The 55,871-nt window shown below is 60.7% G+C and carries 60 protein-coding genes, 4 tRNA genes, 1 rRNA gene and 1 pseudogene (1 of these 66 running past the window's edge); 61 read left to right on the top strand and 5 right to left on the bottom strand.

Features of this window, described 5'->3' with window-relative positions; genetic code table 11:
• From rrf to J7302_RS27035, 51 genes and pseudogenes are all read left to right on the top strand, one after another.
• Positions 1–83, top strand: a 5S ribosomal RNA gene (rrf, locus tag J7302_RS27150); the annotation flags it as partial.
• 200 nt (positions 84–283) lie between these two features.
• Entirely contained in the window at positions 284–1,240 is a 957-nt protein-coding gene (gene birA / locus J7302_RS17435; protein ID WP_215377548.1) for a bifunctional biotin--[acetyl-CoA-carboxylase] ligase/biotin operon repressor BirA, read from the top strand.
• Positions 1,230–1,979 (top strand): pantothenate kinase, encoded by a 750-nt coding sequence (locus tag J7302_RS17440; protein WP_215377550.1) that lies wholly within the window; start codon positions 1,230–1,232, stop codon positions 1,977–1,979. Before birA ends, J7302_RS17440 begins: the two co-directional genes overlap by 11 nt.
• 8 nt (positions 1,980–1,987) lie before the next feature.
• Positions 1,988–2,662: an SPOR domain-containing protein gene (locus J7302_RS17445; RefSeq protein ID WP_215377552.1), complete on the top strand. Its 675-nt coding sequence runs from the start codon at positions 1,988–1,990 to the stop codon at positions 2,660–2,662.
• A 142-nt stretch (positions 2,663–2,804) separates the two neighbouring features.
• A tRNA-Tyr gene (locus J7302_RS17450) sits at positions 2,805–2,889 on the top strand.
• 24 nt (positions 2,890–2,913) lie between these two features.
• Positions 2,914–2,987, top strand: a tRNA-Gly gene (locus J7302_RS17455).
• A gap of 26 nt (positions 2,988–3,013) precedes the next feature.
• Positions 3,014–3,089: transfer RNA gene (locus tag J7302_RS17460), tRNA-Thr, on the top strand.
• 85 nt (positions 3,090–3,174) lie between these two features.
• Positions 3,175–4,368: an elongation factor Tu gene (gene tuf / locus J7302_RS17465; protein WP_215377555.1), complete on the top strand. Its 1,194-nt coding sequence runs from the start codon at positions 3,175–3,177 to the stop codon at positions 4,366–4,368.
• A gap of 52 nt (positions 4,369–4,420) precedes the next feature.
• A tRNA-Trp gene (locus J7302_RS17470) sits at positions 4,421–4,496 on the top strand.
• 46 nt (positions 4,497–4,542) lie between these two features.
• The gene (gene secE / locus J7302_RS17475; RefSeq protein ID WP_215377557.1) at positions 4,543–4,911 is read left to right on the top strand and encodes a preprotein translocase subunit SecE; all 369 of its coding nucleotides are present in this window, start codon (positions 4,543–4,545) and stop codon (positions 4,909–4,911) included.
• 10 nt (positions 4,912–4,921) lie between these two features.
• Entirely contained in the window at positions 4,922–5,455 is a 534-nt protein-coding gene (nusG, locus tag J7302_RS17480) for a transcription termination/antitermination protein NusG (protein ID WP_215377560.1), read from the top strand.
• A 115-nt stretch (positions 5,456–5,570) separates the two neighbouring features.
• Complete coding sequence (rplK, locus tag J7302_RS17485) at positions 5,571–6,002, top strand: 50S ribosomal protein L11 (RefSeq protein ID WP_028630536.1); 432 nt, start codon at positions 5,571–5,573, stop codon at positions 6,000–6,002.
• The gene (rplA, locus tag J7302_RS17490) at positions 6,002–6,697 is read left to right on the top strand and encodes a 50S ribosomal protein L1 (RefSeq protein ID WP_215377562.1); all 696 of its coding nucleotides are present in this window, start codon (positions 6,002–6,004) and stop codon (positions 6,695–6,697) included. The genes rplK and rplA overlap by 1 nt, the downstream gene beginning before the upstream one ends.
• Positions 6,698–6,909: 212 nt before the next feature.
• A complete protein-coding gene (rplJ, locus tag J7302_RS17495; protein WP_215377565.1) occupies positions 6,910–7,410 on the top strand; it encodes a 50S ribosomal protein L10 in 501 nt (166 codons plus the stop codon).
• Positions 7,411–7,492: 82 nt separating this feature from the next.
• Complete coding sequence (gene rplL / locus J7302_RS17500; RefSeq protein WP_028630534.1) at positions 7,493–7,861, top strand: 50S ribosomal protein L7/L12; 369 nt, start codon at positions 7,493–7,495, stop codon at positions 7,859–7,861.
• A 221-nt stretch (positions 7,862–8,082) separates the two neighbouring features.
• Positions 8,083–12,156: a DNA-directed RNA polymerase subunit beta gene (rpoB, locus tag J7302_RS17505; RefSeq protein WP_215377567.1), complete on the top strand. Its 4,074-nt coding sequence runs from the start codon at positions 8,083–8,085 to the stop codon at positions 12,154–12,156.
• A gap of 67 nt (positions 12,157–12,223) precedes the next feature.
• Complete coding sequence (rpoC, locus tag J7302_RS17510) at positions 12,224–16,429, top strand: DNA-directed RNA polymerase subunit beta' (RefSeq protein WP_215377569.1); 4,206 nt, start codon at positions 12,224–12,226, stop codon at positions 16,427–16,429.
• A gap of 162 nt (positions 16,430–16,591) precedes the next feature.
• Entirely contained in the window at positions 16,592–16,963 is a 372-nt protein-coding gene (gene rpsL / locus J7302_RS17515) for a 30S ribosomal protein S12 (RefSeq protein WP_215377572.1), read from the top strand.
• 107 nt (positions 16,964–17,070) lie between these two features.
• On the top strand, positions 17,071–17,541 hold the full coding sequence (gene rpsG, locus J7302_RS17520) for a 30S ribosomal protein S7 (protein WP_016490528.1): 471 nt from the start codon (positions 17,071–17,073) through the stop codon (positions 17,539–17,541).
• Between the two features lie 18 nt (positions 17,542–17,559).
• The gene (gene fusA, locus J7302_RS17525; protein WP_215377574.1) at positions 17,560–19,680 is read left to right on the top strand and encodes an elongation factor G; all 2,121 of its coding nucleotides are present in this window, start codon (positions 17,560–17,562) and stop codon (positions 19,678–19,680) included.
• Between the two features lie 30 nt (positions 19,681–19,710).
• Positions 19,711–20,904, top strand: a complete 1,194-nt coding sequence (gene tuf / locus J7302_RS17530) for an elongation factor Tu (RefSeq protein ID WP_215377555.1) — start codon at positions 19,711–19,713, stop codon at positions 20,902–20,904.
• A 150-nt stretch (positions 20,905–21,054) separates the two neighbouring features.
• Complete coding sequence (gene rpsJ / locus J7302_RS17535) at positions 21,055–21,366, top strand: 30S ribosomal protein S10 (protein ID WP_003463313.1); 312 nt, start codon at positions 21,055–21,057, stop codon at positions 21,364–21,366.
• 84 nt (positions 21,367–21,450) lie between these two features.
• On the top strand, positions 21,451–22,086 hold the full coding sequence (rplC, locus tag J7302_RS17540; protein ID WP_215377576.1) for a 50S ribosomal protein L3: 636 nt from the start codon (positions 21,451–21,453) through the stop codon (positions 22,084–22,086).
• A 14-nt stretch (positions 22,087–22,100) separates the two neighbouring features.
• On the top strand, positions 22,101–22,703 hold the full coding sequence (rplD, locus tag J7302_RS17545) for a 50S ribosomal protein L4 (protein ID WP_215377578.1): 603 nt from the start codon (positions 22,101–22,103) through the stop codon (positions 22,701–22,703).
• Positions 22,700–22,999 (top strand): 50S ribosomal protein L23, encoded by a 300-nt coding sequence (gene rplW, locus J7302_RS17550; RefSeq protein WP_215377580.1) that lies wholly within the window; start codon positions 22,700–22,702, stop codon positions 22,997–22,999. The genes rplD and rplW overlap by 4 nt, the downstream gene beginning before the upstream one ends.
• Positions 23,000–23,010: 11 nt before the next feature.
• On the top strand, positions 23,011–23,832 hold the full coding sequence (rplB, locus tag J7302_RS17555) for a 50S ribosomal protein L2 (protein WP_215377582.1): 822 nt from the start codon (positions 23,011–23,013) through the stop codon (positions 23,830–23,832).
• Positions 23,833–23,846: 14 nt separating this feature from the next.
• Positions 23,847–24,122 (top strand): 30S ribosomal protein S19, encoded by a 276-nt coding sequence (rpsS, locus tag J7302_RS17560; protein WP_016490535.1) that lies wholly within the window; start codon positions 23,847–23,849, stop codon positions 24,120–24,122.
• 13 nt (positions 24,123–24,135) lie between these two features.
• Positions 24,136–24,468 (top strand): 50S ribosomal protein L22, encoded by a 333-nt coding sequence (gene rplV / locus J7302_RS17565; RefSeq protein ID WP_007161246.1) that lies wholly within the window; start codon positions 24,136–24,138, stop codon positions 24,466–24,468.
• Between the two features lie 13 nt (positions 24,469–24,481).
• The gene (rpsC, locus tag J7302_RS17570; RefSeq protein WP_016490536.1) at positions 24,482–25,168 is read left to right on the top strand and encodes a 30S ribosomal protein S3; all 687 of its coding nucleotides are present in this window, start codon (positions 24,482–24,484) and stop codon (positions 25,166–25,168) included.
• A 12-nt stretch (positions 25,169–25,180) separates the two neighbouring features.
• On the top strand, positions 25,181–25,594 hold the full coding sequence (rplP, locus tag J7302_RS17575) for a 50S ribosomal protein L16 (RefSeq protein WP_003448731.1): 414 nt from the start codon (positions 25,181–25,183) through the stop codon (positions 25,592–25,594).
• Complete coding sequence (rpmC, locus tag J7302_RS17580) at positions 25,594–25,785, top strand: 50S ribosomal protein L29 (RefSeq protein ID WP_215377584.1); 192 nt, start codon at positions 25,594–25,596, stop codon at positions 25,783–25,785. The genes rplP and rpmC overlap by 1 nt, the downstream gene beginning before the upstream one ends.
• A 2-nt stretch (positions 25,786–25,787) precedes the next feature.
• A complete protein-coding gene (gene rpsQ, locus J7302_RS17585; protein ID WP_215377586.1) occupies positions 25,788–26,054 on the top strand; it encodes a 30S ribosomal protein S17 in 267 nt (88 codons plus the stop codon).
• Between the two features lie 22 nt (positions 26,055–26,076).
• Positions 26,077–26,445: a 50S ribosomal protein L14 gene (gene rplN / locus J7302_RS17590; protein WP_003448734.1), complete on the top strand. Its 369-nt coding sequence runs from the start codon at positions 26,077–26,079 to the stop codon at positions 26,443–26,445.
• A gap of 12 nt (positions 26,446–26,457) precedes the next feature.
• Entirely contained in the window at positions 26,458–26,772 is a 315-nt protein-coding gene (rplX, locus tag J7302_RS17595; protein ID WP_215377588.1) for a 50S ribosomal protein L24, read from the top strand.
• Between the two features lie 20 nt (positions 26,773–26,792).
• On the top strand, positions 26,793–27,332 hold the full coding sequence (gene rplE, locus J7302_RS17600) for a 50S ribosomal protein L5 (RefSeq protein WP_215377590.1): 540 nt from the start codon (positions 26,793–26,795) through the stop codon (positions 27,330–27,332).
• Positions 27,333–27,345: 13 nt separating this feature from the next.
• Positions 27,346–27,651 carry a 30S ribosomal protein S14 gene (rpsN, locus tag J7302_RS17605; protein WP_215377593.1) on the top strand — a complete coding sequence of 102 codons (306 nt, stop codon included), beginning with the start codon at positions 27,346–27,348 and terminating at the stop codon, positions 27,649–27,651.
• A 190-nt stretch (positions 27,652–27,841) separates the two neighbouring features.
• Positions 27,842–28,234 carry a 30S ribosomal protein S8 gene (rpsH, locus tag J7302_RS17610; protein ID WP_036991152.1) on the top strand — a complete coding sequence of 131 codons (393 nt, stop codon included), beginning with the start codon at positions 27,842–27,844 and terminating at the stop codon, positions 28,232–28,234.
• Between the two features lie 12 nt (positions 28,235–28,246).
• Positions 28,247–28,780: a 50S ribosomal protein L6 gene (gene rplF, locus J7302_RS17615; protein ID WP_215377595.1), complete on the top strand. Its 534-nt coding sequence runs from the start codon at positions 28,247–28,249 to the stop codon at positions 28,778–28,780.
• Positions 28,781–28,790: 10 nt separating this feature from the next.
• Positions 28,791–29,141 (top strand): 50S ribosomal protein L18, encoded by a 351-nt coding sequence (gene rplR, locus J7302_RS17620; RefSeq protein WP_215377597.1) that lies wholly within the window; start codon positions 28,791–28,793, stop codon positions 29,139–29,141.
• A 3-nt stretch (positions 29,142–29,144) separates the two neighbouring features.
• A complete protein-coding gene (rpsE, locus tag J7302_RS17625; RefSeq protein ID WP_003448746.1) occupies positions 29,145–29,645 on the top strand; it encodes a 30S ribosomal protein S5 in 501 nt (166 codons plus the stop codon).
• 2 nt (positions 29,646–29,647) lie between these two features.
• Positions 29,648–29,824: a 50S ribosomal protein L30 gene (gene rpmD / locus J7302_RS17630; protein WP_036991154.1), complete on the top strand. Its 177-nt coding sequence runs from the start codon at positions 29,648–29,650 to the stop codon at positions 29,822–29,824.
• A gap of 3 nt (positions 29,825–29,827) precedes the next feature.
• Positions 29,828–30,262, top strand: coding sequence for a 50S ribosomal protein L15 (gene rplO, locus J7302_RS17635; RefSeq protein ID WP_215377599.1), 435 nt, complete (start codon positions 29,828–29,830; stop codon positions 30,260–30,262).
• Positions 30,263–31,591, top strand: a complete 1,329-nt coding sequence (gene secY / locus J7302_RS17640) for a preprotein translocase subunit SecY (protein ID WP_215377602.1) — start codon at positions 30,263–30,265, stop codon at positions 31,589–31,591.
• Positions 31,592–31,621: 30 nt separating this feature from the next.
• Positions 31,622–31,738, top strand: a complete 117-nt coding sequence (gene rpmJ / locus J7302_RS17645; RefSeq protein ID WP_003093693.1) for a 50S ribosomal protein L36 — start codon at positions 31,622–31,624, stop codon at positions 31,736–31,738.
• A gap of 132 nt (positions 31,739–31,870) precedes the next feature.
• Positions 31,871–32,227, top strand: a complete 357-nt coding sequence (rpsM, locus tag J7302_RS17650; RefSeq protein WP_215377604.1) for a 30S ribosomal protein S13 — start codon at positions 31,871–31,873, stop codon at positions 32,225–32,227.
• A gap of 30 nt (positions 32,228–32,257) precedes the next feature.
• On the top strand, positions 32,258–32,647 hold the full coding sequence (gene rpsK / locus J7302_RS17655; protein ID WP_003093689.1) for a 30S ribosomal protein S11: 390 nt from the start codon (positions 32,258–32,260) through the stop codon (positions 32,645–32,647).
• Positions 32,648–32,663: 16 nt separating this feature from the next.
• Positions 32,664–33,284 (top strand): 30S ribosomal protein S4, encoded by a 621-nt coding sequence (gene rpsD, locus J7302_RS17660; protein WP_215377607.1) that lies wholly within the window; start codon positions 32,664–32,666, stop codon positions 33,282–33,284.
• Positions 33,285–33,306: 22 nt separating this feature from the next.
• Positions 33,307–34,308, top strand: coding sequence for a DNA-directed RNA polymerase subunit alpha (locus J7302_RS17665; RefSeq protein WP_215377609.1), 1,002 nt, complete (start codon positions 33,307–33,309; stop codon positions 34,306–34,308).
• A gap of 42 nt (positions 34,309–34,350) precedes the next feature.
• On the top strand, positions 34,351–34,740 hold the full coding sequence (gene rplQ / locus J7302_RS17670; protein WP_215377611.1) for a 50S ribosomal protein L17: 390 nt from the start codon (positions 34,351–34,353) through the stop codon (positions 34,738–34,740).
• A gap of 185 nt (positions 34,741–34,925) precedes the next feature.
• A complete protein-coding gene (locus J7302_RS27030; protein ID WP_394359099.1) occupies positions 34,926–35,078 on the top strand; it encodes a catalase in 153 nt (50 codons plus the stop codon).
• A 92-nt stretch (positions 35,079–35,170) separates the two neighbouring features.
• Positions 35,171–35,874, top strand: a pseudogene (locus J7302_RS27035) (catalase).
• On the opposite strand, the gene uvrA reads toward J7302_RS27035, so the two are convergent.
• Entirely contained in the window at positions 35,780–38,614 is a 2,835-nt protein-coding gene (gene uvrA / locus J7302_RS17680; protein ID WP_215377613.1) for an excinuclease ABC subunit UvrA, read from the bottom strand. The pseudogene J7302_RS27035 and the gene uvrA sit on opposite strands and share 95 nt — an antisense overlap.
• Before the next feature lie 206 nt (positions 38,615–38,820).
• On the opposite strand from uvrA, the gene J7302_RS17685 reads away from it, so the two are divergent.
• From J7302_RS17685 to J7302_RS17730, 10 genes are all read left to right on the top strand, one after another.
• Positions 38,821–40,215: an MFS transporter gene (locus J7302_RS17685; protein WP_215377616.1), complete on the top strand. Its 1,395-nt coding sequence runs from the start codon at positions 38,821–38,823 to the stop codon at positions 40,213–40,215.
• Positions 40,216–40,224: 9 nt separating this feature from the next.
• Positions 40,225–40,710, top strand: a complete 486-nt coding sequence (locus J7302_RS17690; protein ID WP_215377618.1) for a single-stranded DNA-binding protein — start codon at positions 40,225–40,227, stop codon at positions 40,708–40,710.
• 148 nt (positions 40,711–40,858) lie between these two features.
• Complete coding sequence (locus tag J7302_RS17695; protein ID WP_215377620.1) at positions 40,859–41,602, top strand: FadR/GntR family transcriptional regulator; 744 nt, start codon at positions 40,859–40,861, stop codon at positions 41,600–41,602.
• A gap of 572 nt (positions 41,603–42,174) precedes the next feature.
• Positions 42,175–43,086 (top strand): 5-dehydro-4-deoxyglucarate dehydratase, encoded by a 912-nt coding sequence (gene kdgD / locus J7302_RS17700; protein WP_215377623.1) that lies wholly within the window; start codon positions 42,175–42,177, stop codon positions 43,084–43,086.
• A 21-nt stretch (positions 43,087–43,107) separates the two neighbouring features.
• Positions 43,108–44,550: an aldehyde dehydrogenase family protein gene (locus J7302_RS17705; RefSeq protein ID WP_215377625.1), complete on the top strand. Its 1,443-nt coding sequence runs from the start codon at positions 43,108–43,110 to the stop codon at positions 44,548–44,550.
• Between the two features lie 75 nt (positions 44,551–44,625).
• On the top strand, positions 44,626–45,897 hold the full coding sequence (locus J7302_RS17710) for a glucarate dehydratase family protein (RefSeq protein ID WP_215377627.1): 1,272 nt from the start codon (positions 44,626–44,628) through the stop codon (positions 45,895–45,897).
• A gap of 89 nt (positions 45,898–45,986) precedes the next feature.
• Positions 45,987–47,363 (top strand): MFS transporter, encoded by a 1,377-nt coding sequence (locus J7302_RS17715; protein ID WP_215377630.1) that lies wholly within the window; start codon positions 45,987–45,989, stop codon positions 47,361–47,363.
• Between the two features lie 18 nt (positions 47,364–47,381).
• Positions 47,382–48,728 carry a glucarate dehydratase gene (gudD, locus tag J7302_RS17720; RefSeq protein ID WP_215377632.1) on the top strand — a complete coding sequence of 449 codons (1,347 nt, stop codon included), beginning with the start codon at positions 47,382–47,384 and terminating at the stop codon, positions 48,726–48,728.
• An 83-nt stretch (positions 48,729–48,811) separates the two neighbouring features.
• Positions 48,812–50,368, top strand: a complete 1,557-nt coding sequence (gene garD, locus J7302_RS17725; protein ID WP_215377634.1) for a galactarate dehydratase — start codon at positions 48,812–48,814, stop codon at positions 50,366–50,368.
• Between the two features lie 28 nt (positions 50,369–50,396).
• Positions 50,397–51,335, top strand: coding sequence for a 2-hydroxyacid dehydrogenase (locus J7302_RS17730; RefSeq protein ID WP_215377636.1), 939 nt, complete (start codon positions 50,397–50,399; stop codon positions 51,333–51,335).
• A gap of 402 nt (positions 51,336–51,737) precedes the next feature.
• Here the strand turns inward: J7302_RS17730 and cobJ are convergent, their stop codons facing one another.
• The 4 genes in view from cobJ to cobG are tightly spaced (each overlapping or abutting the next) and all read right to left on the bottom strand, a layout consistent with a single transcriptional unit that may run on beyond the window.
• On the bottom strand, positions 51,738–53,393 hold the full coding sequence (gene cobJ, locus J7302_RS17735) for a precorrin-3B C(17)-methyltransferase (RefSeq protein WP_215377638.1): 1,656 nt from the start codon (positions 53,391–53,393) through the stop codon (positions 51,738–51,740).
• Positions 53,393–54,142, bottom strand: a complete 750-nt coding sequence (locus J7302_RS17740; RefSeq protein ID WP_215377640.1) for a precorrin-2 C(20)-methyltransferase — start codon at positions 54,140–54,142, stop codon at positions 53,393–53,395. The genes cobJ and J7302_RS17740 overlap by 1 nt, the downstream gene beginning before the upstream one ends.
• Positions 54,139–54,765, bottom strand: coding sequence for a precorrin-8X methylmutase (locus J7302_RS17745; protein ID WP_215377642.1), 627 nt, complete (start codon positions 54,763–54,765; stop codon positions 54,139–54,141). Before J7302_RS17745 ends, J7302_RS17740 begins: the two co-directional genes overlap by 4 nt.
• On the bottom strand, positions 54,758–55,871 hold the 3' portion of the coding sequence (gene cobG / locus J7302_RS17750; protein WP_215377644.1) for a precorrin-3B synthase. 236 nt of this gene lie beyond the right edge of the window; the window shows 1,114 of its 1,350 coding nt (coding positions 237–1,350); its start codon lies off the right edge, out of view; the stop codon is at positions 54,758–54,760. Before cobG ends, J7302_RS17745 begins: the two co-directional genes overlap by 8 nt.

Genomic DNA, 55,871 nt, shown 5'->3' on the forward strand with positions numbered 1-55,871 from the left:
CCCATCCCGAACTCAGTAGTGAAACGACGCATCGCCGATGGTAGTGTGGAGCTTCTCCATGTGAGAGTAGGTCATCGTCAAGCTCCTATCCCAAACCCCCGATACGCCCAGGCGTGTCGGGGGTTTGTCTTTGGGCGTTGAAAAGAATGGTGCTTCGTCGGTAGCGATCATTCAATCAAGATGTCCGGTTCCTGATTGCGCAGCGCAATTCAATGTCCACTTTCTATGCAATTGTGATGTGCATCGATATGATGCCTGCCTTATTCTGAGCTGGATCCCGCAAATGCTGACTCTTTTAAAGCTACTGCAGGATGGTCGCTTCCACTCCGGGCAGTCTCTAGGGGCTGCGCTGGGAGTCAGCAGAAGTGCTGTCTGGAAGCAGCTGCAGCAGCTTGAGGCAGAGTTAAATCTGCCAATCTACAAGGTTCGTGGCCGAGGCTATCGGCTGCAGCGCCCGCTGAGCTTGTTGGACCAGGAATCGCTTAACAGGAGTGACTGCCCTTGGCCTTCTGTGGTCCTTGATTCAATTGACTCCACCAATGCGGAGGTTATGCGGCGAATCAGTGCGGGGTATATACCTCCTTTTGCTGTCGCCGCTGAGCGTCAGACTGCCGGGCGGGGTCGTCGGGGCAGGCATTGGGTAAGCCCGTATGCTGAGAATCTGTATTACAGTCTCGCCTTGCGCATAGATGGGGGGGCTCGCCAGTTGGAGGGCTTGAGCCTCGTCATTGGCCTTGCGGTGTTAGCCACCTTGCGCTCTTTCGGCGTCACAGGGGTTGGACTGAAGTGGCCAAATGATCTGCTGGTAAACAATCGAAAGATCGCGGGCATACTGCTGGAGCTAGTTGGGGACCCGGCCGATATCTGCAATGTAATAGTTGGCATTGGCATCAACGCGAACATGCTGGTTGCTAACGAAGACATCGGCCAGCCCTGGACTTCCATGGCTGCGGAAGTGCCCGGTCTGGTAGATAGGACGGCTCTTGCTGTGCGCCTCGGCCAGTATCTGGGTGACTACTTGGTTCGTCATAGGGACGAAGGTTTCCCTGCGCTTCGTGCGGAGTGGGAGGCCGGCCACCTTTGGCAGGGGGCAAGGGTCAACCTGATCGCCGGTGCGCAAACAATAACGGGCATTGTGTTGGGCATCGATTCGACGGGTGCTTTACGACTCAGTGTCTGCGGCGAAGAGCGAGCCTATAGTGGCGGAGAGCTCTCCTTGAGGTTGAGTGATGATTCTTGAGCTTGACTGCGGAAACAGCTTTATCAAGTGGCGTGTCATTGATGGGGCTCAGGCTGTCACGGTCATTGGAGGGGTGGTCGGCTCTGATTCAGAGCTGGTTTCAGCACTTCTGGCGATGCCAGCGCCTTCGCTCACGCATTGCCGGCTGGTAAGCGTGCGTAGTGATGACGAGACCCTTGCTCTGACCAGGCGTCTGGATGAACTGTTTGGAATTGAATCCGTCTGTGCCAGACCTGCCCTGGAGATGGCTGGGGTTCGGAATGGTTATGTTGAGTATCAGCGGCTTGGCCTCGACCGTTGGCTGGCTGTTCTCGGTGCATTTCATTTAGCGAAAAAACCTTGCCTGGTCCTCGATCTTGGGACAGCGGTGACCTCGGATCTTGTTATGGCTGATGGCGAGCACTTGGGTGGATTCATCTGTCCGGGCATGCCGCTGATGCGCAATCAGTTGCGTACGCATACTCGTCGTATTCGTTATGACGACGAGGCTGCGAGTAGGGCGCTTGATGAAATGGCGCCCGGCCGCACCACTGTAGAGGCGGTGGAGCGAGGTTGCTTGTTGATGCTTCGGGGATTCGTGCTTGCGCAGATGGAGTTAGCCAAAGAGTATTTGGGTGATAATTTCGAGGTATTTCTCACGGGAGGGGATGCGCTCCTGGTCCGTGATGTGCTGCCAGGGGCCAGGGTATTGCCTGATCTGGTGTTCGTTGGGCTTGCAATAGCCTGTCCATTGGACTGAGGTCGGTTATGCGTTGGCTGTTCTTGTTGTTTCTTGTGCTCAATCTCTTCTATTACGTTTGGCACCAGCAGCAGGCGCCGCTGCGACCCAAGGAGGTTGAATCGCTGGCGATGTACAAGGGGGGGCAGCGGGATATTCGCTTGCTGAGCGAGTCAGATGCTGCTCAGCCAAGAAGAATTCGCCCTGTGGCAGAGGCGGAGATCCCTACTTGCCTATTCCTGGGTGGTTTTGAGCGCCAAGAGCAGGCGCGCGAGCTTGAGCAGCGAATGGTCAGTCTGGATGTCAGGGCGAGTGTGCAGCCTGTGGACGCTACTGCGGGGACGGATTACTGGGTGTATTTAACTCCGCTGGCTTCGCGTGAGGCATCCCTGCGTCAGCTGAAGGAGCTTCAGGCGCGGAAGATCGACAGTTACATCATCACCCAAGGAGATTTGGTCAACGGGATATCGCTAGGGATATTTCCACGAACCGATTCCGCGGAAAGTGTAATGCAGAGGCTGAGGGATGCTGGCTATGAGCCTTTTATGCGCGAGTTGTCTCGTGCGCACCGGGATTATTGGGTGCGAATAGCCCCTGAAAGCCGCCGTTTGGTCGATGACATGCTTCTTGAGCGGCTGGCAGCGGATTTTTCTGGTTTAAAACATCAACTTATGTCGTGCGAAGGTGTTGCATCTCCTCGTTAGCTTGAATAGAATGGCGCCCGCTTCACAAGGAGGTCTAAGTGACTGAGTTGCGAAGCTGCTGTTCAACGAAGCTAACCTCAAGATTTTAATGAGAAAAAGCTTGACAGCAGGGTGGCATGAGATGAGAATGCCGCCTCCCGTTGGAGGGGTTCCCGAGCGGCCAAAGGGATCAGACTGTAAATCTGACGTCATAGACTTCGAAGGTTCGAATCCTTCCCCCTCCACCAGATTTAGCGTGAGCTGCAGGCTCCGCGGGTATAGTTCAGTGGTAGAACCTCAGCCTTCCAAGCTGATGATGCGGGTTCGATTCCCGCTACCCGCTCCAAGTTTGTTGTTCGTGCGATGTGTTTTGCTCATGTAGCTCAGCTGGTAGAGCACACCCTTGGTAAGGGTGAGGTCAGCGGTTCAAATCCGCTCATGAGCTCCATCTAAACAAAGGCAGATATGAAAATATCTGCCTTTGTTTTAATGGCGGCGTGACTCGCTCAATTCTTTGATGGGAGACGTTCTCGATGGCTAAAGAAAAGTTCGAACGTAACAAACCGCACGTCAATGTCGGCACCATTGGTCACGTTGACCATGGCAAGACCACTCTGACTGCTGCTCTGACCAAGGTCTGCTCCGAAACTTGGGGTGGTTCCGCTCGTGCGTTCGACCAGATCGACAACGCGCCGGAAGAGAAGGCTCGCGGTATCACCATCAACACCTCCCACGTTGAGTACGATTCCGCTGTTCGCCACTACGCTCACGTTGACTGCCCTGGTCACGCTGACTATGTGAAGAACATGATCACTGGTGCTGCGCAGATGGACGGCGCGATCCTCGTTTGCTCCGCTGCTGACGGCCCCATGCCGCAGACTCGCGAGCACATCCTGCTGTCCCGTCAGGTAGGCGTTCCTTACATTGTCGTGTTCCTGAACAAGGCCGACATGGTTGATGATGCTGAGCTGCTGGAACTGGTCGAAATGGAAGTTCGCGATCTGCTGAACACCTACGACTTCCCGGGCGACGACACTCCGATCATCGTCGGTTCCGCGCTGATGGCGCTGGAAGGCAAGGATGACAACGAAATCGGCGTTAGTGCTGTTCGTAAGCTGGTCGAGACTCTGGATGCCTACATCCCTGAGCCGGTTCGTGCTATCGACCAGCCGTTCCTGATGCCGATCGAAGACGTGTTCTCCATCTCCGGTCGCGGTACCGTGGTGACCGGTCGTGTTGAGCGCGGCATCGTCAAGGTGGGTGAGGAAATCGAAATCGTCGGTATCCGTCCGACCACCAAGACCACCTGCACCGGCGTTGAAATGTTCCGTAAGCTGCTCGACGAAGGTCGTGCTGGCGAGAACATCGGCGCCCTGCTGCGCGGCACCAAGCGTGACGACGTAGAGCGTGGTCAGGTTCTGGCCAAGCCGGGCACCATCAAGCCGCACACCAAGTTCGAGTGCGAAGTGTACGTGCTGTCCAAAGAAGAAGGCGGTCGTCACACTCCGTTCTTCAAGGGCTACCGTCCGCAGTTCTACTTCCGTACCACTGACGTGACCGGTAACTGCGAACTGCCGGAAGGCGTAGAGATGGTAATGCCGGGCGACAACATCAAAATGGTTGTCACCCTGATCGCCCCGATCGCCATGGAAGATGGCCTGCGCTTCGCGATCCGCGAGGGCGGTCGTACCGTTGGTGCTGGTGTTGTTGCTAAGATCTTCGAATAATAGTTGATCTTAGTCTGTCAGGCCGGCATAATGGTCGGCCTGACTTTGTTGCAGGCCAGTAGCTCAATTGGCAGAGCGGCGGTCTCCAAAACCGCAGGTTGGGGGTTCGATTCCCTCCTGGCCTGCCAGATTCCAAGTCGAGAATCTGGCACTTCTCTCACAGGATCCTAGCTGATGAATGCCAAGGCTGAAGCCAAAGAAGCACGCTTCGACGTTCTGAAGTGGGTCGTTGTAGTGGCTCTTGTCGCTGTTGGTGTGGTTGGCAATCAGTATTTTGCTGCTGAGCCGATCCTGTACCGAGTTCTTGCTTTGCTTGCTCTTGCCGGTGCGGCTGCCTTTGTCGCGCTTCAGACCGTGAAGGGGCAGGCTTTCTTCGTTCTCGCGAAGGAAGCTCGTGCGGAGATTCGCAAGGTTGTATGGCCGACCCGTCAGGAAACCACTCAGACCACTCTTATCGTTGTGGCTGTGGTGCTGGTAATGGCGCTGCTGTTGTGGGGGCTTGATTCCCTGCTCGGCTGGCTTGTTTCGTTGATTGTTGGTTAATAGGTGCGCCGTGGCTAAGCGTTGGTATGTTGTGCATGCTTACTCGGGCTATGAGAAGCATGTCATGCGCTCACTGGTCGAGCGCGTCAAGCTGGCTGGCATGGAAGACGAGTTTGGCGAGATTCTGGTTCCCACCGAAGAAGTGGTGGAGATGCGGAACGGTCAGAAGCGCAAAAGTGAGCGCAAGTTCTTCCCTGGTTACGTGTTGGTTCAGATGGAGATGAACGAGGCGACTTGGCACTTGATCAAGGACACGCCCCGCGTCATGGGTTTCATCGGCGGTACTGCCGACAAGCCTGCGCCTATTACTGAGAAGGAGGCTGAGGCCATTCTTCGTCGTGTTGCGGACAGCGGTGATAAGCCGAAGCCCAAGACGCTGTTTGAGCCAGGTGAAACCGTTCGCGTCATTGATGGGCCGTTTGCTGATTTCAATGGCGTTGTTGAAGAAGTTAACTACGAAAAGAGTCGCATCCAAGTTGCTGTGCTCATTTTCGGTCGCTCCACTCCTGTGGAGTTGGAGTTCAGTCAGGTCGAGAAGGCTTAACTGAAAAGGCATCCCAACCCCGCAGCCATAGGTTGCGGGGTTTTGTCGTCACTGGGATAAACGCGAAAGCAATCGGGGAGCCTTCGGGCGCTAGAACCCGTAACTGGAGTAGCAAATGGCTAAGAAGATTCAAGCTTATATCAAGCTGCAAGTTAAGGCCGCTCAGGCCAACCCGTCGCCGCCGGTCGGTCCTGCACTGGGTCAGCATGGCGTAAACATCATGGAATTCTGCAAGGCGTTCAACGCCAGGACTCAAGGCCTTGAGCCGGGTCTGCCGACTCCTGTGATCATCACTGTTTACAGCGACCGCAGCTTCACTTTCGAGACGAAGAGCACCCCGGCTTCTGTGCTGCTGAAAAAAGCGGCCGGCATCGCCAGTGGCTCCCCGCGTCCGAACACCCAGAAAGTAGGCACTGTTACTCGTGCTCAGCTGGAAGAGATCGCCAAAGCCAAGAAGGCTGATCTGACTGCGGCTGACCTGGATGCGGCTGTGCGTAGCATCGCTGGCTCCGCTCGTAGCATGGGCCTGAACGTGGAGGGTGTGTAATGGCTAAGTTGACCAAGCGCCAAAAGGCAATCGCTGAGAAAGTCGAAGCTGGCAAGCAGTACGATTTCGAAGATGCCGCCAAACTGCTGGCTGAACTGGCTACCTCCAAGTTCAAAGAGTCCGTTGATGTATCCATCAACCTGGGCGTTGATCCGCGTAAGTCCGACCAGGTCGTGCGTGGCGCCACCGTTCTGCCGAACGGCACTGGCAAGAGCGTTCGTGTTGCCGTCTTTACCCAGGGTCCGGCTGCTGAAGCTGCACTGGCTGCGGGCGCTGAGAAGGTCGGCATGGACGAGCTGGCTGCTGAGATGAAGGCGGGCGACCTGAGCTATGACGTGGTTATCGCTTCTCCGGACGCAATGCGCGTAGTCGGTCAGCTGGGTCAGATTCTGGGTCCGCGTGGCCTGATGCCGAACCCGAAAGTCGGTACCGTGACTCCGGACGTCGCTACTGCCGTGAAGAATGCCAAGGCTGGTCAGGTGCGTTTCCGTACTGACAAGAATGGCATCATTCACGCCTCGGTCGGTAAGGTCGACTTCGAGCCTGTCAAGCTGAAGCAGAACGTAGAAGCGCTGCTGGCTGACCTGAAGCGCTTGAAGCCATCCACTTCCAAGGGCGTCTACCTGAAGCGCGTGACCCTGAGCACCACGATGGGGCCGGGCCTGCAGATCGATCAGGCTTCCCTGGAAGGCTAAGGAATAAAGGCGCGGCGGTTCACCCGTCGTGCCAGGTATTGGGGTCCCTGCCTGGCGGGGGCTATCCAAGACCGTAGGCGGCGCAAGCCTTAAACCTGGGAGATGCGTCTCTCAGCCTACGCAGATGGTGCTCCCGATTCGTTTACCGAATCAGACACCAAAACGCCGTCCGGCCTCGGCTGGGCGAAACGGTAAAAACCAGGAGTAAACCCGTGGCAATTAAACTCGAAGACAAGAAGGCCATCGTCGCTGAAGTCAACGAGGCTGCCAAAGCTGGCCTGTCCGCTGTCGTGGCTGATGCCCGTGGCGTGACCGTAGCCGCTATGACCGGACTCCGTAAAGAGGCCCGCGAAGCTGGTGTGTACGTGAAAGTCGTGCGTAACACCCTGGCTCGCCGCGCCGTTGCAGGCACTCAGTTCGAAGTGCTCAACGACGTGTTCAAAGGCCCGACCCTGATTGCGTTCTCCAACGAGCATCCGGGCGCTGCTGCCCGTATCTTCAAGGAATTCGCCAAGGGTCAGGATAAGTTCGAGATCAAGGCCGCTGCATTCGAGGGCCAGTTCCTCGCAGCCAATCAGATCGACGTACTGGCGACCCTGCCGACCTACAACGAAGCCGTTGCACAGCTGATGAGCGTTATTCAAGGCGCTACCAGCAAGCTGGCTCGTACTCTGGCGGCTATTCGCGACCAGAAAGAAGGCGCCGCAGCCTGATTCAGGCCGCATAGTCCCTTTCAAGCTCATTTGTTTAATTTGACGGCCGCGAAGGCTGTCCCCCAATACAGGAATTAGAGTCATGGCTCTGACCAACGAAGACATCATCAACGCCGTTTCCGAAATGTCCGTCATGCAGATCGTTGAACTGATCAAGGCGATGGAAGAGAAGTTCGGTGTTACTGCCGCTGCTGCCGTTGCCGCTGGCCCGGCTGCCGCCGCTGCTGTTGTTGAAGAACAAACCGAGTTCAACATCATCCTGACCGAAGCCGGTGAGAAGAAAGTGAACGTGATCAAGGTCGTTCGCGAGCTGACCGGTCTGGGTCTGAAAGAAGCCAAGGCAGTTGTTGACGGCGCCCCGGGCGTGGTCAAGGAAGGCGCTTCGAAAGAAGAAGCCGAAGCTGCCAAGAAGGCTCTGGAAGAAGCTGGCGCCAAAGTCGAGCTCAAGTAAGCGACGACTTTGCGTCTACAGCCTCGGCGCTCTGCGCAAGGCTGACGGCTGGTGGCTTATGCCACCGGCCTTTTTCCGTTCCAGGTGGTTGCCTGTGGGCCCCACCTCGAGCGTGACCCGACCTCCACTGGGAGGCGGAGCAAACCAAGGGGTTTGCAAGATTTTCTGGCTACTCCCGTCGGAGGGGCCAAACAAGCAGGTGACCAAGCTGGGGAACGCTGATGGCTTACTCATACACTGAGAAAAAACGTATCCGCAAAGACTTTAGCAAGTTGCCGGACGTCATGGATGTACCCTACCTCCTGGCCATCCAGCTGGATTCGTATCGCGAATTCCTGCAGGCGGGAGTCAGCAAAGAGCAGTTCCGTGACATCGGCCTGCACGCGGCCTTCAAGTCTGTTTTCCCGATTATCAGCTATTCCGGTAACGCCGCTCTGGAATACGTCGGTTATCGCCTGGGCGAGCCAGCATTTGATGTCAAGGAATGCGTGCTGCGCGGTGTGACCTTTGCAGTCCCGCTGCGCGTAAAAGTTCGTCTGATCATTTTCGACAAAGAGTCGTCGAACAAAGCGATCAAGGACATCAAGGAGCAGGAAGTCTATATGGGGGAAATCCCCCTGATGACGGAGAACGGTACCTTCATTATCAACGGTACCGAGCGCGTCATCGTGTCCCAGCTGCACCGTTCGCCGGGTGTGTTCTTCGACCACGACCGTGGCAAGACCCACAGCTCGGGCAAGCTGCTGTACTCCGCTCGTATCATTCCTTACCGCGGCTCTTGGCTGGACTTCGAGTTCGATCCGAAGGACTGCGTGTTCGTGCGTATCGACCGTCGCCGCAAGCTGCCGGCCACCGTCCTGCTGCGCGCACTGAACTACACCACCGAGGAAGTGCTGAACGCCTTCTACGCCACCAACGTGTTCCACGTGAAGGGCGAAGGTCTGCACCTCGAGCTGGTTCCGCAGCGTCTGCGCGGTGAAATCGCCGTATTCGACATCAAGGATCCGAGCGGCAAGGTGATCGTCGAGCAGGGCCGTCGTATTACCGCGCGCCACATCAACCAGCTCGAAAAAGCCGGTATCAAGGAACTGGAAGTTCCAATGGATTACGTGCTTGGCCGTACCTCTGCCAAGGCTATCGTGCATCCGGCCACCGGCGAGATCATCGTTGAGTGCAACACCGAGCTGACCACCGACCTGTTGGTGAAGATCGCCAAGGCGCAGGTTGTCCGCATTGAGACGCTTTACACCAACGACATCGACTGCGGTCCGTTCATCTCCGACACCCTGAAGATCGATTCCACTGGCAACCAGCTGGAAGCCCTGGTCGAAATCTACCGCATGATGCGCCCGGGTGAGCCGCCGACCAAGGAAGCCGCCGAAACCCTGTTCAACAACTTGTTCTTCAGTGCCGAGCGGTACGACCTGTCCGCCGTTGGCCGCATGAAGTTCAACCGTCGTATCGGTCGTACCGAGATCGAAGGTTCGGGTGTACTGAGCAAGGAAGACATCGTCGATGTGCTCAGAACGCTGGTCGACATTCGTAACGGCAAGGGTATTGTCGACGACATCGACCACCTGGGTAACCGTCGCGTCCGTTGCGTCGGCGAGATGGCTGAGAACCAGTTCCGCGTTGGCCTGGTGCGCGTCGAGCGTGCGGTCAAAGAGCGCCTGTCCATGGCCGAAAGCGAAGGGCTGATGCCGCAGGACCTGATCAACGCCAAGCCGGTGGCCGCTGCGATCAAGGAGTTCTTCGGTTCCAGCCAGCTGTCCCAGTTCATGGACCAGAACAACCCGCTCTCCGAGATCACCCACAAGCGCCGCGTTTCCGCACTCGGCCCAGGTGGTCTGACCCGTGAGCGTGCAGGCTTCGAGGTTCGTGACGTGCACCCGACCCATTACGGCCGCGTGTGCCCGATCGAAACCCCTGAAGGCCCGAACATCGGGCTGATCAACTCCCTGGCGACCTACGCCCGCACCAACCAGTACGGTTTCCTCGAGAGCCCGTACCGCGTAGTCAAGGAAGGCCAGGTTACCGACGAGATCGTGTTCCTCTCCGCTATCGAAGAGGCTGACCACGTCATCGCTCAGGCCTCCGCTACCCTCAACGAACAGGGTCAGCTGGTGGACGAACTGGTGGCCGTCCGTCACTTGAACGAATTCACCGTCAAGGCGCCGGAAGACGTGACCCTGATGGACGTTTCGCCGAAGCAGGTCGTTTCCGTCGCTGCCTCGCTGATCCCGTTCCTCGAGCACGACGACGCCAACCGCGCACTCATGGGTTCGAACATGCAGCGTCAGGCCGTGCCGACCCTGCGTGCGGACAAGCCCCTGGTCGGTACCGGTATGGAGCGCAACGTAGCGCGCGACTCCGGCGTCTGTGTCGTGGCCCGTCGCGGTGGTGTGATCGACTCGGTCGATGCCAGCCGCATTGTGGTTCGCGTCAATGACGACGAAGTCGAGACTGGCGAAGCCGGTGTCGACATCTACAACCTGACTAAATACACCCGCTCCAACCAGAACACCTGCATCAACCAGCGCCCGCTGGTTCGCAAAGGTGACGTGGTTGCTCGTGCTGACATCCTGGCCGATGGTCCGTCCACTGACATGGGCGAGCTGGCTCTGGGTCAGAACATGCGCGTCGCGTTCATGCCCTGGAACGGCTTCAACTTCGAAGACTCCATCTGCCTCTCCGAACGTGTGGTCCAGGAAGACCGCTTCACCACGATCCACATCCAGGAATTGACCTGTGTGGCGCGTGATACCAAGCTCGGTCCAGAAGAAATCACCGCGGACATCCCGAACGTTGGTGAGGCCGCGCTGAACAAACTGGACGAAGCGGGTATCGTCTATGTGGGTGCTGAAGTTCAGGCGGGCGACATCCTGGTCGGTAAAGTCACTCCGAAAGGCGAGACCCAGCTGACTCCGGAAGAGAAACTGCTGCGTGCGATCTTCGGTGAGAAGGCGTCCGACGTTAAGGATACCTCCCTGCGCGTACCGACCGGCACCAAGGGTACCGTTATCGACGTGCAGGTCTTCACCCGCGACGGCGTCGAGCGTGACTCCCGTGCGCTGTCCATCGAGAAGATGCAACTCGACGAGATCCGTAAGGACCTGAACGAAGAGTTCCGCATTGTCGAAGGCGCGACCTTCGAGCGTCTGCGTTCTGCTCTGGTCGGCCAGGTTGCCGAGGGCGGTGCTGGGGTGAAGAAAGGCACCGAAATCACCGACGAGTACCTCGATGGCCTTGAGCGCGGACAGTGGTTCAAGCTGCGCATGGCTGAAGACGCTCTAAACGAGCAGCTGGAGAAGGCTCAGGCCTACTTGTCTGACCGTCGCCAGATGCTCGACGACAAGTTCGAAGACAAGAAGCGCAAGCTGCAGCAGGGCGATGACCTGGCTCCGGGCGTACTGAAGATCGTCAAGGTCTACCTGGCCATCAAGCGCCGCATCCAGCCGGGCGACAAGATGGCGGGTCGCCACGGTAACAAGGGTGTGGTCTCTGTGATCATGCCGGTCGAAGACATGCCGCACGATGCCAACGGCACCCCGGTCGACATCGTCCTCAACCCGCTGGGCGTACCGTCGCGTATGAACGTCGGTCAGATCCTCGAAACCCACCTGGGCCTCGCGGCCAAGGGCCTGGGCGAAAAGATCAATCGCATGCTCGAAGAGCAGCGCAAGATCGCCGAACTGCGTGAGTTCCTGCACGAGATCTACAACGAGATTGGCGGTCGTCAGGAGAGTCTGAACGAACTGAGCGATCAGGAGATCCTCGACTTGGCAGCGAACCTGCGCGGTGGCGTTCCGATGGCGACTCCGGTGTTCGACGGTGCCAAGGAAAGCGAGATCAAGGCCATGTTGAAGCTCGCCGACCTGCCGGAAAGCGGTCAGATGCGTCTGACTGACGGCCGCACTGGTAACCAGTTCGAGCGCCCGACCACCGTCGGCTACATGTACATGCTCAAGCTGAACCACCTGGTCGACGACAAGATGCACGCGCGTTCTACGGGTTCCTACAGCCTGGTTACCCAGCAGCCGCTGGGTGGTAAGGCGCAGTTCGGTGGCCAGCGTTTCGGGGAGATGGAGGTCTGGGCATTGGAAGCCTACGGCGCCGCCTACACCCTGCAGGAAATGCTGACCGTGAAGTCGGACGACGTGAACGGCCGGACCAAGATGTACAAGAACATCGTGGACGGCGATCACCGTATGGAGGCCGGCATGCCCGAATCCTTCAACGTGTTGATCAAAGAGATCCGCTCGCTCGGCATCGACATCGAACTGGAAACCGAATAACACGCGACGCCCAAAACGCTACGGCTGGTCAAGGCCGGTCGTAGCGGGTCCGTGAGGAGGAAAGGCCTTGAAAGACTTGCTGAATCTGTTGAAAAACCAGGGTCAAATCGAAGAGTTCGATGCCATCCGTATTGGTCTGGCCTCGCCCGAGATGATCCGTTCCTGGTCCTTCGGTGAAGTGAAGAAGCCGGAGACCATCAACTACCGTACCTTCAAGCCGGAGCGCGATGGCCTGTTCTGCGCCAAGATCTTCGGCCCGGTGAAGGATTACGAGTGCCTGTGCGGTAAGTACAAGCGCCTCAAGCACCGCGGCGTAATCTGTGAGAAGTGCGGCGTGGAAGTCGCTCTTGCCAAGGTGCGCCGCGAGCGTATGGGCCATATCGAGCTGGCTTCGCCGGTCGCCCATATCTGGTTCCTGAAGTCCCTGCCGTCCCGTATCGGCCTGCTGCTGGACATGACCCTGCGTGATATCGAGCGCGTGCTCTATTTCGAGAGCTACGTGGTGATCGATCCGGGCATGACCACCTTGGAAAAAGGCCAGTTGCTGAACGATGAGCAGTACTTCGAGGCTCTCGAAGAGTTCGGTGATGACTTCGACGCGCGCATGGGCGCCGAAGCTGTTCGCGAACTGCTCAACGCTATTGATCTGGAGCACGAGATCGGTCGTCTGCGCGAAGAGATTCCGCAGACCAACTCGGAAACCAAGATCAAGAAGCTGTCCAAGCGCCTGAAGCTGATGGAAGCGTTCAAGGACTCCGGCAACCATCCCGAGTGGATGGTGCTGACTGTCCTGCCGGTGCTGCCGCCGGACCTGCGTCCGCTGGTTCCGCTGGATGGCGGCCGCTTCGCGACCTCCGATCTGAACGATCTGTACCGTCGCGTGATCAACCGTAACAACCGTCTGAAGCGCCTGCTTGACCTGGCCGCTCCTGACATCATCGTGCGCAACGAAAAGCGCATGCTGCAGGAAGCGGTCGACGCCCTGCTGGACAATGGCCGTCGTGGTCGCGCCATCACTGGCTCGAACAAGCGTCCGCTGAAGTCCTTGGCAGACATGATCAAAGGTAAGCAAGGTCGCTTCCGTCAGAACCTGCTCGGTAAGCGCGTGGACTACTCCGGTCGTTCCGTAATCACCGTGGGCCCGACCCTGCGTCTGCACCAGTGCGGTTTGCCGAAGAAAATGGCCCTCGAGCTGTTCAAGCCGTTCATTTTCGGCAAGCTCGAAGCGCGTGGCATGGCCACCACCATCAAAGCCGCCAAGAAGATGGTCGAGCGCGAACTGCCTGAGGTCTGGGACGTTCTCGCTGAAGTCATCCGTGAACATCCAGTCTTGCTGAACCGTGCGCCGACCCTGCACCGTCTGGGCATCCAGGCGTTTGAGCCGGTACTGATCGAAGGCAAGGCGATCCAGTTGCACCCTCTGGTCTGCGCGGCATACAACGCCGACTTCGACGGTGACCAGATGGCCGTCCACGTCCCGCTGACCCTCGAGGCCCAGCTGGAAGCGCGCGCGCTGATGATGTCCACCAACAACATCCTGTCCCCCGCCAACGGCGAACCGATCATCGTGCCGTCGCAGGACGTGGTATTGGGTCTGTACTACATGACGCGTGAGGCGATCAATGCCAAGGGCGAGGGTCGCGTATTCGCCGACCTGCAGGAAGTCGACCGCGTATTCCGCGCTGGTGAAGCCTCTCTGCACGCTCGCGTCAAAGTGCGCATCAAGGAAACCGTCAACGAAAAGGACGGCAGCGTCACCAAGAACACCCGCATCGTCGACACCACTGTCGGTCGTGCGCTGCTGTTCCAGGTAGTCCCGGCCGGCCTCTCGTTCGACGTGGTCAACCAGCCGATGAAGAAAAAGGCGATCTCCAGGCTGATCAACCAGTGCTACCGCGTGGTTGGCTTGAAAGACACCGTCATCTTCGCTGACCAGCTGATGTACACCGGTTTCGCCTATTCCACCATCTCCGGCGTCTCGATCGGCGTTAACGACTTCGTCATCCCGGATGAGAAGGCGCGCATCATCGACGCGGCGACCGAGGAAGTGAAGGAAATCGAGACCCAGTACGCCTCCGGCCTGGTAACCCAGGGCGAGAAGTACAACAAGGTGATCGACCTCTGGTCCAAGGCTAACGACGAAGTGTCCAAGGCGATGATGTCCAACCTCTCCAAAGAGAAGGTCATCGACCGCGAAGGCAAGGAAGTCGACCAGGAGTCCTTCAACTCCATGTACATGATGGCTGACTCCGGTGCACGGGGTTCCGCGGCCCAGATCCGTCAGCTCGCCGGTATGCGTGGCCTGATGGCCAAGCCGGACGGCTCCATCATCGAAACCCCCATCACCGCGAACTTCCGTGAAGGCCTGAACGTACTCCAGTACTTCATCTCCACTCACGGTGCTCGTAAAGGTCTGGCGGACACCGCACTGAAGACCGCGAACTCCGGTTACCTGACCCGCCGTCTCGTCGACGTCGCGCAGGACCTGGTAGTGACCGAGATCGACTGCGGCACCGAGCATGGCCTGCTGATGACTCCGCACATCGAAGGCGGCGACGTAGTCGAGCCGCTGGGTGAGCGCGTACTGGGTCGTGTAATTGCCAAGGACGTGTTCAAGCCAGGTAGCGACGACGGCGAAGTCATCGTTCCGGCTGGCACCCTGGTCGACGAGCAGTGGGTTGAATTCATCGAGCGCATGAGCGTCGACGAAGTGGTGGTGCGTTCCCCGATCACCTGCGAGACCCGCTACGGCATCTGCGCCAAGTGCTACGGCCGCGATCTGGCTCGTGGTCACCGGGTGAACATTGGTGAAGCGGTCGGCGTTATCGCTGCCCAGTCCATTGGTGAGCCGGGTACCCAGCTGACCATGCGTACGTTCCACATCGGTGGTGCGGCGAGCCGGACCTCCGCGGCTGACAATGTCCAGGTCAAGAACGGCGGGACCATCCGCCTGCACAACCTGAAGCACGTCGAGCGTGCCGACGGTGCCCTCGTGGCCGTATCCCGTTCCGGCGAGCTTGCAGTAGCAGACGACTTCGGTCGCGAGCGCGAGCGTTACAAGCTGCCTTACGGTGCCGTGATTTCCGTCAAGGAAGGTGACAAGGTCGACCCGGGTGCCATCGTCGCCAAGTGGGATCCGCACACCCACCCGATCGTGACCGAGATGAAGGGTACCGTTACCTTCGTCGGCATGGAGGAGGGCATCACCATCAAGCGCCAGACCGACGAACTCACCGGTCTGACCAACATCGAGGTTCTGGATCCGAAGGATCGTCCGGCTGCAGGCAAGGATATTCGTCCGGCTGTGAAACTGGTCGACGCCAATGGCAAGGAACTGCTCCTGCCGGGGACCGACGTTCCCGCCCAGTACTTCCTGCCCGCAAACGCCCTGGTTGGTGTGGCCGACGGTGCCCAAGTGGGCGTGGGTGACGTAATCGCCCGTATCCCGCAGGAAACCTCGAAGACCCGCGACATCACCGGTGGTCTGCCGCGCGTTGCGGACCTGTTCGAAGCGCGTCGTCCGAAAGAGCCGTCGATCCTGGCGGAAATCAGCGGCACGATCTCCTTCGGCAAGGAAACCAAGGGCAAGCGTCGTCTGGTCATTACCCCGACCGACGGCAGCGATCCGTACGAAGAGCTGATTCCGAAGTGGCGCCACCTGAACGTCTTCGAAGGCGAACAGGTAAATCGCGGCGAAGTTATCTCCGATGGCCCGAGCAACCCGCACGACATCCTGCGTCTGCTTGGCGTCAGCGCGCTGGCCAAGTACATCGTCAACGAGATCCAGGACGTGTACCGCCTGCAAGGCGTGAAGATCAACGACAAGCACATCGAGACCATCCTGCGTCAGATGCTGCGCAAGGTCGAGATCGCCGAGTCCGGCGACTCCAGCTTCATCAAGGGCGACCAGATGGAGCTGACCCAGGTGCTGGAAGAGAACGAGCGCCTGTCGGCCGACGATCGCTTCATCGCCAAGTACGAGCGCGTTCTGCTGGGTATCACCAAGGCCTCGCTGTCGACCGAGTCGTTCATCTCCGCGGCCTCCTTCCAGGAAACCACTCGCGTCCTCACCGAGGCAGCGGTTACCGGCAAGCGCGATTACCTGCGCGGCCTGAAGGAGAACGTTGTTGTGGGTCGCCTGATTCCGGCTGGTACTGGCCTGGCTTACCACAGTGAGCGCAAGCGTCAGCGCGAAGCTGGAAAACCGGTTCGCGTAAGCGCCAGCGAAGTGGAAGCCGCGCTGACCGAAGCGCTGAACTCCAGCGGCAACTAAGTGTGAAGCCCCTGCCAGCCTCGGCTGTCGGGGGCTTTGCCTTGACTGGGGGCTGGAGTCTCTTTAGACTCATGCACCCCTAAATTTGGCAGGGCATATTGCCCTGTCATTTTGCTTTCTTTGTAAGGCAATAGCGTCGAAAGACAACAGTGGAGCTTATAGATGGCAACTATCAACCAGCTGGTGCGTAAGCCGCGCAAGCGTATCGTCGACAAGTCCGACGTACCTGCGCTGCAAAACTGCCCGCAGCGTCGCGGCGTTTGCACCCGCGTTTACACCACCACGCCGAAAAAGCCGAACTCTGCACTCCGTAAGGTTTGCCGTGTTCGCCTGACCAACGGCTACGAAGTTACTTCGTACATCGGTGGTGAAGGTCACAACCTGCAAGAGCACAGCGTAGTGCTGATCCGTGGCGGTCGTGTAAAAGACCTTCCGGGTGTGCGTTACCACACCGTGCGCGGTTCGCTGGATACCACCGGCGTTAAAGATCGTAAGCAGGGTCGTTCCAAGTACGGTACCAAGCGTCCGAAGTAATTCGAGCGTAAACAGATTTTCTATTCATTGAGTCGATAAGAGTAAGGTCGGGCGCAACCTGCGGGTTTGGTCCCGGGCTAACCTGAAGACCGTTTGAGGGCTTATCAATGCCAAGACGTCGTGTAGCAGCCAAGCGTGAAATCCTGGACGATCCGAAATACGGAAGCCTGATTCTCGCCAAATTCATGAACCACGTGATGGAAAGCGGCAAGAAGGCCGTAGCCGAGCGCATCGTTTACGGTGCCCTGGATACTGTCAAAGCGCGCAAGAACAGCGATCCCCTGGAAATCTTCGAGAAAGCTCTCGACGCCATCGCTCCGCTGGTCGAAGTCAAGTCCCGCCGTGTAGGCGGTGCCACTTACCAGGTTCCGGTCGAAGTTCGTCCGTCCCGTCGTAATGCTCTGGCCATGCGTTGGCTGGTTGAGTCCGCGCGCAAGCGTGGTGAGAAATCCATGGCCCTGCGTCTCGCAGGCGAGCTGCTGGATGCCTTCGATGGCAAAGGCGCTGCTGTCAAGAAGCGTGAAGACGTGCACCGCATGGCGGAGGCCAACAAGGCCTTCTCGCATTATCGCTTCTAATCTAGCGAGGACTTTTTCGTGGCTCGTACAACCCCTATCAACCGCTACCGTAACATCGGTATCTGCGCTCACGTAGATGCCGGTAAGACCACCACGACGGAGCGGATCCTGTTCTACACAGGTCTCAGCCACAAAATGGGTGAGGTGCACGACGGCGCCGCCACTACCGACTGGATGGTTCAGGAGCAGGAGCGTGGTATTACCATTACCTCCGCTGCTGTTACCACCTTCTGGAAGGGTTCCCGTGGCCAGTTCGACAACTACCGCGTCAACGTGATCGACACCCCCGGTCACGTGGACTTCACCATTGAAGTAGAGCGCTCGCTGCGCGTTCTCGATGGTGCGGTCGTTGTGTTCTGCGGCACTTCCGGCGTTGAGCCGCAGTCCGAGACCGTATGGCGTCAAGCCAACAAGTACGGCGTGCCGCGTATCGTCTACGTCAACAAGATGGACCGTGCCGGTGCCAACTTCCTGCGCGTAGTTGGTCAGATCAAGAACCGTCTGGGTCACACTCCGGTTCCGGTTCAGTTGGCTATCGGTGCTGAAGACGACTTCCAGGGCCAGATCGACCTGATCAAGATGAAGGCGATCTACTGGAACGAAGACGACAAGGGTACTTCCTACCGTGAGGAAGAAATCCCTGCCGAGCTTCAGGACCTGGCGGAAGAGTGGCGCTCCAACATGGTTGAGGCTGCTGCCGAAGCCAACGAAGAGCTGATGAACAAGTACCTGGAAGAGGGTGAGCTGACTGCCGAGGAAATCAAGGCGGGTCTGCGTGCTCGTACCCTGGCCAGCGAAATCGTTCCGGCCGTTTGCGGTTCTTCCTTCAAGAATAAGGGCGTGCCCCTGGTTCTCGACGCCGTGATCGACTTCCTGCCGGCTCCGACCGAGATCCCGCCGATCCAGGGTACCAACCCGGACAACGAGGAAATCGTCGACGAGCGTCGTGCGGACGACAGTGAGCCGTTCTCGGCTCTGGCGTTCAAGATCGCCACCGACCCCTTCGTCGGCACTCTGACCTTCGCTCGCGTTTACTCCGGCGTCCTGGCTTCCGGTGACTCCGTGCTGAACTCGGTCAAAGGCAAGAAAGAGCGCGTAGGCCGGATGGTGCAGATGCACGCCAACCAGCGCGAAGAGATCAAGGAGTGCCGCGCTGGTGACATCGCTGCCCTGATCGGCATGAAGGACGTCACCACTGGTGACACCCTGTGCGATCTGGACAAGCCGATCATCCTCGAGCGTATGGACTTCCCGGAGCCGGTAATTTCGGTGGCTGTCGAGCCGAAGACCAAGGCTGACCAGGAGAAGATGGGTATCGCCCTCGGCAAGCTGGCTCAGGAAGACCCGTCGTTCCGCGTCAAGACCGACGAAGAGTCCGGTCAGACCATCATCTCCGGCATGGGTGAGCTGCACCTGGACATCATCGTCGACCGCATGAAGCGTGAATTCGGCGTTGAGGCCAACATCGGCAAGCCTCAGGTGGCCTACCGCGAAACCATCTCCAAGGACAATGTCGAGATCGAAGGCAAATTCGTTCGTCAGTCCGGTGGTCGTGGTCAGTTCGGTCACTGCTGGATCCGCTTCTCGGCTGCTGACGTGGATGAGAAGGGCAACATCACCGAAGGTCTGGTGTTCACCAACGAAGTCGTGGGTGGTGTGATTCCGAAGGAATACATCCCGGCGATCCAGAAGGGCATCGAAGAGCAGATGAAGAACGGTGTTGTTGCCGGCTATCCGCTGCTCGGCCTGAAGGCCTCCGTCTTCGACGGTTCGTACCATGACGTTGACTCCAACGAAATGGCGTTCAAGATCGCTGCCTCCATGGCGACCAAGCAGCTGGCTCAGAAGGGCGGCGGTAAGGTGCTTGAGCCGATCATGAAGGTAGAGGTGGTGACTCCTGAAGACTACATGGGTGACGTGATGGGTGACCTGAACCGTCGTCGTGGTCTGATTCAGGGGATGGAGGACAGCGTTTCCGGTAAGGTTATTCGTGCCGAGGTTCCGCTGGGCGAGATGTTCGGTTATGCGACCGACGTACGTTCCATGTCCCAGGGGCGCGCGAGCTACTCCATGGAATTCTCCAAATACGCCGAAGCTCCGTCGAATGTCGTCGAAGCACTGGTTAAAAAACAAGGTTGATTCAGCCCTTTAAGTAAGAGGTTTACTGTCGTGGCTAAAGAAAAATTTGAACGTAACAAACCGCACGTCAACGTCGGCACCATTGGTCACGTTGACCATGGCAAGACCACTCTGACTGCTGCTCTGACCAAGGTCTGCTCCGAAACTTGGGGTGGTTCCGCTCGTGCGTTCGACCAGATCGACAACGCGCCGGAAGAGAAAGCTCGCGGTATCACCATCAACACCTCCCACGTTGAGTACGATTCCGCTGTTCGCCACTACGCTCACGTTGACTGCCCTGGTCACGCTGACTATGTGAAGAACATGATCACTGGTGCTGCGCAGATGGACGGCGCGATCCTGGTTTGCTCCGCTGCTGACGGCCCCATGCCGCAGACTCGCGAGCACATCCTGCTGTCCCGTCAGGTAGGCGTTCCTTACATTGTCGTGTTCCTGAACAAGGCCGACATGGTTGATGACGCTGAGCTGCTGGAGCTGGTCGAAATGGAAGTTCGCGATCTGCTGAACACCTACGACTTCCCGGGCGACGACACTCCGATCATCGTCGGTTCCGCGCTGATGGCGCTGGAAGGCAAGGATGACAACGAAATCGGCGTTAGTGCTGTTCGTAAGCTGGTCGAGACTCTGGATGCCTACATCCCTGAGCCGGTTCGTGCTATCGACCAGCCGTTCCTGATGCCGATCGAAGACGTGTTCTCCATCTCCGGTCGCGGTACCGTGGTGACCGGTCGTGTTGAGCGCGGCATCGTCAAGGTGGGTGAGGAAATCGAAATCGTCGGTATCCGTCCGACCACCAAGACCACCTGCACCGGCGTTGAAATGTTCCGTAAGCTGCTCGACGAAGGTCGTGCTGGCGAGAACATCGGCGCCCTGCTGCGCGGCACCAAGCGTGACGACGTAGAGCGTGGTCAGGTTCTGGCCAAGCCGGGCACCATCAAGCCGCACACCAAGTTCGAGTGTGAAGTGTACGTGCTGTCCAAAGAAGAAGGCGGTCGTCACACTCCGTTCTTCAAGGGCTACCGTCCGCAGTTCTACTTCCGTACCACTGACGTGACCGGTAACTGCGAACTGCCGGAAGGCGTAGAGATGGTAATGCCGGGCGACAACATCAAAATGGTTGTCACCCTGATCGCCCCGATCGCCATGGAAGATGGCCTGCGCTTCGCGATCCGCGAAGGCGGTCGTACCGTTGGTGCTGGCGTTGTCGCCAAGATCTTCGAGTAATCGATGGTCGAAAAAGAAAGGACCCCTCGGGGTCCTTTTTTTTGATTGGTCAAAAGTTGACACCTTTCGGGTGCCTCCGTACAATTGCGCCTCCTTTTAACGGGCGTAGTCCGTCCGTTGGGGATAGCAGAGATAGAGTCTGAGGTCAAAATGCAAAACCAACAAATCCGTATTCGGTTGAAGGCTTTTGACCATCGCCTGATCGATCAATCCACCCAGGAAATCGTGGAAACCGCGAAACGTACTGGTGCTCAGGTGCGTGGTCCTATTCCTCTGCCTACTCGCAAAGAGCGGTACACCGTTCTGGTCTCCCCGCACGTCAACAAAGACGCGCGCGATCAGTACGAAATTCGTACCCACAAGCGTGTGCTGGATATCGTCCAGCCGACGGATAAAACCGTCGACGCGCTGATGAAGCTCGACCTTGCGGCAGGCGTGGAAGTGCAGATCAGCCTCGGCTAATACCCTCTGGGGTTTAGTCGTGTAACGCTCTGAAATGGGCGGCCATAGCGGGTGAAAGCCCCGTACACTCATGAGGTTTACAACATGACTATTGGTGTAGTCGGTCGTAAGTGCGGCATGACCCGCATTTTCACCGAAGAAGGTGTCTCCATTCCGGTGTCGGTCATTGAGATCGAGCCGAATCGTGTGACCCAATTCAAGAACGAAGAGAGCGATGGCTATCGCGCCGTGCAGGTAACTGTCGGTGAGCGTCGCGCTTCCCGTGTGACCAAGGCGCAAGCCGGTCACTTCGCCAAGGCGAGCGTTGCTGCGGGTCGCAGTGTCTGGGAATTCCGTCTCGAGGACGGTGAGTTCCAGGCTGGCGATCAGCTGACTGTCGAGCTGTTCCAGGCGGGCCAGCTGGTAGATGTTACCGGTCAGTCCAAGGGTAAAGGCTATGCCGGTACCATCAAGCGCTGGAACTTCCGTGGTCAAGACAATACTCACGGTAACTCCGTTTCCCACCGCGCCCCGGGCTCGATTGGCCAGTGCCAGACTCCTGGTCGTGTCTTCAAGGGCAAGAAAATGTCCGGTCACCTCGGTGCTGAGCGTGTAACCGTGCAGTCCCTGGAAGTTGTGCGTGTCGATGCAGAACGCAATCTGCTGCTGGTCAAGGGTGCCATCCCTGGCGCTACCGGTGGTGATGTCGTTGTGCGTCCGGCAGCCAAGGCTCGCGGTTAAGAGGGGAAGCTGAGATGCAGTTGAATGTAAATGGCGCTCAGGCTATCGAAGTCAGTGAGCGTACTTTTGGCGGTGAGTTCAACGAGACCCTGGTTCACCAGGCCGTAGTTGCTTACATGGCTGGTGGCCGTCAGGGCACTCGCGCGCAGAAGACCCGTTCCGAAGTTTCCGGTGGCGGTAAGAAGCCTTGGCGTCAGAAGGGCACTGGTCGTGCTCGTGCTGGCACCATTCGTAGCCCCATCTGGCGCTCCGGTGGCACCACTTTCGCAGCTAAGCCCCAGGATCACTCCCAGAAGCTCAATAAGAAGATGTATCGCGCTGCCATGCGCTCCATCCTCGCTGAGCTGGTTCGTCAAGAGCGTCTGGTCGTGGTTGATGACTTTGCTGTTGATGCACCCAAAACCAAGACTCTGCTGGGCAAGCTGAACGGCCTGGGTCTGACCGATGTGCTCATCGTATCCGATGCCGTCGACCAGAACCTGTACCTGGCTGCTCGCAACCTGCCGCATGTTGATGTTCGTGATGTGCAGGGTTCCGACCCGGTCAGCCTGATCGCCTACGACAAGGTGCTCATCACCGTGTCCGCCGTGAAGAAATTCGAGGAGCTGCTGGGATGAACCAGGAACGCGTATTCAAGGTGCTGGTTGGTCCGCATATCTCCGAGAAAGCCACGATGCTGGCGGATAGCAGGGGCCAATTCGTTTTCAAGGTTGCCACCGATGCAACCAAGCTGGAAATCAAGAAGGCCGTCGAAAGCCTGTTCAGCGTGAAAGTCGCTCGTGTCACTACCCTTAACGTCAAGGGCAAGACCAAGCGTACCGTTCGCGGTCTGGGCAAGCGTAACGACTGGAAGAAGGCGTACATCGCTCTTCAGCCGGGCCAAGATCTCGATTTCGCCAGCAGCGCTGAGTAAAGGGGTGCATCATGGCAATCGTTAAATGCAAGCCGACCTCCGCTGGCCGCCGTTTCGTGGTCAAGGTGGTCAATCAGGAGCTGCACAAAGGCGCTCCTTACGCACCGCTAGTCGAGAAGAAGTCGAAAAGCGGTGGTCGTAACAACAACGGCCGTATCACCACTCGCCACATCGGTGGTGGTCACAAGCAGCACTATCGTCTGGTCGACTTCCGTCGCAACAAGGATGGCATTCCTGCCACCGTTGAGCGTATCGAATACGACCCGAACCGTACTGCTCACATCGCGCTGCTGAAGTACGCCGATGGCGAGCGTCGCTACATCATCGCGCCGAAAGGCGTGAGTGCTGGCGACCAGCTGATCTCCGGCGTCAATGCTCCGATCAGGGCCGGTAACAGCCTGCCGCTGCGCAACATTCCGGTTGGTAGCACCGTTCACGGTATCGAACTCAAGCCTGGCAAGGGTGCGCAAATCGCTCGTTCCGCTGGCGCTTCCGTTCAGCTGGTAGCCCGCGAAGGTGCCTACGTGACCCTGCGTCTGCGCTCCGGCGAGATGCGCAAAGTCCTGGCTGAGTGCCGTGCGACCCTGGGCGAAGTCTCGAACTCCGAGCACAGCCTGCGTTCGCTGGGTAAAGCTGGTGCCAAGCGCTGGCGTGGTGTTCGCCCGACCGTTCGCGGCGTGGCAATGAACCCGGTAGACCACCCGCATGGTGGTGGTGAAGGTCGTACCTCTGGTGGCCGTCATCCGGTGTCTCCGTGGGGCTTCCCGACTAAGGGTGCGAAGACCCGCGCGAACAAGCGCACCGACAATATGATCGTCCGTCGCCGTAAATAATCGAGGATACGACTGTGCCGCGTTCTCTGAAAAAAGGTCCTTTTATCGATCTTCACCTACTGAAGAAGATCGAAGTGGCGGTGGAAAAGAACGATCGCAAGCCGGTGAAAACCTGGTCGCGCCGTTCCATCGTTCTGCCGCAAATGGTCGGTCTGACCATCGCTGTACACAACGGTCGTCAACATGTCCCGGTTCTCGTGAACGAAGACATGGTCGGTCACAAACTGGGCGAGTTCGCCGCTACCCGCACCTATCGCGGGCATGCTGCGGACAAGAAAGCCAAGCGTTAAGGGGTAAGGAACGATGGAAGTAGCCGCTAAGCTGTCGGGCGCTCGAATCTCCGCCCAGAAAGCCCGCTTGGTCGCCGACCAGATTCGCGGGAAGAAGGTGGGCGAAGCGCTCAACCTGTTGACTTTCAGCAGCAAGAAAGCCGCTGAAATCATGAAGAAGGTGCTCGAATCGGCCGTGGCCAACGCTGAGCACAACGAAGGCGCGGACGTGGATGACCTGAAGGTTTCCACTGTTTTCGTCAACGAAGGGCGTTCGCTGAAGCGCATCATGCCGCGAGCCAAGGGCCGTGCTGATCGCATCGTCAAGCGGTCTTGCCATATCACTGTCAAGGTTGCGGACAAGTAACGGAGTCGATCAGATGGGTCAGAAAGTACATCCCACTGGCATTCGCCTGGGAATCGTCAAGGAGCACACCTCCGTTTGGTACGCAGATAAGCGCACTTATGCCGACTATCTGTTTGCCGACCTCAAGGTGCGTGAGTACCTCCAAGACAAACTAAAAAGCGCGTCCGTAAGCCGTATCGATATTCATCGCCCGGCTCAGACTGCACGCATCACCATCCACACCGCTCGTCCCGGCATCGTGATCGGCAAGAAAGGTGAAGATGTTGAGAAGCTGCGTCAGGACCTGACCAAGCAAATGGGTGTGCCTGTGCACATCAACATCGAAGAGATCCGCAAGCCGGAGCTCGACGGTATGCTGGTTGCGCAGAGCGTAGCTCAGCAGCTGGAGCGTCGCGTAATGTTCCGTCGCGCCATGAAGCGCGCTGTACAGAACGCCATGCGCATTGGTGCCAAAGGCATCAAGATCCAGGTGAGTGGTCGTCTTGGTGGCGCCGAAATCGCTCGTACCGAGTGGTATCGCGAAGGTCGTGTGCCTCTGCACACCCTGCGCGCCGACATCGACTACGCAACCTACGAAGCGCACACCACCTATGGTGTGATCGGTGTGAAGGTTTGGATCTTCAAGGGTGAGGTCATTGGTGGCCGCCAGGAAGAGCTGAAGCCGCAAGCGCCCGCTCCTCGTAAAAAAGCTGCTAAGTAAGGGGTACGCCAAATGTTGCAACCAAAGCGTACGAAGTTCCGCAAGCAGATGACCGGCCACAACCGTGGTCTGGCTCATCGCGGTAGCAAGGTCAGCTTCGGCGAATTCGCGCTGAAAGCTACTGGCCGTGGTCGTCTCACCGCCCGCCAGATCGAGGCTGCACGTCGTGCCCTCACCCGTCACGTTAAGCGTGGTGGCAAGATCTGGATCCGTGTGTTCCCCGACAAGCCCGTTACCAAGAAGCCCCTCGAAGTTCGTATGGGTAAAGGTAAGGGTGGCGTCGAGTACTGGGTAGCCCAGATTCAGCCGGGCAAGGTCCTGTACGAGATCGAGGGTGTTTCCGAAGAGCTGGCGCGTGAGGCATTCGCCCTGGCTGCTGCAAAGCTGCCGCTCGCCACCTCCTTTGTTAAGCGGACGGTGATGTGATGAAAGCGAATGAACTTCGTGAAAAGACCGTAGAGCAGCTGAACGAGCAATTGCTCGGCCTGCTGCGTGACCAGTTCAATCTGCGTATGCAGAAAGCAACTGGCCAGTTGGGGCAGTCTCACCTGCTCTCGCAAGTGAAGCGCGACATCGCTCGCGTGAAAACTGTGCTCAACCAGCAAGCAGGTAAGTAATCATGGCTGAAGCTCAGAAAATCGTCCGTACGCTGACTGGCCGCGTCGTCAGCGACAAGATGGACAAGACCATCACCGTTCTGATCGAGCGCCGCGTAAAGCACCCGATCTACGGTAAATACGTTAAGCGTTCGACCAAGCTGCACGCTCACGACGAAACCAACCAGTGCCGTATCGGCGACAAGGTCACTATTCGTGAGACTCGTCCGCTGGCCAAGACCAAGTCCTGGGCTCTGGTGGAAGTCGTCGAACGTGCCGTGGAAGTCTAAGGACTAAGGGTCGGAGAAAGATATGATTCAGACTCAATCCATGCTCGACGTCGCTGACAACAGCGGTGCTCGTCGCGTTATGTGCATCAAGGTCCTTGGTGGTTCCCACCGTCGCTACGCCGGTATCGGCGACATCATCAAAGTGACCGTGAAGGAAGCGATTCCGCGTGGCAAGGTGAAGAAAGGCCAGGTAATGACCGCTGTTGTGGTTCGTACCAAGCACGGCGTTCGTCGCCCTGATGGCTCGATCATCCGCTTCGACGGCAACGCCGCCGTCCTGCTGAACAACAAGCAGGAGCCGATCGGCACCCGTATCTTCGGGCCCGTGACCCGTGAACTGCGTTCCGAGAAGTTCATGAAGATCGTCTCGCTCGCCCCCGAAGTGCTGTAAGGAGAAGCCGTCATGCAAAAGATTCGTCGTGACGACGAGATCATCGTCATCGCCGGCAAGGACAAGGGCAAGCGCGGTAAGGTGCTGAAGGTTCTCGAGGACAGCCGTGTGCTGGTCAGCGGGATCAACCTGATCAAGCGCCATACCAAGCCCAACCCGATGTCTGGCGTCCAGGGCGGTATCGTTGAACGTGAGGCGCCGCTGCACGTCTCTAACGTGGCCATCTTCAATGGCGAAACCAACAAGGCTGATCGCGTTGGTTTCAAGGTCGAAGACGGTAAGAAAATTCGTGTCTTCAAGTCGACCCAAAAGCCGGTTGATGCTTGAGCACTGCTAGGTAGAAAACCATGGCACGACTAAAAGAGATTTACCGGAAAGAAATCGCGCCGAAGCTGAAGGAGCAACTTCAGCTGGCCAACGTGATGGAAATTCCGCGCATTACCAAGATCACCCTGAACATGGGGCTGGGCGAAGCAATCGGCGACAAGAAAGTCATCGAACACGCTGTAGCCGACTTGGAAAAGATCACCGGCCAGAAAGCCGTCGTTACCTACGCCCGCAAGTCCATTGCAGGCTTCAAGGTTCGTGAAGGCTGGCCGATTGGCGTCAAGGTCACCCTTCGCCGCGATCGTATGTACGAGTTCCTGGACCGTCTGCTGTCCATCTCCCTGCCGCGCGTTCGTGACTTCCGCGGCCTGAATGCCAAGTCCTTCGACGGTCGTGGCAACTACAGCATGGGCGTGAAAGAGCAGATCATCTTCCCGGAAATCGATTACGACAAAATCGATGCGCTGCGCGGTCTGGATATCACCCTGACCACCACCGCCCGCACGGATGATGAAGGTCGCGCCCTGCTGCGCGCCTTCAACTTCCCGTTCCGCAACTGATTGGAGTAGGAACATGGCCAAACAGAGCATGAAAAACCGTGAGCTGAAGCGTCAGCAAACGGTCGCCAAGTACGCCAAAAAGCGTGCTGAGCTGAAAGCTATCATTGCCAACCCGAACTCCTCTCCGGAAGCGCGTTGGGAAGCCCAGGTAGCTCTGCAGAAGCAGCCCCGTGACGCCAGTGCCTCGCGCCTGCGTAACCGCTGCCGCATTACTGGCCGTCCGCACGGCGTGTATCGCAAGTTCGGCCTCGGCCGTAACAAGCTGCGCGAAGCTGCGATGCGCGGTGATGTGCCCGGCCTGGTGAAAGCCAGCTGGTAAGTGATGGTCGGTTGGGCCGGCTCTGTCGGTCCACTCCGGTCAAGCGAATCAAGCCCCTTTTGGGGCTTGATTCGTTTCTGGACTGTCTCTAGAATGTCCGGCTCGCCCGAGTCTGGCTTTCATTCGACCAGTCTTCGCGTGTGACGTTAGCCGAAAGGCTATTTCCATTTGTATCAGGAGCATCTAGCCCATGAGTATGCAGGACCCGTTAGCGGACATGCTAACTCGTATCCGTAATGCCCAGATGGCTGAAAAGTCTGTCGTAAGCATGCCGTCCTCCAAGTTGAAGGTGGCAGTAGCCGACGTTCTGAAGAACGAAGGTTACATTTCGGGATACCAAGTCAGCAGCGACATCAAGCCGTTGCTGTCCATCGAGCTGAAGTACTTCGAAGGCCGTCCGGTCATTGAGGAGCTGAAGCGCGTAAGTCGTCCTGGCCTGCGCCAGTACAAGTCCGTCGATCAGCTGCCGAAAGTACGTGGCGGCCTGGGCGTATCGATCGTATCCACCAACAAAGGTGTGATGACTGATCGAGCTGCTCGCGCTGCTGGTGTTGGTGGCGAAGTGCTTTGCACTGTGTTCTAAGGGGGTTGAAGCATGTCTCGCGTTGCTAAGAACCCCGTCAAGCTGCCCGCTGGCGTTGAAGTCAAGATCGCCGGCCAGCAGCTTTCGGTGAAGGGTGCCAAGGGCGCTCTCGAACTGAAAGTACATCCGTCCGTGCAGGTTCTGGAAGAGTCTGGTGAGCTGCGTTTTGCTGCTCGCAATGGCGATCAGCAGAACAAAGCAATGGCCGGTACCACTCGTGCGCTGGTCAATAACATGGTTATTGGTGTCAGCCAGGGCTTCGAGCGCAAGCTCCAGCTGGTTGGCGTTGGTTACAAGGCGCAAGCCAAAGGTCAAGTGCTGTCCCTGGCTCTCGGCTTCTCGCACCCGGTGGATTACGAACTGCCGCAAGGCGTCACCGCTGAAACCCCCAGCCAGACCGATATCCTGATCAAGGGCATCGATAAGCAGCTGGTAGGCCAGGTGGCTGCTGAGATTCGCGACTTCCGTCCGCCGGAGCCTTACAAGGGCAAGGGTGTGCGTTACGCCGACGAAGTCGTCCGTCGTAAAGAAGCTAAGAAGAAGTAGGGCATAGCAAATGAGCGAAAAGAAAGAAACTCGTCTGCGTCGCGCTCGCAAGGCACGCCTGAAAATGCGCGAGCTGGTAGCCGTACGCCTCTGCGTGTACCGCTCTTCCCAGCACATCTACGCCCAGGTCATTTCGGCCGACGGCGCCAAGGTCCTGGCCAGCGCCTCGACCTTGGACAAAGAACTGCGTGACGGCGCCACTGGCAACGTCGACGCGGCCAAGAAGGTTGGTCAGCTGGTTGCTGAGCGTGCGAAAGCCGCTGGCGTCACTCAGGTGGCATTCGATCGTTCTGGCTTCAAGTACCACGGCCGCGTCAAAGCGCTGGCTGATGCTGCTCGTGAAGGCGGGCTGGAGTTCTAAGTTATGGCAAATAACGAGCAAAAGCGCGACGAAGGCTACATCGAGAAGCTGGTTCAGGTTAACCGCGTTGCCAAGACCGTTAAAGGTGGTCGTATCTTCACCTTCACCGCGCTGACCGTGGTTGGCGACGGCAAAGGTCGTGTAGGTTTCGGTCGCGGCAAGTCCCGCGAAGTGCCTGCTGCGATCCAGAAGGCGATGGAAGCTGCTCGCCGCAACATGATCCAGGTTGATCTGGATGGCACCACCCTGCAGTACCCGATCAAGTCCGCTCATGGCGCCTCCAAGGTGTTCATGCAGCCGGCTTCCGAAGGTACCGGTATCATCGCCGGCGGCGCCATGCGTGCTGTTCTGGAAGTAGCCGGTGTGCAGAACGTTCTGGCCAAGTGCTACGGCTCCACCAATCCGGTGAACGTGGTTTACGCCACCTTCAAGGGTCTGAAGAATATGCAGTCCCCTGAGTCCGTTGCGGCCAAGCGTGGTAAGAGCGTCGAGGAGATTCTCTAATCATGGCAACTGTCAAAGTAACGCTGGTCAAGAGCGTTAACGGCCGTCTGGCCAACCATAAAGCTTGCGTCAAGGGTCTCGGCCTGCGTCGTATTGGTCATACCGTCGAGGTTCAGGACACCCCTGAAAATCGCGGCATGATCAACAAGGCTTATTACCTTCTGCGTGTCGAGGGTTAATCCATGAAACTGAACGATCTGCGTTCCGCGCCGGGTGCCCGTCGCGAGAAGCACCGTCCGGGCCGTGGTATCGGTAGCGGTCTGGGTAAGACCGGCGGCCGTGGCCACAAAGGTCTGACCTCCCGCTCCGGCGGCAAGGTAGCTCCGGGCTTCGAAGGCGGTCAGCAGCCGCTGCACCGTCGCCTGCCGAAGTTTGGCTTCGTTTCCCTGAAGGCTATGGATCGCGCAGAAGTGCGTACTTCCGAGCTGGCCAAGGTTGAAGGCGATGTCATCACTCTGCAGGCTCTGAAGGATGCCAACGTGATCAATCAAAACGTGCAGCGCGTGAAAGTCATGCTGTCCGGTGAGGTTGTTCGCGCGGTTACCCTGAAAGGTATCGCCGCCACCAAGGGTGCGCGTGCGGCTATCGAAGCAGCTGGCGGTAAGTTCGAGGACTAAATGGCTAAGCAAGGTGCTCTCTCCGCGCTCAGCAATGGCGGGTTATCCGAGCTCTGGGCTCGACTGCGTTTCCTGTTCCTGGCGATCATCGTCTATCGGATCGGCGCGCACATTCCAGTGCCCGGTATCAACCCTGACCGGCTGGCCGAGCTGTTCCGGCAGAACGAGGGGACCATTCTTAGCCTGTTCAACATGTTCTCCGGCGGTGCGCTGGAGCGGATGAGCATCTTTGCACTGGGGATCATGCCGTACATTTCGGCCTCGATCATCATGCAGCTCATGACCGCTATCAGTCCTCAGTTGGAGCAGTTGAAGAAGGAAGGTGAAGCTGGCCGTCGCAAGATCAGCCAGTACACCCGCTACGGCACTGTAGCCTTGGCGTTGGTCCAGGCCATCGGTATGTCCGTTGGTCTGGCCAGTCAGGGTGTCGCGTTCTCGACTGATTTCGGCTTCTACTTCGTGTCTGTCACCACCTTCGTGGCGGGGGCAATGTTCATGATGTGGCTGGGCGAGCAGATCACTGAGCGCGGTGTCGGCAACGGTATCTCGATGCTGATTTTTGCAGGCATCGTGGCCGGTCTTCCAGCAGCGATCGGGCAGTCGTTCGAGTCGGCCCGTCAGGGTGATATCAACATCTTCGCCCTGATCGCTGTCGGTTTGCTGGCAGTAGCGATCATCGGTTTCGTGGTGTTCATTGAGCGTGGCCAGCGTCGCATCGCGGTGCACTACGCCAAGCGTCAGCAGGGCCGTAAGGTTTTTGCTGCGCAGACCAGCCACCTGCCGTTGAAGGTGAACATGGCCGGCGTCATTCCGGCTATTTTTGCCAGCAGCATCCTGCTGTTCCCGGCTTCGCTTGGCGCCTGGTTTGGCCAGTCCGAAAGCATGGGCTGGCTGCAGGATGTCGCGCAAGCTATCGCTCCTGGTCAGCCGTTGAACATTCTGCTGTTTAGTGCAGGGATCATTTTCTTCTGCTTCTTCTACACAGCGCTGATGTTCAATCCGAAAGACGTGGCGGAGAACCTGAAGAAGTCCGGTGCCTTTATCCCGGGTATCCGTCCGGGTGAGCAGTCGGCTCGCTACATTGATGGCGTACTGACCCGCTTGACCATGTTCGGTGCTCTGTACATGACGGCTGTTTGCCTGCTGCCCCAGTTCCTTGTGGTTGCAGCCAACGTACCGTTCTACCTTGGCGGGACCTCGTTGCTGATCGTGGTTGTGGTTGTGATGGACTTCATGTCCCAAGTACAATCCCACCTCGTTTCGCACCAGTACGAATCCCTGATGAAGAAAGCCAACCTGAAGGGCTATGGCAGCGGCATGCTCCGCTGACCTGGTGCCGTAAGGTTCTAGGAGTTACTGATGAAAGTTCGTGCATCGGTGAAAAAGCTGTGCCGTAACTGCAAGATCATCCGTCGCGACGGTATCGTTCGCGTGATCTGCAGCGCGGAACCGCGTCACAAACAGCGCCAAGGCTGAGTGTGATTCACGCGTTATGAACCCGGCAGCTAGTGCGCTGCCGGGTTGATTATTCGTTTCTACAGCGCTAATATCTCGCGCCCTTTTCTTGGCTTCCGGGGCGTAGGTAGCTGTCAACTGGAGTTTCACTGAATGGCCCGTATTGCAGGCGTCAACATTCCAGATAACAAGCACACTGTTATCTCGCTGACCTACATCTACGGTGTTGGTCGCACCACTGCACAGAACATCTGTGTAGCCACCGGCGTAAACCCGGCGGCAAAGATCAAAGATCTCTCTGACGAGCAGATCGAACAGCTGCGTGGCGAAGTCGCGAAGCTCACCACTGAAGGTGACCTGCGTCGCGAAATCAACATGAACATCAAGCGTCTGATGGATCTGGGCTGCTATCGCGGTCTGCGTCACCGTCGTGGCCTGCCTGTTCATGGTCAGCGTACGAAGACCAACGCGCGTACCCGTAAGGGCCCGCGTAAGCCGATCCGCAAGTAATTGCGCCCGCGAATCGACAGGAATTAAGTCATGGCTAAGCCTGCTGCTCGTCCTCGTAAGAAAGTCAAAAAGACAGTGGTGGATGGGATCGCCCATATCCACGCTTCTTTCAACAACACCATCGTTACCATCACTGATCGTCAGGGCAATGCACTGTCCTGGGCGACCTCTGGTGGTTCCGGTTTCCGCGGCTCCCGTAAGAGCACTCCTTTCGCTGCCCAGGTTGCAGCCGAGCGCGCCGGTCAGGCCGCTCTGGAGTACGGTCTGAAGAACCTCGACGTAAACGTCAAGGGCCCAGGTCCGGGTCGCGAATCCGCTGTGCGTGCTCTGAACGCCTGCGGCTACAAGATCGCCAGCATCACCGACGTGACGCCTATCCCGCACAACGGGTGCCGTCCGCCGAAGAAGCGTCGCGTGTAATAGGAGACAGTGAGAAATGGCTCGTTACATTGGTCCCAAGTGCAAACTGTCCCGTCGTGAAGGTACCGACCTCTTCCTGAAGAGTGGTGCTCGCGCGCTCGAATCCAAGTGCAACATCGAATCGGCTCCTGGCCAGCACGGCGCTCGTCGTGGTCGCCTGTCCGACTACGGTACCCAGCTGCGTGAAAAGCAGAAAGTCCGCCGCATCTACGGTGTACTGGAGCGTCAGTTCGGTAACTACTACAAGGAAGCTGCTGGCCGTAAAGGCGCTACTGGCGAAAACCTGCTGCAACTCCTCGAGTGCCGCCTGGACAACGTCGTGTACCGCATGGGCTTCGGTGCTACCCGTTCCGAATCCCGCCAGCTGGTTTCCCACAAGGCCATCAGCGTTAACGGTCAGACCGTGAACGTTCCGTCCTACCAGGTCAAAGCTGGTGACGTCGTTGCCGTTCGCGAGAAATCGAAGAACCAACTGCGTATCGCCCAAGCCCTCGAACTGTGCGCCCAGCGCGGCCGCGTCGAGTGGGTTGAGGTTGACGCTGAGAAGAAGTCCGGTGTGTTCAAGAGCGTACCGGCTCGTAGCGATCTGTCCGCCGACATCAACGAAAACCTGATTGTCGAGCTCTACTCCAAGTAAGGGCTAGAAAATAGGTGCATCCATGCAGAGTTCGGTAAATGAGTTCCTGACCCCCCGCCACATTGATGTGCAGGTGGTCAGTCCGACCCGCGCCAAGATCACGCTTGAGCCTCTCGAGCGTGGTTTCGGCCATACCCTGGGCAACGCGCTGCGTCGCATCCTGTTGTCCTCCATGCCTGGCTGTGCAGTAGTCGAGGCCGAGATCGACGGCGTACTCCACGAGTACAGCGCCATCGAGGGTGTTCAGGAAGATGTCATCGAGATCCTCCTGAACCTCAAAGGTCTGGCTGTCAAGCTGCACGGCCGTGACGAAGTAACGCTGAACCTCTCCAAGAAAGGTTCGGGCGCGGTCACTGCTGCCGATATTCAGCTGGATCATGATGTCGAAATCGTCAACGGCGACCACGTGATCGCCAACCTGGCGGATAACGGCGCGCTGAACATGAAGCTCAAGGTGTCCCGTGGCCGTGGCTATGAGCCGGCTGACGCGCGCCAGAGCGACGAGGACGAGAGCCGCAGCATTGGTCGTCTGCAGCTCGACGCTACGTTCAGCCCCGTCCGCCGTGTTGCTTACGTGGTTGAAAACGCCCGTGTCGAGCAGCGCACCAACCTGGACAAGCTGGTCATAGATCTTGAAACCAACGGTACCCTGGACCCTGAAGAGGCTATCCGTCGTGCCGCTACCATCCTGCAACAGCAGCTGGCAGCGTTCGTCGACCTCAAAGGCGACAGCGAGCCGGTCGTAGTCGAGCAGGAAGACGAGATCGATCCGATCCTGCTTCGCCCGGTTGATGATCTTGAGCTGACCGTACGTTCGGCCAACTGCCTCAAGGCGGAGAACATCTACTACATCGGTGATCTGATTCAGCGCACTGAAGTAGAACTGTTGAAGACTCCGAACCTGGGCAAGAAGTCCCTGACCGAGATCAAGGACGTCCTGGCCTCCCGTGGTCTGTCCCTCGGTATGCGCCTCGACAACTGGCCGCCGGCAAGTCTTAAGAAGGACGACAAGGCGACTGCCTGATCGTCGTAATCACCGAACGTGAGTTTGGTAAGGAATTGAACCATGCGTCATCGTAAAAGTGGCCGTCACCTGAGCCGCACCAGCGCACACCGCAAGGCCATGTTCCAGAACATGGCGGTGTCGCTGTTCGAGCACGAACTGATCAAAACCACCCTGCCCAAAGCCAAGGAACTGCGTCGCGTTGCCGAGCCGCTGATCACTCTGGCCAAGGAAGACAGCGTTGCCAACCGTCGTCTGGCCTTCGACCGTACTCGTTCGAAAGCCATCGTTGGCAAACTGTTCAACGATCTGGGCAAGCGCTACGCCAACCGTCAGGGCGGCTACCTGCGCATCCTGAAGTGCGGTTTCCGCGCTGGCGACAACGCTCCTATGGCTTACGTCGAGCTGGTTGACCGCCCGGTCACTGGTGAAGTCGAAGCTGCAGCCGAGTAAGTCGGTCGCGATGAAAAACCGGGCCTTGTGCCCGGTTTTTTATGCTTGTTTCATTAGTAAAAATCTATCGGCTTGCTGATTGTAATAAGGTTGATGCTCTGTGCCGTCAGCTTGATACTCGCTGCCATCGGAATGACCGAACGATCAAGCGCCGGAAGAGAATTGAGCATGAGCAGGAACCAGCAATGACCACCTGCGCTGGCAGTTCCATTGCTGAGAACCAGAATTCCCTGAGTGCCGGTCCTCAAGGCCCGCTGTTGATGCAGGACTATCAGTTCATCGTGAAGCTGGCGCATCAGAACCGTGAGCGCATCCCTGAGCGCTTCGCGCACGCCTAAGGCTGGGGCGCATACGGCACCATCATCATACCAATGACATCTCCTAGTACTCGAAGGCCTGGCTGTTCTCCCGGGTTGGCAAGCAAATCAGGGTGCTTGCGCGGTTCTCCACGGTTGCCGGTGAATTGGCTGCTGCAGACGCCGAGCGGGATGTGCGTGGCTTTGCCCTGAAGTTCCGAACCGAGTACGGCAACTGGGGCATGGTGGGTAACAACACCCAACGTTCCGCCACCGCGACCCGCTGAAATTCCCTGACTTCATCCATACCCAGAAGCGCCACGCCAATACGAACCTGCGCTCCAATAACGCAGTCTGGGATTTCTGGTCGCTATCACCAGAGAGGCTGCGCCAGGTCATGATTCCCATGTCCGATCGCGAGTTACCGACCGATCTTCGGCACATCAATGGCTACGGCTCGCACGTCTACAGCTTCATCAGTGCGGCCAAAGGGCGCGTCTGGGTCAAGTTCCACTTCAAGACGGCGCAGGGCCACAAGCATTGGAGAAATGCGGAGGCTGTCGATATTTTCGGCAGTGGCGTTCGCGCAGCGCTGAAGGTGACTTCCCTAGAGGTTAGTGAAGCGTGCAGCGGAGCCCAGCGGAGATGGCTCCAGCGTTGCTCTTCGCGTTGTTCGGCCCAGAGCAGAGCAAACAAAAAGGCCGGGCATTGCTGCCCGGCCTTCTGCATGACTGCTTTTCGCGTCAGGCGCGATCGCGCTCCAGCAACGGCTTCAGAAAGTGTCCGGTGTGCGACTGCGGCATGTCGGCGACCTCTTCCGGTGTGCCGGTGGCGATGATCTGGCCGCCTTTGGAACCACCCTCTGGGCCGAGGTCCACCAGCCAGTCCGCCGTCTTGATCACATCCAGGTTGTGCTCGATCACCACGACGGTATTGCCGTGGTCGCGCAGGCGATGCAGGACATCCAGCAACTGCTGGATATCCGCGAAGTGCAGCCCGGTGGTGGGTTCGTCGAGGATGTAGAGCGTCTTGCCGGTATCGCGCTTGGACAGTTCGCGAGACAACTTCACCCGCTGCGCTTCGCCTCCGGACAGGGTGGTCGCCGACTGGCCCAGGCGGATATATGACAAGCCCACATCGATCAGCGTTTGTAGCTTGCGGGCAATGGCTGGCACTGCGTCAAAGAACACCCGGGCTTCCTCGATGGTCATCTCCAGCACCTCATGGATGCTCTTGCCCTTGTAGCGGATCTCCAGGGTCTCGCGGTTGTAGCGTTTACCCTTGCATACGTCGCACGGCACGTAGATGTCCGGCAGAAAGTGCATCTCCACCTTGATTACGCCATCGCCCTGGCAGGCCTCGCAGCGGCCGCCCTTGACGTTGAAGGAGAAACGTCCGGGCCCGTAGCCCCGCGAGCGGGATTCGGGGACGCCCGAGAACAGCTCTCGGATCGGCGTGAACAGCCCGGTGTAAGTCGCCGGGTTGGAGCGTGGCGTGCGGCCGATCGGGCTCTGGTCGATGTCTACTACCTTGTCCAGGTGCTGCAGGCCGTCGAAGCTGTCGTGCGCGGCGGCCTCCAGCGAGGTGACGCCGTTCAGGGCGGTGGCGGTGATGGGGAACAGGGTGTTGTTGATAAGCGTCGACTTGCCCGAGCCGGACACGCCGGTCACGCAGGTCAGTAGCCCCACCGGAATCTCCAGGTCTACCTGCCGCAGGTTGTTGCCACGTGCGCCCTTTAGCTTGAGCAACTTCTTCTTGTCGCGAGGGGTTCGCTCGGCTGGAATCTTTATTTTCACTCGGCCCGACAGGTATTTGCCGGTCAACGAATCAGGGTGCGACATCACATCGTCCGGCGTGCCCTCGGCGACGATCTGCCCGCCGTGTACTCCAGCGCCGGGGCCGATGTCGACAACATAGTCGGCGAGGCGAATGGCGTCTTCGTCGTGCTCGACGACGATCACCGTGTTGCCCAGGTTGCGCAGGTGGGTAAGGGTCGCCAGCAGGCGTTCGTTATCGCGCTGGTGAAGGCCGATGGACGGTTCGTCGAGGATGTACATCACACCGACCAGGCCTGCGCCGATCTGGCTGGCCAAGCGGATGCGCTGTGCCTCGCCACCGGACAGGGTGTCGGCGCTACGGTCGAGGGTCAGGTAGTCCAGGCCCACGTTGACCAGAAACTGAAGGCGCTCGCGGATCTCCTTGAGGATCTTCTCGGCAATCTCGCCGCGCCGGCCGGTCAGGCTCAGGCCGCCGAAGTAATGGGCGGCATCCCCCACCGGCAGGCCAGTGACTGCTGGCAGGGTCTTTTCGCCCACCCAGACGTGACGGGCTTCCCGACGCAGGCGGGTGCCACGGCAATCAGGGCAAGGCTGGGTGCTGAGGAACTTGGCCAGCTCTTCGCGCACGCTGGCCGATTCGGTTTCGCGGTAGCGCCGTTCGAGGTTCGGGATGATGCCTTCGAAGGGGTGGGAGCGCTTGACGATATCGCCGCGGTCATTGAGGTAGCGGAAGTCGACATCCTCGCGGCCGCTGCCGAAGAGGATCGCCTTCTGGTGCTCGGCGGACAGGTCGTCAAACGGTTTTTCCAGGCTGAAGCCGTAATGCGCGGCGAGTGAGCCGAGCATCTGAAAGTAGTAGACGTTGCGGCGGTCCCAGCCGCGGATTGCGCCCTCGGCAAGGGTCAGTTCGCCATGCACGAGGCGCTTGGCATCGAAGAACTGCTTCACCCCCAGGCCGTCACAGGTGGGGCAGGCGCCGGCCGGATTGTTGAAGGAGAACAGCTTGGGCTCCAACTCGCTGATGGAGTGGCCGCAATGGGGGCAGGCAAAACGTGCGGAGAAGATGATCTCCTCGCCGGGTTCGTCGTCCATCGGCGCTACCAGGGCGATGCCGTCGGCGAGGTTGATAGCCGTTTCGAAGGACTCCGCCAGGCGTTGCTGCAGATCCTCGCGCACCTTGAAGCGGTCGACGACCACATCGATGGAGTGCTTCTTCTGCTTGTCCAGCTTGGGTAGTTCGTCCAGTTCGTAGAGCTTGCCGTTGACCCGCGCGCGGACGAAGCCTTGGGCACGCAGCTCCTCGAACACCGCGAGGTGCTCGCCCTTGCGCTCGCGAATCACCGGTGCCAGCAGCATCAGCTTGCGACCTTCCGGCAGGTCCAGGACCTGGTCGACCATCTGGCTCACGGTCTGTGCTTCCAGCGGGACGTCATGGTCCGGGCAGCGCGGAATGCCGACGCGGGCGTAGAGCAGGCGCAGGTAGTCGTAGATCTCGGTGATGGTGCCCACGGTCGAGCGCGGGTTGTGGGAAGTCGACTTCTGCTCGATGGAAATTGCGGGCGACAGGCCCTCGATGGTATCGACGTCCGGCTTCTCCATCATCGACAGGAACTGCCGGGCGTAGGCCGACAGTGACTCCACGTAGCGGCGCTGACCTTCGGCATAGAGGGTGTCGAAGGCCAGCGATGACTTGCCAGAGCCCGACAGGCCAGTGATCACGATCAGCTTATCGCGGGGCAGGGTGAGATCGATGTTCTTCAGGTTGTGGGTGCGTGCCCCACGTATCAGGATCTTGTCCACAACGGCCTCGCTTGGCGGGCGGAAACCCGCAATTATACGGCCCGCAGGACGGGCGCGGCAAAGCGTCACGACTGTGCCGAGGAGGAAAGGGGCTGTTAGAATGCGCGTCATTTTTCGGCACCGGCCGCAGCCGGACACCCTGGAGCGGGTGGTTCGCCAAACAGGGCGCACGACGCAAGCCCCAACCGATTTTCCTTGAGGCATCTATGCACGATCTCCACTCGGAACGCATGAGCGGCAGAGAGACGCGAGCCGCCAGCGGCCTGGCCCTGGTCTTCGCGTTCCGCATGCTCGGCATGTTCATGGTCTTGCCGGTCCTGGCTACCTATGGTCAGGACCTGGCCGGCGCCACCCCGGCGCTGATCGGCCTTGCAATTGGTGCCTATGGCCTGACCCAGGCCCTACTGCAGATTCCCTTTGGCGTGATTTCCGACCGCATCGGCCGCCTGCCGGTGATCTATGTCGGCCTGTTGATCTTCGCCGCGGGGGCGGCGTTGGCAGCCAATGCCGATTCCATCTGGGGAGTGATCGCCGGGCGTGTCTTGCAGGGCGCCGGGGCCATCTCGGCGGCCGTGATGGCGCTGCTTTCCGATCTCACCCGCGAGCAGCACCGGACCAAGGCGATGGCCATGATTGGCATGAGCATCGGTGTGTCCTTTGCGGTTGCCATGGTGGTCGGCCCGTTGCTGACCCGCGCCTTTGGCCTCGCCGGGTTGTTCTGGACCACTGCCGGAATGGCCCTGTTGGGCATCGTGATCATCGCCCTCATGGTGCCGCGTGCGGCCCATCCTCTGCAGCATCGTGAGTCCGGCGTGGCGCGCCAGGCGCTGATGCCAACCCTCAGGCACCCCGACCTGCTGCGCCTGGACTTCGGCATCCTTGCCCTCCACGCCATCCTCATGGCGAGTTTCGTCGCCCTGCCGCTGGCGCTGGTAGAAAAGGCCGGCCTGCCCAAGGAAGAGCACTGGTGGGTGTACCTCACCGCGCTGCTGGTGGGCTTCTTCGGCATGGTTCCTTTCATCATCTATGGCGAGAAGAAGCGTCAGATGAAGCGCGTGCTGACCGGCGCAGTCGCCGTGCTGCTCGCTTGCGAGCTGTTCTTCTGGCAGTTCGGCGACAGCCTGCGAGCTCTGGTGTTCGGCGCCATCGTCTTCTTTACCGCCTTCAACCTGCTGGAGGCGTCGCTGCCCTCGCTAATCAGCAAGGTCGCCCCGGCCGGAGGCAAGGGCACTGCGATGGGCGTCTATTCCACCAGTCAGTTCCTCGGCGCGGCCGTCGGCGGCATCCTCGGAGGCTGGCTATTCGAGTATGGTGGCGTGGCCACGGTTTTCGTCGGCTGTGCCGTGGCCTGTGCAATTTGGCTGGCTATTGCTGTTACTATGCGCGAACCGCCTTATGTGACCAGCCTGCGCCTGCCGCTTTGTGCAGCGGCCCTTGCAGATGCCAGGTTGGCCGAGCGTTTGTTGGCTGTGCCCGGAGTGGCGGATGCCGTGGTGGTGGCCGAAGAAGCTGCCATCTATATCAAAGTGGATACCGAACAATTGGACCGCACGTCCCTGGAGCGCCTGGTTACGCCTGCGCCCGAACGTGCTGAAGCCTAGGAGAACGTCATGGCCCGTGGGGTTAACAAAGTCATTCTGGTTGGTAACGTCGGTGGTGATCCGGAGACCCGCTATCTGCCCAACGGCAACGCGGTGACCAACGTCACCCTGGCCACCAGCGAGTCCTGGAAGGACAAGCAGACCGGCCAGCAGCAGGAGCGTACCGAGTGGCACCGCGTGGTGTTCTTCGGCCGCCTCGCCGAAATCGCCGGCGAGTACCTGCGCAAGGGCTCGCAAGTCTACGTCGAAGGTTCCCTGCGCACCCGCGAGTGGGAAAAGGACGGCGTGAAGCGCTACACCACCGAGATCGTGGTCGACATCAACGGCAACATGCAGCTGCTCGGCGGCCGCCCCGGCAGCGAGGGCGATGCCCCACGTGCCCCGCGCCCGCAGCGCGAGCCGCAGCAGTCCGCCCCGCAGCAGCGTCCGGCTCCCCAGCCCGCCGCCCAGCCGGCGCCGGACTACGACAGCTTCGACGACGATATTCCGTTCTGAGTCGAATCGCCCAGGCGTAAAGACAAAGGCGCAGCCCCCGGGCTGCGCCTTTTTCGTTTCCGCCTCCGACCATGGGGCGGGATGAGTGTCATCGTACAACTCGCTGGGCTATGATTAGCCCTCAGTTTCCACCGGACCGACCTTCGCAATGGACAACCCAAGCAGCCAGCCGCGCCCGCGCCGCAAGCACCGTAGCCTGGCACAGGAACTGGTGGCCGAGCTTTCCCAGCAGATCCAGAGTGGCGTGATCAAGCGGGGCGAGAAGCTGCCCACTGAGTCCGCCATCATGGAAGCGCAGGGCGTGAGCCGCACCGTGGTGCGGGAGGCTATCTCGCGGCTGCAGGCGGCCGGACTGGTGGAAACCCGCCATGGTATCGGCACCTTTGTGCTGGATACGCCGAGTCCCAGCGGCTTCCGCATCGACCCGGCGACCATAGTCACCTTGCGCGACGTCATGGCCGTTCTCGAGTTGCGTATCAGCCTGGAGGTGGAGTCCGCCGGTCTCGCCGCCCAGCGCCGCAGTCCGGAGCAACTTGCCGCCATGCGCGAGGCGCTGGACAGCTTCCTCAGCGCCGCCCACGGCACCGACGCAGTGGCTTCGGACTTCCAGTTTCACCTGCAGATCGCCCTGGCCACCGGCAACCGCTACTTCGTCGACATCATGACCCACCTGGGCACCAGCATCATTCCGCGCACCCGGCTCAACTCGGCGCGTATCGCCCATGACGATCGCGAGCATTACCTCGCTCGCCTGAGCCGTGAGCACGAGGACATCTATGAGGCCATTGCCCGCCAGGACAGCGACGCGGCCCGGGCGGCCATGCGCCTGCACCTGACCAACAGCCGCGAACGCCTGCGCCAGGCCCATGAAGAGGCCGAGAAGGCCCGGTAGGGCTGAGGTCGATCCGCGCAAAGCAAGGGCCGCATCGAGCGGCCCTTTTTATTTGGACGTGGACACGAGCAACTCTCTCTGCCTGCTACGCCCTGGGTGAGGCTGGGGGGTAGGGTGCGCCGCGCGCACCAGAGGTTGGACGTTGCGCGCTGTGCTGATCCAGCGATTGGTGCGCACAGCGCGCCCTACGGTCAGTCGAGTGCCGAGGAAAAGGGCGCAACTTTTTTCCGTCCGGGAGTTGTCCTACAAGATTTGCTGTTATATGTTGTCGTACAACTGGTTCGGATTGTTGCAGGCAAGACAGGTGTCGACGGGTCGAAAGACCCGGTTGCAGGACAGCCACTTGCGCAGTCGTCGATTCATCTCGTACCCGGCAGGCTTTAGGGTGAATGCCCTGATTTAGAACGCTTGCATGGCATGGAAGCGGGTAGGGCGTTTCACGCAGCGATAGCGGGCGATGAGCGCACAAGAGGATGAACGGTGGTTGGCAGTCCTTTAAGTTGTACGATAACGTATCTCTAAGGCCGGTTCGCCCCGGCTCCACTCAAACCGCTTCGCAGGGTGCTCGAATAATGAATCCACAAGAACTCAAGTCCATCCTCTCCTCCGGGCTGCTGTCCTTCCCCGTCACCGACTTCGACGCTGCCGGCAACTTCAACGCCAGCAGCTACGCCCGTCGCCTGGAGTGGCTGGCTCCCTACGGCGCATCGGCGCTGTTCGCTGCGGGCGGTACCGGTGAATTCTTCTCCCTGGCGCCGGACGAGTACTCCGCGATCATCAAGACCGCCGTCGACACCTGCGCCGGCAGCGTGCCGATCCTCGCCGGCGTCGGTGGTCCGACCCGCCTGGCCATCCAGTACGCCCAGGAGGTCGAGCGTCTTGGCGCCAAAGGTCTGCTGCTGCTGCCGCACTACCTCACCGAAGCCAGCCAGGAAGGCGTAGCCGAGCATGTCGAGCAGGTCTGCAAATCGGTGAACATCGGTGTGGTGGTCTACAACCGCAACGTCTGCCGCCTGACTCCGGCGCTGCTGGAGCGACTGGCCGAGCGCTGCCCGAACCTGATCGGCTACAAGGACGGCCTGGGCGACATCGAGCTGATGGTGTCCATCCGCCGCCGCCTCGGCGAGCGCTTCAGCTACCTGGGCGGCCTGCCCACCGCCGAGGTCTATGCCGCGGCCTACAAGGCCCTGGGCGTGCCGGTCTACTCCTCCGCCGTGTTCAATTTCATCCCGAAGACGGCGATGGACTTCTACAAGGCCGTCGCCGCCGACGACCACGCCACCGTCGGCAAACTGATCGACGATTTCTTCCTGCCCTACCTGGAAATCCGCAATCGCCGCGCCGGTTATGCCGTCAGCATCGTGAAAGCCGGCGCGCGTATCGTCGGCCACGACGCCGGCCCGGTCCGCGCACCGCTGACCGACCTGCTGCCGGGCGAGTACGAGCAACTTGCCGCGCTGATCGACGCCCAAGGCGCGCAGTGATCCGCAACCAGGAGAAGGCTCGTGACTGAGAAACGCTTCGACAACTACATCGGCGGGGAATGGGTGGCCGGCAGCGGCTACTCGCGCAACATCAACCCCTCCGACCTCTCCGATTGCCTGGGCGAGTACGCCCAGGCCGACACCGCCCAGGTGGCCCAGGCCATCGAGGCGGCCCGTGCGGCCTTCCCGGCCTGGTCGGTGTCCGGCATCCAGGCCCGCGCCGACGCCCTGGACAAGGTCGGCAGCGAGATCCTCGCTCGTCGCGAAGAGCTGGGCACCCTGCTGGCGCGGGAAGAGGGCAAGACCCTGCCCGAAGCCATTGGCGAGGTCAGCCGCGCCGGCAACATCTTCAAGTTCTTCGCCGGTGAATGCCTGCGCCTGGCCGGTGAAGTCCTGCCCTCGGTGCGCCCCGGCGTCTCGGTGGAAGTCACCCGCGAACCCCTGGGCGTGATCGGCCTGATCACTCCCTGGAACTTCCCCATCGCCATCCCGGCCTGGAAGATCGCCCCGGCTCTGGCCTACGGCAACTGCGTGGTGTTCAAACCGGCCGATCTGGTGCCGGGAAGCGCCTGGGCCCTGGCCGAGATCATCTCTCGCGCCGGTTTCCCCGCCGGGGTGTTCAACCTGGTGATGGGCAGTGGCCGCGTGGTCGGCGAGGCGATGGTCAATGACAACCGCGTCGACGGCATCAGCTTCACCGGCTCCGTCGGTGTTGGCCGCAGCATCGCCGCCACCTGTGTCGCCCGTGGTGCCAAGGTGCAGCTGGAGATGGGCGGCAAGAATCCGCAGGTAATCCTCGACGACGCCGACCTCAAGACCGCCGTCGAACTCGCCGTGCAAAGCGCCTTCTACTCCACCGGCCAGCGCTGCACCGCCAGCAGCCGCTTGATCGTCACCGCCGGCATCCACGACCGCTTCGTCGAGGCCATGGCCGAACGCATGCGTGCCATCCGCGTGGGGCATGCCCTGCATAGCGGCATCGACATCGGTCCGGTGGTGTCCCAGGCCCAGTTGGAGCAGGACCTGCGCTACATCGACATCGGCCGCGACGAAGGCGCGCGCCTGGTGGCCGGTGGCGAGCGGGTGATCTGCGATACCGACGGCTACTTCCTCGCCCCGGCCCTGTTCGCCGACAGCCATGAAGGCATGCGCATCAGCCGCGAGGAGATCTTCGGCCCGGTGGCCAACGTCATCCGCGTCGCCGGCTATGAAGAGGCGCTGGCGCTGGCCAACGACACCGAGTTCGGCCTTTCGGCCGGCATCGCCACCACTTCGCTCAAGTACGCCAACCACTTCAAGCGTCACGCCCAGGCCGGAATGGTCATGGTCAATCTGCCCACTGCCGGGGTGGATTACCACGTGCCATTCGGTGGCCGCAAAGGTTCGTCCTATGGCCCGCGCGAGCAGGGGCGGTACGCCCAGGAGTTCTACACCACGGTGAAGACCAGCTACATCGGCGCCTGATCCAGCGCGGGGAAATGGATGTCCCCGCGAACCCTTATGGACTACCGGCATAAAAACAAGCACAGGTAGGAATTCATGAAGATCAAACGAGTCAGAGTCACCCCCATCGCATTCCGCGATGCACCGCTACTCAATGCCAGCGGCATCCACGAGCCTTTCGCGCTGCGCTCGATCATCGAGGTCGAAAGCGACAACGGTCACATCGGCCTCGGCGAGAGCTACGGCGATGCCCCGGTACTGACCGTCCTCATGGCCATGCAGGACAGCCTGGTCGGCCTGGATCCCTTTGACCTGAACGGGCTGCGCGCCCGAGTCATCAAGACCGTGGCTGCCTTTGGCCCGGCCGAAGCCGGTGCCGAACTGGCTCCTGGCTCCCACCCGAGCAAACAGGTGGCCAATGCCTATTCCGCCTTCGAAGTGGCCTTCCTCGACCTGCAGGCGCGCTCACTGAACATGCCTTTGGTGGACCTGCTCGGCGGCGCCGTGCGCACCGAGGTGCCCTTCAGCGCCTACCTCTTCTTCAAGTACGCCGAGCACATCGACGCGCCCTACGCGCCGGACTCCTGGGGTGAGGCCCTCTCCGAGGCGCAGATCGTCGCCCAGGCCGCGCGCATGATCGAAGCTCATGGTTTCCAGAGCATCAAGCTGAAGGCCGGCGCCCTGCAGCCGGAACATGAAGTGGCCTGCATCAAGGCGCTGAAGAAGGCCTTCCCGAACCACCCGCTGCGCATCGACCCCAATGGCAACTGGTCGCTGGACACCGCGCTGCGCATGGCCGAGCTGCTCGGCGACGACCTGCAGTACTACGAAGACCCCACCCCGGGCCTGGAAGGCATGGCCGAGCTGCACCGGCGCACCGGCGTGCCGCTGGCCACCAACATGGTGGTCACCGACTTCGACGAGTTCCGCCGCAGCGTGGCGCTGAACAGCGTGCAGATCGTCCTCGCCGACCACCACTACTGGGGCGGCCTGCGCGATACCCAGGTGCTGGCGCGGATGTGCGACACCTTCGGCCTCGGCCTGTCGATGCACTCCAACTCGCATCTGGGCATCAGCCTGATGGCCATGGCCCACGTAGCCGCCTCCGTACCGAACCTGACTTACGCCTGCGACACCCACTACCCGTGGCAGGAGGAGGACGAGGAGGTCATCAAGGGCGGCAAGCTACCGATCCGCAATGGCTGCGTCAGCATCACCCGCGCCCCGGGCCTGGGCGTGGAACTGGACCAGGACCAGTTGGCCAGGCTCCATGAGCAATTCCTTTCCATCGACATCCGAAGCCGTGACGACGCACGGCAGATGCGCAAATACGACCCAGCCTGGAAGATCAAAAAGCCGAGGTTCTGAACCACATCCGCTGCCTGCGGAATGACACGCAACCCTCGCGCGGCAACCCGCGCGAGCTCTTCGACAAGAACAATTCAGAGAGAAGAACCATGGGCGAAGTACTGAAGCAAACCCGTGTGCGTTACCTGATCCTGCTCATGCTGTTCCTGGTGACCACGATCAACTACGCCGATCGCGCCACCATTTCCATCGCCGGCTCCGCCATTCAGAAGGAGCTCGGCATCGACGCCGTCATGCTCGGCTATATCTTTTCCGCCTTCGGTTGGGCCTACGTGCTCGGCCAGATTCCGGGTGGCTGGCTGCTGGATCGCTTCGGCTCCAAGCGCGTCTACGCCTTCAGCATCTTCACCTGGTCGGTGTTCACCCTCCTGCAGGGCTTCGTCGACATGGTGCCGATCGCCTGGTCGGTGGCGACCCTGTTCCTGCTGCGCTTCCTGGTGGGCTTCGCCGAGGCGCCGTCCTTCCCGGGCAATGCGCGCATAGTCGCCGCCTGGTTCCCCACCGCCGAACGCGGCACCGCATCGGCGATCTTCAACTCCGCCCAGTACTTCGCCACGGTGATCTTCGCCCCGCTGATGGGCTGGATCGTCCATAGCCTGGGCTGGGAGCATGTGTTCATCGTCATGGGCACCATCGGGATCCTGTTCTCCGGGGTGTGGCTGAAGTTCATCTACAACCCCAAGGAACACCCGCTGATCAACCAGGCGGAAATCGACCACATCGCCAGCAACGGTGCCCTGGTGGACATGGACCAGAACCGTCGCCAGCCGGGCAACGGCCCGACGTGGGATCACATCAAGCAACTGGTGAGCAATCGCATGATGGCCGGCATCTACCTGGGCCAGTTCTGCATCAACGCGCTCACCTACTTCTTCCTCACCTGGTTCCCGGTGTACCTGGTGCAGGAGCGCGGCATGACCATCCTCAAGGCGGGCATCATCGCCTCGCTGCCGGCCATCTGCGGCTTCATCGGCGGTGTGCTCGGCGGTGTGCTCTCCGACTGGTTGCTGCGTCGCGGCCACTCCCTCAGCGTGGCGCGCAAGACCCCGATCGTCAGCGGCATGCTGCTGTCCATGACCATGATCCTGTGCAACTACGTGGATGCCGACTGGATGGTGGTGGGTTTCATGGCCCTGGCGTTCTTCGGCAAGGGCATCGGCGCCCTCGGCTGGGCGGTGATGTCGGATACCGCGCCCAAGCAGATCGCGGGCCTGGCCGGCGGCATCTTCAATACCTGCGGCAACCTGTCGTCCATTACCACCCCGATCGTCATCGGCTACATCATCGCTGCCACCGGCTCCTTCAAGTGGGCCCTGGTGTTCGTCGGCATCAATGCCTTCCTTGCCGCCTTCAGCTACCTGTTCATCGTCGGCGAGATCAAGCGTGTGGAACTCAAGGGCGTAAAGCCCGAAACCGGTGATACGGCGGCCGCTTCCGAAGCCCCCGCCGCCAGCCCGGTCCGTTAACCCGAGAAGGACAGCAAGATGACTCAGCACCCACTGCCTAGCAGCACCCCGCGCATTACCGAGCTCACCGTCGTACCGGTGGCCGGTCAGGACAGCATGCTGCTCAACCTCAGCGGCGCCCACGGCCCGTACTTCACCCGCAACGTGGTGATCCTGAAGGACAACGCCGGCCACGTCGGCGTGGGCGAAGTGCCCGGCGGTGAAGCCATCCGCCAGACCCTGGAGGATGCCCGCACCCTGCTGGTCGGCCAGTCCATCGGCCACTACCAGCACCTGCTCAACCAGGTGCGCCGAGCCTTCGCGGATCGCGATGCCGGCGGCCGGGGTCTGCAGACCTTTGACCTGCGCATCGCCATCCATGCCGTCACCGCCCTGGAGGCAGCCCTGCTCGACCTGCTCGGCCAGCACCTGGAAGTGCCGGTGGCGGCCCTGCTGGGCGAAGGCCAGCAACGCGACGAGGTGGAGATGCTTGGCTACCTGTTCTACGTCGGCGACCGCAACAAGACCGACCTCGGCTACCGCAGCGAGGCAGAGGCCGACGACGCCTGGTTCCGCCGACGCAACGAAGAGGCGCTGACCCCCGAGGCGGTGGTGCGCCTGGCCGAGGCCGCCCACGCCCGCTATGGATTCAATGACTTCAAGCTCAAGGGCGGCGTACTGCGCGGTGAAGAGGAAATCGAGGCGGTGACCGCCCTGGCCGAGCGCTTCCCCGAAGCGCGCATCACCCTCGACCCGAACGGCGCCTGGTCCCTCAAGGAAGCCATCGCCCTGTGCCGCGACCAGCACCATGTACTGGCCTACGCCGAAGACCCCTGCGGCGCCGAGAACGGCTATTCCGGCCGCGAAGTGATGGCCGAATTCCGCCGCGCCACCGGCCTGCCCACTGCCACCAACATGATCGCCACCGACTGGCGCCAGATGGGCCACGCCATCTCCCTGCAGTCGGTGGACATCCCCCTGGCCGACCCGCATTTCTGGACCATGCAGGGCTCGGTGCGGGTGGCGCAGATGTGCAATGACTGGGGCCTGACCTGGGGCTCGCATTCCAACAACCACTTCGACATCTCGCTGGCGATGTTCACCCACGTCGCCGCGGCGGCGCCGGGCAAGATCACCGCCATCGACACCCACTGGATCTGGCAGGACGGCCAGCGCCTGACGAAGGAGCCGCTGCGCATCAATGGCGGCAAGGTCAAGGTGCCGGAGAAGCCGGGCCTGGGGGTGGAGCTGGACATGGATGAACTGGCCAGGGCCCACGAGCTCTACAAGACAAAGGGCCTGGGCGCCCGCGACGATGCGGTGGCCATGCAGTACCTGGTGCCGAACTGGACCTTCAACAACAAGCGCCCCTGCCTGGTGCGCTGAATTTCCAGCCGTATCACCAACCCGTTTGGTGGGCTTCAGCCCACCGCCGATGCTTGAACTAGAGAACAACAACGGAGTCAGCCATGCAGTTGATCCAACACCAGGACTCCCCGCGCCACGTACGCCTGCACCCGGACGACAACGTCGCCATCGTCGTCAACGAGCAGGGCGTGGCCGAAGGCGGCCAGTTCCCCGATGGCCTGGTCACCCGTGAAGCCATTCCCCAGAGCCACAAGGTCACTCTGGTCGACATCCCCGCCGGCGGTGCCGTGTTGCGCTATGGCACCGTCATCGGCCATGCCCTGCGGGAAATTCCCCGTGGCAGCTGGGTGCGCGAGGAGCTGCTGAGCATTCCCGAGGCCCCGGAGCTGGACCACCTGCCCATGGCCACTGCCTTGCCGCTGACCCTGGCGGAGCTTCCCGGCTACACCTTCGAAGGCTTCCGCAATCCGGATGGCAGCGTCGGCACCCGCAATATCCTCGGCGTCACCACCACCGTGCAGTGCGTCACCGGCGTGCTGGACCACTGCGTGGAACGGGTGCGCAAGGAGGTCCTGCCGAAGTACCCGAACGTCGATGACGTGGTGGCCCTGACCCACAGCTACGGCTGCGGTGTGGCGATCAACGCACCGGATGCGGTGATCCCGATCCGCACCCTGCACAACATCGCCCGCAATCCCAACCTCGGCGGACAGGCGCTGGTGATCGGCCTCGGTTGCGAGAAGCTCCAGGCCGAGCAACTGATGCCGGGCGACGAACTCACCGCAGGCCAGGACGAGGAAGCCTGGCTGTTCCGCCTGCAGGATTCGGCCAGCGGCTTCGCCGGTATGGTCGAGCAGATCATGGGCATGATCGAAGACCGCCTGAAGGTGCTCGACCAACGCCGTCGGGAAACCTGCCCGGCCTCCGAGCTGGTGCTGGGCATGCAGTGCGGCGGCAGCGACGCCTTCTCTGGCGTCACCGCCAATCCGGCCCTGGGCGTGGCCGCCGACCTGCTGGTGCGCGCCGGCGCCACCGTGATGTTCTCGGAGAACACCGAGGTTCGCGATGGCATTCACCTGCTCACCCCACGCGCAGCGACCCCGGAAGTGGCCCAGGCGCTGGTGCGGGAAATGGACTGGTACGACCGCTACCTCGCCCGGGGCATGGCCGATCGCAGCGCCAACACCACCCCCGGCAACAAGAAGGGCGGGCTGAACAACATCGTCGAGAAGGCCATGGGTTCCATCGCCAAATCCGGCAACAGCGCCATCGCTGGCGTCGTCGCTCCCGGCGAGCGCGTACGTGGCAAAGGGCTGCAGTACTGCGCCACTCCGGCCAGCGACTTCATCTGCGGCACCCTGCAACTGGCGGCGGGCATGAACCTCCATGTCTTCACCACCGGGCGGGGCACGCCCTACGGCCTGGCCATGGTGCCGGTGATCAAGGTCTCCACCCGCACCCAACTGGCCGAGCGCTGGCCGGACCTGATCGACGTCGACGCCGGGCGCATCACCTCCGGCCGTATCACCCTCGAAGAACTGGGCTGGGAGCTGTTCCGCTACTACCTGGATGTGGCCAGCGGCAAGGAGCACACCTGGGCCGAGAAGCATCGGCTGCACAACGATCTGACCCTGTTCAACCCGGCTCCGGTAACCTGAGCCGTCCATGTCGACTGGGAGAGCCCGGATGGAACCCAAGGTCCTTCACATCGGCCCGCTGACCGAGCGCTTCAACCAGCGCCTGGCCGACGAGCACGAGGTCGTGCAGCTGTGGCGGCAGGGTGATGCCCTGGCCTATCTCGACGAGCACGGCGGCCAATTCGATGTCGTCGTGACGTCGGCGCGCATCGGCTACTCCGCCGACATGTTGGAGCGCATGCCCAGTGTGCGTGCCATCTGCAGCTTCGGCGTCGGCTATGACGCCATAGCCGTGGACGAAGCGCGCTTACGTGGCATCCAGGTCAGCTACACCCCGGATGTGCTCAACGACTGCGTCGCCGATCTGGCCATGGGCCTCCTGATCGACTGCGCGCGGCGCATCAGCGCTGCCGACCGCTTCGTCCGCGCCGGCCTCTGGCCGGCCGGTCACTTCCCCCAGGCTCGCAAGGTCAGCGGCAAGCGCCTGGGCATTGTCGGCCTCGGCCGTATCGGCAAGGACGTGGCGCGTCGCGCCAGTGGCTTCGATATGCCGGTGCGCTACCACAATCGCCGACAGGACGCCGACAGCCCCTACGGCTTCGAGTCCGACCTGCTGGCGCTGGCGCGCTGGGCGGATTTCCTGGTGCTGACCTGCCCGGGCGGCGCGGCCACTCATCACCTGATTTCGGCACCGGTGCTCGACGCGCTGGGGCCGCAGGGCATCCTCATCAATGTCGCCCGTGGTTCGGTGGTGGACGAAGCCGCCCTGGTCGCGGCCCTGGTGGAAGGCCGCCTGGGCGGCGCCGGCCTGGACGTATTCGAAGCTGAACCGCGGGTGCCGGAGGCGCTGTTGGGGCTGGATAACGTGGTACTGGCGCCGCATATCGGCAGCGGCACCGAAGAAACCCGACAGCAGATGGAGGAGCTGGTGTTTGCCAACCTGCAGGCTTTCATCGAAAAGGGCGAGCTGCTGACCCCGGTGGCCTGACTCGCCCAAACCCGATAGCGGCGGTCGTCTCGGGCGACCCCCTATGCGGAGTCTCGCCACAAGCGGGGCTCCGTTTACTCCCCACGTCATTGAACTGCCGACTCGCAGTGACGGCGCACCACGAGTGCGCCGTGATTTTTTTGTTTGGACGAGATCGTGAGTTGGGAGGAGGCAAGACTGTCTTGTGGGAATTCATTTGCGATTGGTGCTCGCCCTGAAACTCCAGCAGGGCCCACCCGCCCTCACCCTCGGCCCCTCTCCCATGGGGCGAGGGGTGAGCCCAAGCAAGGACTGCGCGCGCTCCTTTGGGAGGGAGAAGGGAGACCAGCGCTTGCTCGCTCGGATTAAAGTCAACGAACTTGGCAAACAGGACACTAGCTCCTACGAGAGAAAGCCTTGCTCTCAGCGATACCAGCGCGGCGTGTAGACCCACTCGCTGCCATTGGCCTTACTGAACCGCTGGGTCAATGACGAACCGATGATCACCAGCGTGCGCATGTCTACCTGCTCCGGCTGGAGTTCGCCGAGGCTGGTCACCGTCAGCGCTTCCGCCGGCCGACCGATGTCGCGGCCGAGGACCACCACGGTCTCTGGACGGCGATGGCGGGCGACGATTTCCAGTGCGCGGCCGAGCTGCCAGGGGCGGGCCTTGGAGATCGGGTTGTAGAAGGCCATTGCCAGGTCAGCGGCGGCAGCGTGGTCGAGGCGCTGCTCGATCACCTCCCATGGCTTGAGGTTGTCCGACAGCGACAGCAGGCAGAAATCATGGCCCAGCGGCGCGCCGGCCTTGGCGGCAGTGGCCAGGGCCGCAGAGACGCCCGGGAACACCTGGAGCTCGACGCGTTGCCAGTCTGGATCGTCGGACTCGTGCAGCGCTTCCAGTACGGCGGCAGCCATGGCGAACACGCCCGGGTCGCCGGATGACACCACCACCACGCGGCGTCCGCTGGCGGCCAGTTCGAAGGCGTGGCGGGCGCGCTGCATTTCTTCGCGGTTATCAGTGCAATGCAGCACCTGCTCCGGGCGGAAGGGGCCGGCCATGCGAACGTAGGTTTCGTAGCCGAGCAGGTCCTCGGCCTCGTCCAGTGCCTGGCGGGTGGCCGGCACCATGAACTCGGCTGCCCCGGGCCCGAGGCCGACCACGGTCAGGCGTCCGCGCGGCTGGCCGATGTGGGCCGGGTCCAGCGGTTGTTGCGCGACCAGCAGGCGGATGTCGCCGATCTGCTGGTGCAACGGTGGCAGCGTACTGTCGTCGGTGATGAAGCGCAGCGGCACTCCAAGCGCTCTAGCGGCGGCGTGCAATTGGCTGTCGGCCATGTACTCGCGTCCGGCGAGCAGGCAGGCCAGCGACAGTGGGGCGAGCCCGGTGCCGGCCAGAGCCTGGCGTACCGCCTCTGCCGATACCGGGCCATCGACCTGGGCAATCGCCACTTGTGGGTGGATTAGCAGCTCATCACGCTGCGCCAGGCGATCCTGCGCGGTGATGTGAATAACCCGCTGCGCTTCGTCGGCCAGCGGCAGCCGCGCGGCATCGAGCCAGGGCGCAGTGCCCACGACGCGCACGGCCTCGCCGCCCAGGAGGTCGGAGACGAAGCGCTTGCCTTGTTCAATGTCCGCCAGCGCATAGCCGGCTGGCGGGTCTAGCAGGCAGGTGCCGAAACGCAACTCGCCGCTGGTCGTGATCGCTGGCGCTACTTCCAGCGCGGAAGCGATCTCGCGGGCCATTCGATTGACCCCGCCGAGGCCACCCAACAGCGGCACCACGGCGCTGCCATCTTCGGCCACGGCGAGCACGGGCGGCTCGGCGCCCTTGCTTGCGAGCAGGGGGGCCAGGGTGCGGATCAGGATGCCGGCTGCGCATAGGCCGATGATCGGCGTGTCGTTGCGATACAGCTCGCGCAGGGTCTCGCCGAATTCCGCGTATTGGGCATCGGCGCCCTCCACGCGCTGCTCCAGGCCGAGGATGCGCGCCTGTGGATAAAGCGTCTGGATGCGCTTCGCAACCGGCAGACCGGCGTTGCCCAGCAGGACGATGGTGGGGGCGTTGTGCGGTTCCATCAGCCTCTCCACTTCTCGCCGGGGATGACGACCATCGAGAAGTAAGGCGAGGCCATCGGGTCCACTTCATCCAGCGGCACGATGCGCTGATTGGCCATGGTCGCGCGCTCCACATAGTGCGCACGGTCGGCCAGGCCCAGTTCGACCAGCACGCGGCGGACCTTGTCGAAGTTGCGGCCGAGCTTCATCACCACGGCCGCCTCGGCTTGGCGCAGGCGCGCCTTGAGCTCGTCTTCCGGCAATACGCCGGACAGCACCGAGAGGCTCTGGTTGCGGTACACCAGCGGCACGCCGAGCACCGCCGCGCTGCCCAGCATGGAGCAGACGCCGGGCACTACTTCCACCTCGTAGCGGCCGGAGAGGCGGTCATGCAGATACATGTAGGAGCCGTAGAAGAACGGGTCGCCCTCACAGATCACGGCTACATCGCGGCCTGCCTCCAGATGGAGCGCCACCTGCTCGGCGGCGGTGTCGTAGAAGTCGCTGATGACGGTTTCGTAGCTCAGCGGCGGCTCGAGTTTTTCGGTGGTCACCGGGTAGACCAGCGGCATGCGCTGCTGCTCGTCCTTGAGGTGACCCTCGATGATGCTGAAGGCGTTGCCGCCGTGGCCCTTGCTGGCCTTCGCCTTGGCCACGAAATAGCCCACCACTGGCGCCGACTGCAGCAGGCGCAGGGCTTTCAGGGTGATCAGTTCCGGGTCGCCGGGGCCGACACCCAAGCCGATCAAACGTCCCTTGCCGCTCATCATTCGACCTCCGTGGCCAGCGCATTGACCGCTGCCGCCGCCATGGCGCTGCCGCCGCGGCGCCCGCGTACGATCACATAAGGCACGCCGCGGCTATCGGCAGCGAGCAGGTCCTTGGACTCGGCGGCACCGACGAAACCCACCGGGAAACCGAGGATAAGCGCCGGCTTCGGCGCACCGGCAGCGAGCATTTCCAGCAGATAGAAGAGCGCGGTGGGGGCATTGCCGATCACTACCACGCTGCCTTCCAGATGCTCGCGCCAGTGCTCCAGGGCGACGGCCGATCGGGTGTTGCCCAGTTCGCGGGCCAGCTCCGGCACGTCGGGATCATTGAGGGTGCAGATGACCCGGTTGTTCGCCGGCAGGCGTGCGCGGGTGATGCCTTCGGCGACCATGCGCGCATCGCAGAGGATCGGTGCGCCGGCGGCGATAGCCGCCCGACCCGCAGCGCCAGCGCCCGGGGAGAAACGCAGGTCTTCCACCACATCGACCATGCCGCAGGCATGGATCACCCGCACCGCGAGTTTTTCCAGGTCGGAGGGGATGCCGGCCAGGTTGGCCTCGGCGCGAATGATGGAAAAGGAGTTGCGATAGATCTCCTGACCATCGCGGATGTACTCAAGCATGGGTGGGGCTCCAGGTGTCAGGAGAGGAGGCCAGGCGCTCGGCAGCCTCCTGGATGGTCAGGTTGCGCGTCAGCAGGCGGCCGAAGCCGTTGTCACCGGTTTCGCGTTGATAAAGGTCGTAGCGGCCCGGGCCCACGGCCAGCAGGGTCAGCGGTGCCACATGGGCTGCGGCGCAGGAGCGTGGGCAGCCGCTGAGGTGCAGGCCGGGGAGGGGGCCGAGATGCGAGGCCAGCCAGAGGGCATCGCCCTTGGTGTCGGCCAGGCCTTTCGCACAGCCGGTCGAGCCGGTGCAGGCGATCAGCCAGGCCAGGGGCGAGCGAGCGTCGATGGCCAGGCCGAGGTCTTCAAGCTGCTGCAGTACAAGGCTGATCGCTTGCTCGGGAACATTTGGCAGCAGTACGGATTGCCAGGGAGTCAGGCGCAAGCTGGCATCGCCCCGGGTTTCGGCCAGGTCGGCCAGTCTGGCGAGCTGCTCCGCCGTCAACCGGCCCACGGCAGGCACACCGCCGACCATTCTCAATCCGGCTTGGCGTTGTGGCTGCGTTCCAATGTGCAGTCCGGCCGGTGGGCTTGGGCGGCGCCAATGCCCGGCCGGCAGCAGGGGAAAGTCCAGGCGGGCCTGCAAGCGCATCAGCAAGTCGCCGGCAGGGTGCGCTTTGAGCAGGTGACGCATGCGCGTCTGCTCGGGCGTGGCGAGCTCGAGGAACAGGTCGAGCAGTGCTTCCACCAACTGCGGTGTCTGGCAGATGCGTACCGCCGCCAGAGCGTCCGGCTCGTCCGCACGTTGCGGCGGGCAGCCTGCCAGGCCGAAGGCAATCTGTGGCGTCGGGCCGCCGACCATCACCGACAGCCAGATGTCGTGCGGGTGCTCCAGCATGGCCAGTTGCTCACCGCCGTCCAGCAGCAGGGCGAACTTGGGCGACAAGGCGTGGAAGCGCGGCGAGTTCTGCAGCAGGGCGAGCAGGTCATCGGCCAGCGACGAGATATCCACAACGGCGGCAGGGTCGAGCCCGGCAGCGGGGCTGACCATCAGGTTGCGCACATCGTCAGCCCCTGGGGTGCTGGGGCCGAGGTCAGCGGCGAGCAGTTGGTCGACCAGGGCCGCT

Origin of the sequence: Metapseudomonas boanensis (assembly GCF_018704125.1) — a bacterium.
GTDB lineage: Bacteria > Pseudomonadota > Gammaproteobacteria > Pseudomonadales > Pseudomonadaceae > Metapseudomonas > Metapseudomonas boanensis.

Excerpts from the sequence above, each read along its gene's own strand:
- rplD (WP_215377578.1), top strand. The coding sequence starts at position 22,101 with ATGCAGTTGAATGTAAATGGCGCTCAGGCTATCGAAGTCAGTGAGCGT.
- rpoB (WP_215377567.1), top strand. The coding sequence starts at position 8,083 with ATGGCTTACTCATACACTGAGAAAAAACGTATCCGCAAAGACTTTAGC.
- J7302_RS17745 (WP_215377642.1), bottom strand. The coding sequence starts at position 54,765 with ATGCTTGAGTACATCCGCGATGGTCAGGAGATCTATCGCAACTCCTTT.
- rplB (WP_215377582.1), top strand. The coding sequence starts at position 23,011 with ATGGCAATCGTTAAATGCAAGCCGACCTCCGCTGGCCGCCGTTTCGTG.
- secE (WP_215377557.1), top strand. The coding sequence starts at position 4,543 with ATGAATGCCAAGGCTGAAGCCAAAGAAGCACGCTTCGACGTTCTGAAG.
- rplW (WP_215377580.1), top strand. The coding sequence starts at position 22,700 with ATGAACCAGGAACGCGTATTCAAGGTGCTGGTTGGTCCGCATATCTCC.
- kdgD (WP_215377623.1), top strand. The coding sequence starts at position 42,175 with ATGAATCCACAAGAACTCAAGTCCATCCTCTCCTCCGGGCTGCTGTCC.
- rplL (WP_028630534.1), top strand. The coding sequence starts at position 7,493 with ATGGCTCTGACCAACGAAGACATCATCAACGCCGTTTCCGAAATGTCC.
- J7302_RS17710 (WP_215377627.1), top strand. The coding sequence starts at position 44,626 with ATGAAGATCAAACGAGTCAGAGTCACCCCCATCGCATTCCGCGATGCA.
- J7302_RS17715 (WP_215377630.1), top strand. The coding sequence starts at position 45,987 with ATGGGCGAAGTACTGAAGCAAACCCGTGTGCGTTACCTGATCCTGCTC.
- rplK (WP_028630536.1), top strand. The coding sequence starts at position 5,571 with ATGGCTAAGAAGATTCAAGCTTATATCAAGCTGCAAGTTAAGGCCGCT.
- J7302_RS17685 (WP_215377616.1), top strand. The coding sequence starts at position 38,821 with ATGCACGATCTCCACTCGGAACGCATGAGCGGCAGAGAGACGCGAGCC.
- rplV (WP_007161246.1), top strand. The coding sequence starts at position 24,136 with ATGGAAGTAGCCGCTAAGCTGTCGGGCGCTCGAATCTCCGCCCAGAAA.
- J7302_RS27030 (WP_394359099.1), top strand. The coding sequence starts at position 34,926 with ATGACCACCTGCGCTGGCAGTTCCATTGCTGAGAACCAGAATTCCCTG.
- rpsJ (WP_003463313.1), top strand. The coding sequence starts at position 21,055 with ATGCAAAACCAACAAATCCGTATTCGGTTGAAGGCTTTTGACCATCGC.
- rpsL (WP_215377572.1), top strand. The coding sequence starts at position 16,592 with ATGGCAACTATCAACCAGCTGGTGCGTAAGCCGCGCAAGCGTATCGTC.
- tuf (WP_215377555.1), top strand. The coding sequence starts at position 3,175 with ATGGCTAAAGAAAAGTTCGAACGTAACAAACCGCACGTCAATGTCGGC.
- rpsG (WP_016490528.1), top strand. The coding sequence starts at position 17,071 with ATGCCAAGACGTCGTGTAGCAGCCAAGCGTGAAATCCTGGACGATCCG.
- rplA (WP_215377562.1), top strand. The coding sequence starts at position 6,002 with ATGGCTAAGTTGACCAAGCGCCAAAAGGCAATCGCTGAGAAAGTCGAA.
- J7302_RS17690 (WP_215377618.1), top strand. The coding sequence starts at position 40,225 with ATGGCCCGTGGGGTTAACAAAGTCATTCTGGTTGGTAACGTCGGTGGT.
- rplE (WP_215377590.1), top strand. The coding sequence starts at position 26,793 with ATGGCACGACTAAAAGAGATTTACCGGAAAGAAATCGCGCCGAAGCTG.
- birA (WP_215377548.1), top strand. The coding sequence starts at position 284 with ATGCTGACTCTTTTAAAGCTACTGCAGGATGGTCGCTTCCACTCCGGG.
- rpsC (WP_016490536.1), top strand. The coding sequence starts at position 24,482 with ATGGGTCAGAAAGTACATCCCACTGGCATTCGCCTGGGAATCGTCAAG.
- rpmJ (WP_003093693.1), top strand. The coding sequence starts at position 31,622 with ATGAAAGTTCGTGCATCGGTGAAAAAGCTGTGCCGTAACTGCAAGATC.
- rpsK (WP_003093689.1), top strand. The coding sequence starts at position 32,258 with ATGGCTAAGCCTGCTGCTCGTCCTCGTAAGAAAGTCAAAAAGACAGTG.
- J7302_RS17440 (WP_215377550.1), top strand. The coding sequence starts at position 1,230 with ATGATTCTTGAGCTTGACTGCGGAAACAGCTTTATCAAGTGGCGTGTC.
- rplN (WP_003448734.1), top strand. The coding sequence starts at position 26,077 with ATGATTCAGACTCAATCCATGCTCGACGTCGCTGACAACAGCGGTGCT.
- rpsH (WP_036991152.1), top strand. The coding sequence starts at position 27,842 with ATGAGTATGCAGGACCCGTTAGCGGACATGCTAACTCGTATCCGTAAT.
- J7302_RS17445 (WP_215377552.1), top strand. The coding sequence starts at position 1,988 with ATGCGTTGGCTGTTCTTGTTGTTTCTTGTGCTCAATCTCTTCTATTAC.
- secY (WP_215377602.1), top strand. The coding sequence starts at position 30,263 with ATGGCTAAGCAAGGTGCTCTCTCCGCGCTCAGCAATGGCGGGTTATCC.
- J7302_RS17695 (WP_215377620.1), top strand. The coding sequence starts at position 40,859 with ATGGACAACCCAAGCAGCCAGCCGCGCCCGCGCCGCAAGCACCGTAGC.
- rplX (WP_215377588.1), top strand. The coding sequence starts at position 26,458 with ATGCAAAAGATTCGTCGTGACGACGAGATCATCGTCATCGCCGGCAAG.
- rpsE (WP_003448746.1), top strand. The coding sequence starts at position 29,145 with ATGGCAAATAACGAGCAAAAGCGCGACGAAGGCTACATCGAGAAGCTG.
- garD (WP_215377634.1), top strand. The coding sequence starts at position 48,812 with ATGCAGTTGATCCAACACCAGGACTCCCCGCGCCACGTACGCCTGCAC.
- rplR (WP_215377597.1), top strand. The coding sequence starts at position 28,791 with ATGAGCGAAAAGAAAGAAACTCGTCTGCGTCGCGCTCGCAAGGCACGC.
- rplC (WP_215377576.1), top strand. The coding sequence starts at position 21,451 with ATGACTATTGGTGTAGTCGGTCGTAAGTGCGGCATGACCCGCATTTTC.
- rpsM (WP_215377604.1), top strand. The coding sequence starts at position 31,871 with ATGGCCCGTATTGCAGGCGTCAACATTCCAGATAACAAGCACACTGTT.
- J7302_RS17740 (WP_215377640.1), bottom strand. The coding sequence starts at position 54,142 with ATGATGAGCGGCAAGGGACGTTTGATCGGCTTGGGTGTCGGCCCCGGC.
- J7302_RS17730 (WP_215377636.1), top strand. The coding sequence starts at position 50,397 with ATGGAACCCAAGGTCCTTCACATCGGCCCGCTGACCGAGCGCTTCAAC.
- rplQ (WP_215377611.1), top strand. The coding sequence starts at position 34,351 with ATGCGTCATCGTAAAAGTGGCCGTCACCTGAGCCGCACCAGCGCACAC.
- rplP (WP_003448731.1), top strand. The coding sequence starts at position 25,181 with ATGTTGCAACCAAAGCGTACGAAGTTCCGCAAGCAGATGACCGGCCAC.
- rpmD (WP_036991154.1), top strand. The coding sequence starts at position 29,648 with ATGGCAACTGTCAAAGTAACGCTGGTCAAGAGCGTTAACGGCCGTCTG.
- rpsD (WP_215377607.1), top strand. The coding sequence starts at position 32,664 with ATGGCTCGTTACATTGGTCCCAAGTGCAAACTGTCCCGTCGTGAAGGT.
- rpsQ (WP_215377586.1), top strand. The coding sequence starts at position 25,788 with ATGGCTGAAGCTCAGAAAATCGTCCGTACGCTGACTGGCCGCGTCGTC.
- cobJ (WP_215377638.1), bottom strand. The coding sequence starts at position 53,393 with ATGGAACCGCACAACGCCCCCACCATCGTCCTGCTGGGCAACGCCGGT.
- rpsN (WP_215377593.1), top strand. The coding sequence starts at position 27,346 with ATGGCCAAACAGAGCATGAAAAACCGTGAGCTGAAGCGTCAGCAAACG.
- rpmC (WP_215377584.1), top strand. The coding sequence starts at position 25,594 with ATGAAAGCGAATGAACTTCGTGAAAAGACCGTAGAGCAGCTGAACGAG.
- gudD (WP_215377632.1), top strand. The coding sequence starts at position 47,382 with ATGACTCAGCACCCACTGCCTAGCAGCACCCCGCGCATTACCGAGCTC.
- rplF (WP_215377595.1), top strand. The coding sequence starts at position 28,247 with ATGTCTCGCGTTGCTAAGAACCCCGTCAAGCTGCCCGCTGGCGTTGAA.
- rplO (WP_215377599.1), top strand. The coding sequence starts at position 29,828 with ATGAAACTGAACGATCTGCGTTCCGCGCCGGGTGCCCGTCGCGAGAAG.
- J7302_RS17665 (WP_215377609.1), top strand. The coding sequence starts at position 33,307 with ATGCAGAGTTCGGTAAATGAGTTCCTGACCCCCCGCCACATTGATGTG.